This is a genomic window from Streptomyces sp. NPDC050528 (assembly GCF_044457795.1).
In the GTDB taxonomy this organism is placed as follows: domain Bacteria; phylum Actinomycetota; class Actinomycetes; order Streptomycetales; family Streptomycetaceae; genus Streptomyces.
In genome coordinates, this window is the sequence record NZ_JBITHH010000020.1 from 111803 (window position 1) to 169473 (window position 57671).

Consider the following 57671-nt stretch of genomic DNA (forward strand, 5'->3'; position numbering starts at 1 on the left):
CTCGGGACCGGGCGCGCCACTCAACCTGATGATGGACATCTCCCAGCCCAACAACCTGGTGGGCCTCATCGTCGGCGCCGCGGTCGTCTTCCTCTTCTCGGGGCTGGCGATCAACGCGGTCTCGCGGTCGGCGGGGGCCGTGGTCTACGAGGTGCGGCGGCAGTTCCGCGAGCACCCCGGGATCATGGACTACACCGAGACACCGGAGTACGGCCGCGTCGTCGACATCTGCACCAAGGACGCGCTGCGCGAGCTGGCCACGCCCGGTCTGCTCGCCGTGCTCACGCCGATCGCGGTCGGCTTCACGCTCGGCGTCGGCGCGCTCGGCTCGTTCCTCGCGGGCGCGATCGGCACCGGCACGCTGATGGCGGTCTTCCTCGCGAACTCGGGCGGCGCCTGGGACAACGCGAAGAAACTCGTCGAGGACGGCAACCACGGCGGCAAGGGCAGCGAGGCCCACGCCGCCACGGTGATCGGCGACACGGTCGGCGACCCGTTCAAGGACACCGCGGGCCCGGCCATCAACCCGCTGCTGAAGGTGATGAACCTCGTCGCGCTGCTCATCGCGCCCGCGGTCATCAAGTTCAGCTACGGCGACGACAAGAACATCGGGGTGCGCATCACGATCGCGGTGCTCGCGTTCCTCGTGATCGCCGTCTCCGTGTACATCTCCAAGCGGCGCGGGATCGCCGTGGGGGACGACGGGGACGACGCCGACCGGTCGGCCAAGTCGGCGGATCCGGCGGTCGTTTCGTAGGCGGTCCTACGAGGCCCTGCTCAAGGGTCCTACGAGGCCCGGATCAAGGGGTCCTGCGGGGCTCGGCCGGGCGGTCTTACGAGGCTCGGATCAACGGGCGGGCGGGTGGCGCGAGTTGGTGGCGCCGCCCGTCCGTTCTGTCTGTGTTCAGGGCCTCGCCGTGAGCCTTCTCTCGCTTGGTGCAAATGGCTTCAAAAGGTCTCCTATCGGACCTTAGGCCCGGAGGCGCGGCCCGTCCGCCGTGTATGTTCCGGGGCCGAGAGCCATGGAAGGGACCAAACCGGTGAACAAGAAGCTCGCGGTCGCACTGTCCGGCGGTGCGGTACTGGTACTGGGGCTGTCGGGATGCGGCGGCAGCGGCGACGACAGCGACGCCAAGCTGAACACCTGGGCCAAGCAGGTCTGCGTCGCGGTGCAGCCGCAGGCGAAGAAGATCGCGGCCGCCAACACGGCGATCCAGAAGGAGACCTCGGACAACAGCACCCCGGAAGAGGTCCAGAAGACCGACTCGCAGGCCTTCCAGGACATGTCCGACGCCTACAAGGCGATCGGGGCCGCCGTGAACACCGCCGGGGCACCGGACGTCGACAACGGCGCGAAGAAGCAGCAGGACGCGGTCAAGGAGCTCAACGGCATCTCCGCGTCGTACGCCACCCTGAAGACGCAGGTGGACGCTCTCAACACCAAGGACCAGGCGAAGTTCGCGGACGGCCTCAAGGGCATCGCGGCCTCCCTGGACAAGCTCAGCACGAGCGGGAACGACGCGCTGAAGACCCTCGAAGAGGGCGATGTCGGCAAGGCGATGACCAAGCAGGAGGCCTGCAAGACGGCGACGCCGGTGGCTTCTTCGTCGGCGGCCTGATCCGGCCTCGGGAATGGCGTCCCTGTAGGGCGTGGTTTTCGGGCCGTCTCCTGTAGGCGGCGATCTTTCAGGTGCTGAAAGATGCCCCGGTACGCGTGCGTGCCGGGGCCTTCGCCTGTGCGGGAGGCCGCGTCGGTCGGTGCCGGGCGCGGTGTCGGTGGGAGCGGCCACAATGGGGGTGTGAGTAACTCCACCCTGTCCACTCTGCCCGCATCCGACCGCCCGGAGGTCGCCGCCCGGCTCCGGGACGCCCTCCTCGGCGCCGCCTTCACCGCCGACGGACTGCTCGAACTGCTCGGCGCCCCCGCGTACGCGGCGCTGGCCCGCAGCGAGACCGTGCCGGCTCTCCGGGCGACGAGAGGCGATACCCCGCTGGAGACGCTGGTCCGGCTGTTCCTGCTCCAACAGCCCGTGCCGCACGCACGCGTGGCGGACGTGTTGCCCGTCGCCGAGTGCGTCGAGAGCGGCTGGCTGGTGTCCGTCGGCGCCGACGAGGTCGTGGCGGCCGTGGACGTACGGCCGTACGGCGGGCCCGACGGCGAGGACTGGTTCATCGTGTCCGACCTGGGGTGCGCGGTCGGCGGGGCCGGCGGGATCGGCAGCCGGGAGGAAGGCGTCGTCCTCGGGGTGGGTGGCGCGTCCACCACGCTCGCGGGGATCACCGTACGGACGCCGGTGTCCGCCGCGCTCGACCTCGGCACCGGGTCCGGCATCCAGGCGCTGCACGCGGCCCGGCACGCCACGCGCGTGACGGCCACCGACCTCAATCCCCGTGCCCTGCACATCACCGCGCTCACCCTAGCGCTGTCCGGAGCGCCGGCCGCCGACCTCCGCGAGGGCTCGCTCTTCGAGCCGGTCCGGGACGACGAGACGTACGAACTCATCGTGTCCAACCCGCCGTTCGTGATCTCGCCGGGTGCCCGGCTGACGTACCGCGACGGCGGGATGGGCGGGGACGATCTGTGCCGGTCGCTCGTTCAGCAGGCGGGGGACCGGCTGCGCGAGGGCGGATTCGCGCAGTTCCTCGCCAACTGGCAGCACGTGGAGGGGGAGGACTGGCAGGACCGGCTGCGCTCGTGGGTACCGCGCGGGTGCGACGCCTGGATCGTGCAGCGCGAGGTCCAGGACGTCACGCAGTACGCCGAGTTGTGGCTCAGGGACGCGGGCGACCACCAGGGCGACACGGCCGCGTACGAGGCGCTCTACGACGCGTGGCTCGACGAGTTCGAGGCGCGCAAGGTCAAGGCGGTGGGCTTCGGCTGGATCACCTTGCGCAGGACCGGGTCCGACGCGCCCTCGATCACCGTCGAGGAGTGGCCGCACCCGGTCGAGCAGCCCCTCGGCGACACCGTGCGGGAGCACTTCGACCGCGTCGACTATCTGCGCGCCCACGACGACGCGGCCCTGCTCGCCGCCCACTTCAGGCTCGCGCCGGAGATCATCCAGGAACAGGTCGGACTGCCCGGCGCCGAGGACCCGGAGCACGTCGTGCTGCGCCAGCACCGAGGCATGCGCCGTGCGACCAAGGTCGACACGGTCGGCGCGGGCTTCGCGGGCGTCTGCGACGGCACGTTGAGCGCGGGGCGGATCCTGGACGCCATTGCCCAACTCGTGGGCGAGGACCCGGTTCTGCTGCGTGACCGGACGCCGGCGCAGATCCGGTTGCTGGTGGAGCAGGGGTTCTTGGAGCCGGTGGGGTGACGGGTGCCCTCGGCTGACGGGGGGGGGCGACGATCGGTTGCGGCGGCTGACTGGCGTGGGGTGGCGACCGGTTGCGGGCGGCTGACTGGCGCGGGGCGGTGGTTGGTTGCGGGTGGCCGATCGTTTCGCGAGGCCGATGCGGGCCTGTCGCCCTTGGCCGACTGGCCGCTCGCGGGCGGGAGTTGGGCCCGGTTGGGCGGTTGTCCTCGGGCGGCGGTTGGCCTCGGTTGGGCGGTTCTTCTCGGGTGAGGGTTTGCCTTGGCCCGGCGGTTCTTCTCGGGCGGGAGTTGGCTTTGGTTGGGCGGTTGCTCCCGGACGGGGCCCACTTCTGCCGACCGGGTGCGCGGTGGCCGACCGCGACTCGGCCGCCGGTCTCTCGCGCCGTCGGCCGTTCCTACGGCCGGACCGACCATCGCGCCGCCGCCCGCCGTGCCATATCCGCCGACCGCCCTGTCGTACGGCGCCCCAGCCCTTCGCCGCCCCTGTCACGCCTGAGGCCTCCCCGCACCGCTGAGCCGCGTGTGTCCGTATCCGGGGAGATCGTTCTGATCGGTACGGAAAAGCCCTCTTGTCAGTGGCGGGTGCGAGGCTACTTTCAGAGACAGGTTCCGCGCGTTCTCGGGGGAGGCGCGCCGTCTCGGGGGAGGCGTGATGGCCGGGGATACGCCGGAACAGGGCGAGGGCAGCGTCGTCAACGGGCGCTACCGGCTGCTGCGCATGCTCGGTGCGGGCGGCGGCACGGGCGGCGGGGGCCGCGTATGGCTCGCGTACGACGAGGAGTTGGCCTGCGAGGTCGCCGTCAAGGAGATCGCGCTGCCGGACGTGCGGGACGTGCGGGATGCGCCGGAGGACGCCGGTGAGCGTGCGCAGCGCATCGCGCGGGCGCGCGGCGAGGCGCGGCATGCGGCCCGGCTGCGCGGGCATCCGCATGTGGCGGCCGTGCACGACGTGGTGATGTACGAGGGGCTGCCCTGGATCGTCATGGAGTACGTCCCGGACGGCGTCGACCTCCAGACGGTCCTACGGCGTTCGGGCCCGCTGCCGCCCGCCCGGGTGGCCCGCATCGGGCTCGCCGTCCTCGACGCGCTCACCGCCGGACACCGCATCGGCATCCTGCACCGGGATGTGAAACCGGCCAACATCCTTCTGGCGCCGGACGCTTCGGGCGACCCGTACGCGCGCGTGCTGCTCACCGACTACGGCATCACCCTCCAGCCCGAGTCCCACGAACCCCGGCTCACCGCCACCGCCGGCACGCCCGGCTACCTCGCCCCGGAGCGGGCCCGCGGTGAACCGCCCACCCCGGCCGCCGACTTGTTCTCCCTGGGCGCCACGCTGTACGCCGCCGTCGAGGGCCACGGCCCCTTCGACCGCGACGGCGACTTCGCCACGCGCACGGCTCTGTTGGGCGAGGAGCCGACGCCGGCGGTCCGCGCGGGTCAACTGGCGCCGGTGCTCCAGGGGTTACTGGTCAAGGATCCGGCGTTGAGGTCGGCGTCGGAGACTGCGGCGCGGGGGTTGGAGCGGGTTGGGCGGCGGGTCGGTGCGGTGCCGGGGGACTTGGCGATGCCGGACGGGGGCGGTCCAGGGGCGGATGAGGGCGAGGTCGGTCGAAGGACAGACGGGGTCGGTCGAGAGGCAGATGGGGACGGGCTTGGGTGGAGGGCAGGCGGGGACAGGCTTGGGTGGAGGGCGGATGCCTTCGGCCCGATGCCGGACGGGTTCCGCCGGATGCCGGAAGGGTTCGGTCCGCCACCGGAGGGTTTCGCGTCGGCACCGGGTGGTGACGGTTCGGCAGCGGATGGTTTCGGACCGGGACAGGGCGGTTCTGGCTCAGCACCGGATGATTTCGTGCCGGCGCCCGATGGTTTCGGTTCGGCACAGGGCGGCCGGCCCTCGGCTGATCAGTCGTCGGGGCCTGTCTCCGATGGTGTGCCCGGCCAGGCCGTGGGCGGTTCGGCCGGCTACGCGGCGAGCGATCTGGCGGGCCATGTCGGGAGCAGGCCGCCCGGCGACATCGGGAGCGACCAGCCCGGCCATGTCGCGAGCGGGCCTCCGGGGCAAGTGCCGGGCGGATCTCGGGGGCAAGTCCCGGACGGGCGGCCCGGACATGCCATGGGTGGCCCTTACGTGGGCGGCCCCTACGCCCCGCGGATCCCGGGAGGGCCCGGGGCCACCCATCAGGACCCGACGCCGTACGGTGACCGGCCCCCGGCCGCCCTCGGGGGCTCCACGCCCGGAGGCCGGCCCGCTCCGGACGGCCCGCGGACTCCGGGGACGCCGGAGGCCTTGGGGACGCCGGAAATTCCGGGTGCCCCGCACACTCCGAAGACCCCACGCACCTCGCGCAACCCGCATACTCCGGGCACCCCGAACACTCCGAGCCCCTTAGGCATCGCGCACACCCCGAGTACCCCGAACACCTCGCATGCCCCCAACACCCCACCGACCCCCAGCACGCCGAACCCCTCACCGGCCACCGCATCGCCGTACTCCCCGCAAGGGCACGCCGGTTCGCCCGGCGGCGGCCCGTACGGCCAATGGACTCCGTACGCGAACAGTCCCACGACGCCTTATCGGAGCGGCGCCCCGGCGCCCCCCTACGCGGGCGCCCAGGGCCCGACCCACCCCGGTGGCCCGAGGCCTGTCGGTGGTGGACCGGCGCATGGCAGGCGGCGGAGGCGGAGGCCGGTCGGGGCGGTCCTCGCGCTTGTCGTGGCCGTCGTGCTGGTGGTCGTCGGTGGGGTCTGGGCGGTGATCTCGTTGGGCGGTGGTGGCAAGGACACCGCGGCGACGAAGAAGGCGTCCCCGTCCGCGTCGTCGTCGACCGGTTCCGTCTATCCGTACGGCGCGGACGTCGGGCTCAAGAAGGCGCTGCGGACCGGTGATTGTGTGCACGTGGTGTGGACCGGGACGGCGTTCGCGTCGCGGCCCAAGGTGGGGGTCGTGAGCTGTGCGCACGCTGTTCCTGACGGGCAGGTGATGGCCGTGGACATGGCGCGGGACTTCGCCGATGCGCGGGACCACGGGGGTGAGCGGTGTGCGGGTGAGGTGAAGGCGGCCGCCGAGTCCCTGGCCGATGCGGGGGTCTACGCGCTCACTCCGACCGAGGCCGGCTTCGGGGGCGCCGGGGGCGGTACCGCGTGTCTCGTGCTCGGTCGGCATGCGCCGATCGGCGGTGCGATAGGGCGCTTCCGCAGCACCGGGTCGAACGTGTGGACCACCGAGATGAGCCTCGGTGACTGCTGGCTGTACGTCGCCCACAAGACGTACTTCACCGCGAACCTGACCGACTGTGCCGATCAGCACACCGACCAGGTGATCGGTTTTGTGACGGCCCCGAAGACGATGGCGTTCGCGGAGGCGCTGCGGCAGGGGAACAAGCTGTGCGGCGACAAGTTCGAGTCGACTTGGGCGCCCGGATCCGACCGTTCCGTCTTCGGGTATCTGTCCGACGAGACCAACTGGAAGGCCGGTTTCGACTCGGTCGTGTGCACCGTGGGCCGGGCCGACCGGTCCCGGACGACCGGGGCGATATCGTCCTCCGGGACGACCGCCTGAGCGCTGTCCGCCGCGAGTTCACCCGGGGTTGGCCTGCCCGTCGCCTCCGGGTGCCAGCCTCCCGGACCGGGGCATCCGGCCGGGAGGGGACACGCATGGAGAGCGGGCCTGCGATCTTCGCGGGGCTGGTGTTCGCCCTGTTCGGAGGCGCGCTGCTGCTGTGGACCGTGGTCAGGGTCCGGCACCGCGAACCCGTCGCCCAGGGTGTGAACCCGGTCGCATCGGCGACCCTCGCGAGCCTCGCCGCGGTCGCCGCCCTCCTCCTCGGAACCTGGTGCTTCCTGCACGTCTGAGCAGCGCGCCGGAGCCGCGGCGCGGACGATCGGCGGACAACCAGGTGATCACCCTCCGGATGGCTCCGAAAAGGCCGGTGGGGACTCCGGGCGGCAGGAATGGCGGTAGTCGGGTTACCGTTCGAGTGGCCGTTGCGGGCTTTTCCCGTTTGACACGGGGGCGGGATGTACCGTCACACTCCGCAGCGTCACCATGACCCGACCCCGGGACCAAGCGACCCCGGGGAGATGCAGGCACGTCCCCGCGCCGCCCGGCACGCACTCTCGCCGCACCGGTCGAAGGCCCTGGTAGCTCCGCTACGAGGACCCCACCGGCACCCCGAGGGCACGGACCGAACGACGCGGAAACGCGCCTGCTCCTCCCCGGAGCCGTTTGCCCCGGGGGAGGCCCCAGCGTCGACCGGAGAGAAGAGCGAAGTTGTCCCCGACCAGCGAGACCGCACACGGCGGCCGCCGACTCGTCATCGTCGAGTCCCCTGCCAAGGCGAAGACGATCAAGGGCTATCTCGGCCCCGGATATGTCGTCGAGGCGAGCGTCGGGCACATCCGCGACCTTCCCAACGGCGCCGCGGAGGTGCCCGAGAAGTACACCGGCGAGGTCCGCCGCCTCGGTGTGGACGTCGACCACGACTTCGAGCCGATCTATGTGGTCAACGCCGACAAGCGGGCCCAGGTCAAGAAGCTCAAGGACCTCCTCAAGGACTCCGACGAACTCTTCCTGGCCACCGATGAGGACCGCGAGGGCGAGGCCATCGCGTGGCACCTCCTGGAGGTCCTGAAGCCCAAGGTCCCGGTCAAGCGCATGGTGTTCCACGAGATCACCAAGGACGCGATCCGCGCCGCCGTGGCCAACCCGCGCGACCTGAACCAGCCGCTGGTCGACGCCCAGGAGACCCGCCGTATCCTCGACCGCCTCTACGGCTACGAGGTCTCGCCGGTCCTCTGGAAGAAGGTCATGCCGCGCCTGTCGGCCGGCCGCGTCCAGTCCGTCGCCACCCGGCTCGTCGTCGAGCGTGAGCGTGAGCGCATCGCGTTCCGTTCCGCCGAGTACTGGGACCTGACCGGCACCTTCGGCACCGGCCGCGCCGGTGACGCGAGCGACCCGTCGACCCTCGTCGCCCGCCTCCAGGCCGTCGACGGCAAGCGCGTCGCCCAGGGCCGCGATTTCGACTCCCTGGGGCAGATCAAGGGCGCGAACACCCTCCACCTGGACGAGGCCAACGCCCGCGCGCTGGCCGCCGCCCTGGAGGACACGCGGTTCGCCGTCCGGTCCGTCGAGTCGAAGCCGTATCGACGTTCTCCGTACGCCCCGTTCCGTACGACGACGCTCCAGCAGGAGGCCAGCCGCAAGCTCGGCTTCGGGGCGAAGGCCACGATGCAGGTCGCGCAGAAGCTGTACGAGAACGGCTACATCACCTACATGCGTACGGACTCCACGACCCTGAGCGAGACGGCGGTCAGCGCCGCCCGCGCCCAGGTGACGCAGTTGTACGGCGCCGACTACCTGCCGGCCCAGCCGCGCGTGTACGCCGGGAAGGTCAAGAACGCCCAGGAGGCGCACGAGGCGATCCGCCCGTCGGGTGATCGTTTCCGCACGCCCGCCGAAACCGGCCTGACCGGCGACCAGTTCAAGCTCTACGAGCTGATCTGGAAGCGGACCGTCGCCTCCCAGATGAAGGACGCGGTCGGCAACTCCGTCACCGTGAAGATCGCGGGCACCTCGTCCGACGGCCGGGACGTCGAATTCAGCGCCTCCGGGAAGACGATCACCTTCCACGGGTTCTTGAAGGCCTACGTAGAGGGCGCCGACGACCCGAACGCCGAGCTGGACGACCGCGAGCGGCGGCTGCCGCAGGTCGCCGAGGGCGACGCGCTCAGCGCCGAGGAGATCACGGTCGACGGGCACGCCACCAAGCCCCCGGCCCGCTACACCGAGGCCAGCCTCGTCAAGGAGCTCGAAGAGCGCGAGATCGGCCGCCCGTCGACGTACGCGTCGATCATCGGCACGATCCTCGACCGCGGCTACGTCTTCAAGAAGGGCACGGCCCTGGTGCCGTCCTTCCTGTCCTTCGCCGTCGTCAACCTCCTGGAGAAGCACTTCGGGCGGCTCGTCGACTACAGCTTCACCGCCAAGATGGAGGACGACCTCGACCGCATCGCCAGCGGCGAGGCACAGGCCGTGCCGTGGCTGCGCCGCTTCTACTTCGGCGAGGGCGAGGCGACGGGCGCCGCCGAGGCCGGCAACGGTGACGGCGACCACCTGGGCGGCCTCAAGGAACTCGTCACCGACCTGGGCGCGATCGACGCCCGCGAGGTGTCGTCCTTCCCGGTCGGCAACGACATCATGCTGCGCGTCGGCCGCTACGGCCCCTACGTGGAGCGCGGCGAGAAGGACTCCGAGAACCACCAGCGCGCCGACGTCCCCGAGGACCTGGCGCCGGACGAGCTCAGCGTCGAGCACGCCGAGGAACTGCTCGCCAAGCCGAGCGGCGACTTCGAGCTGGGCGCCGACCCCGAGTCGGGCCACCAGATCATCGCCCGCGACGGCCGCTACGGCCCGTACGTCACCGAGGTGCTCCCCGAGGGCACCCCGAAGACCGGCAAGAACGCCGTCAAGCCGCGTACGGCCTCGCTGTTCAAGTCGATGTCCCTCGACACGGTGACGCTCGCCGACGCCCTCAAGCTGATGTCGCTGCCGCGCGTCGTCGGCAAGGACGCCGAGGGCGTGGAGATCACCGCACAGAACGGGCGCTACGGGCCGTATCTGAAGAAGGGCACGGACTCCCGCTCGCTGACGGCCGAGGACCAGCTCTTCACGATCACCCTCGAAGAGGCGCTGGAGATCTACTCCCAGCCCAAGCAGCGCGGCCGGGCCGCCGCCAAGCCGCCGCTGAAGGAACTGGGCACCGACCCGGTCAGCGAGAAGCCCGTCGTCGTCAAGGACGGCCGCTTCGGGCCGTACGTCACCGACGGCGAGACCAACGCGACCCTGCGCTCCGGCGACAGCGTCGAGGAGATCACCCCGGAGCGCGGCTACGAGCTGCTCGCCGAGAAGCGGGCCAAGTCGCCCGCCAAGAAGACGGCGAAGAAGGCCCCGGCGAAGAAGACGGCGGCCAAGAAGGCGCCCGCCAAGAAGACGACGACGGCCAAGAAGACCGTGGCGAAGAAGACGACCACGGCCGCGAAGAAGACCACGGCGGCGGCCGCTGCCAAGAAGACGGCATCCTCCAAGGTGACGTCCGAGGACTGACCGTTGACGGTCGGGGGCTGAGGGGCGAGGACTTACGGTCGAGGACTGACGGCCCGTCGGGCCGCTGCCCGAGGTCCGACCGGCGCACGCTTCCTGCACCACAGGGTCGCGAAACCAACGCCCCGGCATCACTTTGGTGTCGGGGTGTGCGCAGGTCCGGGCGGGCGCGGCTTGTTGTCGGTGGCTGCCGATAGGCTGAAAGCATGACGCCAGCCGAGCAGCCAACGGCCCACCAGCCGGCCCCCGACGACGCCCTTGTCGCGGACTCCCGCGAGCGTGCCGTCCGCGCCCTGCTGCGCCAACCGCAGCTCAAGCGGTTGTGGAGCGCGCAGTTCGTGACGGGTGTCGGTGACACCCTCGCCCTGCTGGTCCTGGTCGTGCTCGCCTTCCAGGCGGCCATCGCCCAGGGCTCGTTCGGCGGTGGTTACCGGGGTGTGGCGTTCGCGGTGGCGACCGTCTTCGGGGCGCGCATCCTGGCGACGCTCCTCTTCGGAGCGGTGCTGCTCGGCCCGCTCACGTCGCTCACCTCCCAGGACGGGCCGCTCGACCGGCGCTGGACCATGGTCGGCGCGGACGGTCTGCGGGCCGCGCTGCTGATCGTCGCCCCCCTGTGGATCGACTGGACTCCGGACAACGCACTGGCGGTGCTCCTGGTGACCGCCTTCGTCACCGGAGTCGCCGAGCGCTTCTGGACGGTGTGCCGCGAGAGCGCCGGCCCCGCCCTGCTGCCGGCCCCGCCGCTGGAGGGCGCCACGGTCCGGCCGCTGCCCGACCACATGGACGCGCTGCGCCGGCTGTCGCTGCGCACGAGCTTCGTGGCCATCCCGCTCGCCGCCGCCGCACTCGTCGTCGCGGCCCTGCTCAACAACCTGCTGGGCACGGGTGTCGCCTGGTTCGACCAGCACCAGGCCGCACTCGGTTCGTACGTCGCGGCCGGACTGTTCGCCGCGTCCCTCTCCGTCCTGACCGCCCTGGAACTGCCCGCGATGCGCACCCCGCGCGCGCGGTCCCCGCTCGAAGGGCTGCGCCGCCCCCGGACGGGCACCGGCGTCGACAAGGGCCGTACGGGCGCGATCGCGCTGCTCGTGGTCGCCTGCGCGGCCGTCGCCGGGGCGATCTCCGCCGCCGTCGCGGTGTCCGTGCTGCAGGCCCAGGATCTGCACGGCGGCCCGGTGACCTTCGGGCTGCTGGTCCTCGGGCTGACCGGCGGGGTCGTGGTCGGCATCCGTACGGCGCCCGCGCTGCTGCCGACGCTGTCGCGGCGCCGCCTGCTGACCCTCGCCATCGCCTTCACCGGCATCGCGCTGCTCGCCGCCGGCCTGGTCCCGGACGTCGCCACCGTGCTGCTGATCGTCGCGCTCGCCGGCATCGGCGCGGGCGTGGCCGCCAACACCGGGCACACCCTCCTCGACCAGGAGGCCGAGGACTACCGCCGGGCCCGTACGACCGAGCACCTGCACGCGGTCGTCCGGGTCGCGGTCGCGCTCGGCGCGCTGATCGCCCCCCTGGTGGCCGCGCTGATCGGCCCGCACCGCCTGGAGAACGGCAAGTTCGTGTTCGCGCACGGCGGTGCCGCGTTCACGCTGATGCTGGTCGGCGCCCTGCTGCTGCCGGTCGCCGCGCTGGTCCTGGCCAAGGTCGACGACCGCGCGGGAGTACCGCTGCGGCACGACCTGAGGGACGCGCTGCTCGGCGGCGACGACCCCGACACCGTGCCCGCGAGCACCGGCTTCTTCATCGCCCTGGAGGGCGGCGACGGTGCCGGGAAGTCCACCCAGGCCGAGGCTCTCGCCGAGTGGATAAGGGGCAAGGGACACGAGGTCGTACTCACCCGCGAGCCCGGCGCCACCCCGGTCGGCAAGCGGCTGCGGTCGATCCTGCTCGACGTGTCGTCGGCGGGACTGTCCCACCGCGCGGAGGCGCTGCTCTACGCCGCCGACCGCGCGGAGCACGTCGACACCGTCGTACGGCCCGCCCTGGAGCGTGGCGCGGTCGTCGTCTCCGACCGCTACATCGACTCGTCCGTCGCCTACCAGGGCGCCGGCCGTGACCTGTCCCCGACGGAGATCGCCCGCATCAACCGCTGGGCCACCGACGGACTCGTCCCGCACATGACCGTCCTCCTGGACGTGGACCCGGAGACCGCCCGCGAGCGGTTCACCGAGGCGCCCGACCGACTGGAGTCGGAGCCCGCCGAGTTCCACGCGCGCGTACGGTCCGGTTTCCTCACGCTGGCCGCCGCCGACCCGAGCCGCTACCTGGTGGTCGACGCGGGCCAGGAGCCCGAGGCCGTCACCACGGTGATCAGGCACCGCCTCGACACCGTCCTGCCGCTCTCCGAGGCCGAGATCAAGGCCCAGGAGGAGGCGCGCAAGGCCGCCGAGGAGGAGGCCCGCCGCAAGGCCGAGGAAGAGGCCGCGCGCAAGGCCGAGGAGGAGCGCCTGGAGCGCGAGCGCCAGGAGCAGCTCGCCCAGCTGCGAGCCGAGGAGGAGGAGCGCAAGCGGCGCGAGCTGGAGGAGGCCCAGCGCCGCGAGGCCGAGCGCCAGGCCGAGGAGGCCCGGCAGCGCGCCGAGGACGCACGCAGGCGTGCCGAGGAGGAGAAGGCCCGTCTCCTCGCCGAGGAGGAGGCCCGCGCCGCCGAGGAGGCCCGCCGCAGGGCCGAGGCCGACCGGCTCCGCAAGCAGGCCGAGGACGAGGCCCGGCTGCGCGCCGAGGCGGAGGCCCGCCGCCTGGAGAAGCAGCGCAAGGCCGAGGCGGCGCTGCTCGCGGCCGAGGAGGCACGCCGGTTGGCGGCGGAAGCGGCTGCCGCCGCGGAGCGGGCGGCTCGCCAGCCGACGGCTCCTGTGACTCCCGCGGCTCCGGAGCCCAGGCCCGAGGCGTCGACTGTGCCGACGCCGGTGGTGAAGCCGGGTTCGGGCGCGGGTTCGGGTTCGGGTGCGGGTTCGGGTGCGCGTGGACGGTCGGCGGAGGATACGGCTGTGCTGCGGCCGGTGAGCTCGGGTTCCGGGTCCGGGTCCGGTTCCGGTTCCGGGGACGAGACGGCCGTGCTGCGGTCGGTGTCCGGCGACCCCGAGGCGCCCGAGGCCGAGGTGCGCGACTCCGAGCGGACGGCCGAGCTGCCGCAACCGCCGGCGCCTACGGGGGCCGCGGACGAGACCGCCGTACTGCCCCCGGTGTCCGCTGCCGAGGAGACGGCCGTACTGCCGCCCGTTCCGTCCGGTGCCGCCGATGAGACCGCGGTGTTGCCGCCGGTGCGCGACCAAGGACCGTCGGACCGGGTGCCCGCGGGCTTCTTCCGGGACGAGCGTCCTGCCGGTCAGGCCGACGGCGAGGACCGCACCCGCGAGCTGCCCCAGGTCGACGAGCAGGGCGCGCCCCGGCGCCGGCCGCGCCCCGACTGGGCCGAGGAGACTCCCCTGGACGACCTGCCCTCGCTGGCCGACGAACTGCTCGGCCCGCGCGAGGACGGCGACTTCGGCCGCGACGACGACACGGGTCGTGGACGGGGTCGTGGGCGGGGTCGGCGGGGCTGACGGCGATGGGGGCGGAGGCGCAGGGCTGACGGTGACGTGGGCCGAGGGGCTGACGGCGTCGGGGCGGTGCCCCGCGCTTCGTTCCCCCGCCCCCGAACCGGTCCCCGGCCCCCGTTGTCAGTGGTGGCCCGCACAATGGATCGCGTAACTCGAAACGTGACGAAAGGGCCGGTGACCCATGACGGTGTGGGATGACCTGGTGGGCCAGGAGAAGGTGAGCGAGCAGCTCGATGCCGCCGCTCGGGACGCCGACGCCTTCGTCACCGCGGCGACCACCGGCACAGCCCCGCCGGAGGCGTCGAAGATGACGCACGCCTGGCTGTTCACGGGCCCGCCCGGCGCCGGACGGAACCAGGCGGCTCGGGCCTTCGCCGCCGCGCTGCAGTGCGTCAGCCCCGACCGCGCGCTCGGCGGCAGCCCCGGCTGCGGCTTCTGCGACGGCTGTCATACGGCGCTGATCGGCACCCACGCCGACGTCACCACCGTGGCCGCCGTGGGCACGCAGATCCTCGCCGACGACATGCGGGACACGGTCCGCAAGTCCTTCACCTCGCCGGCGACCGGCCGTTGGCAGATCATCCTCGTCGAGGACGCCGAGCGGCTGAACGAGAAGTCGGCCAACGCGGTCCTCAAGGCCGTAGAGGAACCGGCCCCCCGCACGGTCTGGCTCCTCTGCGCCCCCTCGATCGAGGACGTCCTCCCCACGATCCGTTCCCGCTGCCGCCACCTGAACCTGAACACCCCCTCGGTCGACGCCATCGCCGACCTGCTCGTCCGTCGGGAGGGCGTCGAGCCTGCCGTGGCGGCGGCCGCGGCGCGTGCCACCCAGGGCCATGTCGACCGGGCCCGCCGCCTGGCCACCGACCCGGCCGCGCGCGAGCGCCGGGCCGCCGTACTGAAGCTGCCGTTGCGCGTCGAGGATGTCGGCGGCTGTCTCAAGGCGGCTCAGGAGCTGGTGGACGCCGCGGCCGAGGACGCGAAGCAGTTGGCGGAGGAGGTGGACGACAAGGAGACCGAGGAGATGAAGGCCGCGATGGGCGGCGGCCAGGGCAGCCGGATGCCGCGCGGCACCGCCGGGGTGATGAAGGACCTGGAGGACAAGCAGAAGCGCCGGAGAACGCGCACGCAGCGCGACAGCCTCGACCTCGCGCTGACCGACCTCACCGCGTTCTACCGGGATGTCCTGGCCCTCCAGTTCGGCTCCCGGGTGGCGATCGCCAACGCGGACGCCGAGGACGCGTTGGAGCGGCTCGCGCGCGCCGGTTCGCCGGAGTCCACGTTGCGCCGTATCGAGGCGATCGGCGCGTGCCGCGTGGCGCTCGACCGGAATGTGTCGCCGCTGCTCGCGGTGGAGGCGATGACGTTGGCGCTCAGAGCGGGGTGAGGAGCGCGGGTTGGACCGCGGGCTGAGCGGTGGGCTGATCTTTCGGGCGTGAGGTTGACGGTGTAACTCGTCCGGGGCGGATCATGCGCGCAGAGCATTCGCGTGATCGCGCAGGGTTACGCTCGGTCGATGTACATCAGGCGCCCCCTCCGCCGGCCCAGCGAGCGCAGCCAGCCGAGCCAGCCCAGCCAGGACCGTCGAAGCCACGGAAGCCCCCGCACCCGTCGGACCGGCGGCGCGCTGCTCGCCGTAGCAGCGCTGCTCGTGTCCGCCGCGTGTTCCTCGGGGAGTTCGACGACGGCGACGAGTCCGGCGGCGGACGTGGCGCTGGCCGCGCTGCCGCAGGCGACGCCGTCCACGCTGACGTCGTACTACGGGCAGAAGCTCGGTTGGCACACCTGCGGTGTTCCCGGATTCGAGTGCGCCACGATGAAGGCGCCGCTGGACTACGACAAGCCCGCCGCCGGGGACATCCGGCTCGCGGTCGCGCGCAAGAAGGCCACCGGCAAGGGCAAAGCGCTCGGTTCGCTGATGGTCAACCCGGGCGGGCCGGGCGGTTCGGCGGTCGGCTATCTCCAGCAGTACGCCGGGATCGGCTACCCGGCCGAGGTCCGCGCGCGCTACGACATGGTCGCGATGGACCCCCGGGGCGTCGCCCGCAGCGAGCCGGTCGAGTGCCTCGGCGGGCGGGCCATGGACACGTTCACGCAGACCGACACGACCCCCGACGACCAGCACGAGACCACCGAACTCGTGGGCGAGTACAAGAAGTTCGCGGAGGGCTGCGGCGCCCATTCGCCCGACGTCCTGCGCCATGTCTCGACGATCGAGGCGGCGCGGGACATGGACATCCTGCGGGCGGTGCTGGGCGACCGGAAACTGACGTACGTCGGGGCGTCGTACGGTACGTTCCTCGGAGCGACGTACGCGGGACTCTTCCCCGACCGGGTCGGCCGCGTGGTCCTCGACGGCGCGATGGACCCGTCCCTCCCCGCGCGCCGGATGAACCTCGACCAGACGGCGGGCTTCGAGACGGCGTTCCAGTCCTTCGCGAAGGACTGCGTACGGCAGACCGACTGCCCGCTCGGCGGCAAGGGCACGACGCCCGCCAAGGTCGGCACGAACCTGAAGGCCTTCTTCCGCAAGCTCGACGCGCACCCGATCCCCACCGGCGACGCGGACGGCCGCAAGCTCGGCGAGGCGCTCGCCACCACCGGCGTGATCGCGGCGATGTACGACGAGGCGGCCTGGCCGCAGTTGCGCGAGGCGCTCACGTCGGCGATGAAGGAGAAGGACGGCGCCGGGCTGCTCGTCCTCTCCGACAGCTACTACGAGCGGGACGCCGACGGCCGCTACTCGAACCTGATGTTCGCCAACGCCGCCGTGAACTGCCTCGATCTGCCGGCCGCGTTCTCGACGCCGGAGCAGGTCGAACAAGCCCTCCCCGCGTTCGAGAAGGCGTCCCCCGTCTTCGGCGAGGGCCTCGCCTGGGCCTCCCTGAACTGCGCGTACTGGCCGGTCAGGGCGACGGGCGAACCCCACCGCATCGAGGCGAAGGGCGCGGCCCCGATCGTGGTCGTCGGCACGACCCGCGACCCGGCGACGCCGTATCGGTGGGCCCAGTCCCTGGCCCACCAGCTCTCGTCGGCCCGCCTGCTGACGTATGTCGGGGACGGGCATACGGCTTATGGGCGCGGCAGTCGGTGCATTGATTCCGCGATCGATGCGTATCTGCTGCGGGGGGTGGCGCCGGGGGAGGGGAAGCGGTGTTCGTAGGTTGGGCGGGGCTTGGGCGTGGGTTGGCGGTGGGTTGCCCATGGGTTGGTCGTGGGTTGGGCCGTGGCTTGCTTGTGGCTGGGGTGCGGCTGCGGTGACTGCGGTTGAGGTGCTTCGGGGAGTGCTGCCAGGGGGGCTTGGGGCGCGCTTCCCGGGGTGCTTCGGGGTGCGGTCAGGGGTGCGATCGAGGGGTGGACGGAGCACCCCCAGAAACTGTGTAGACTTTCCGACGTTGCTGATCGCACCATGGTGTGGACAGCGCGCCGCCTTAGCTCAGATGGCCAGAGCAACGCACTCGTAATGCGTAGGTCTCGGGTTCGAATCCCGAAGGCGGCTCTGTGGAAGCCTCAGGACTCACTCGCCGTGACCTGGGGCTTTTGCTTTTTCTTGACCGCGTGAGTCGGATCTGGTGAACGCTGCTTTCCTCCCCCGGAAGGTCAGGGGAGGCCAAGGGGAGGCCATTGGTGCAGCGGCGGTGCAGCCGCGACCGAGCGACCGTTGAGCGACAGCCTCGCGGGGCGCCGAACTGAGGTGAAGGGGTTGCTCCTTCCCGTCTGGATGACTTTGTCGCAATCCAACAAAGCACCCCTCTACGCTGGTCCTCATGGCGGACATCAAGAGCGGCACACGGTTCAAGGCCTTGGTGGCCCAGACCTCGGCGGTGCTGCTGACGCGCGGCCTTGAGGTCGAACCGGTAGCGGTTCGAGATGTGGTGGTCTATGTGGTCAACACGGCTGCCGAGAAGGTCGGACTGGACTCCGAGGAGGCGCTCCACCTGGTCTCGCCGGAGATGGTGGCGGACGCGATCGCGGCTGCGGCGGACGACTCCAACGAGGATGCCTCCGCTGTCCACGCTGTGCGTCCGGTCCGTCTGGATGCGCGCACGGTGGACGTGCCCGCCATGGCTCTGGGGCGCCTGGTAATGGCCGGGGCACAAGCCGGAAAGTACGCGGCGGTCAACCATGACAGCCGGGCGGCAGCTCACGCCATGGACCTAGTGACGGAACTCGGGTCCGCCACGGTGTCGGCGAGCGGCGGCGAACTCGTCGAGGTATCGGTGGGAGTGCTCGACGAGCTTGCTGACCTTGTCGAGCGGGCGGTCGGCCGGGTCGAAGTTGGTGAGTGGAGCATCTGCCCGTGCGGGGAGCTGCATGAGCAGGAGGAAGTGGACCGCCGGGTCGTGGTCGCCATGAGCCAGGATGCCGCTATCGCCCGAGAACTGCAGGCAAAGGCAGGCCAGTAGCCGAAACCATGGGAGAGAGCGTGCAGGGGCAGGCGCCCGAATCGAGGCAGGGCCGCGCGTGGAGCGAGGCGGAGGACGCTCGGCTTGTCGACGGTGTACGGGAGGGGCTCACTCTGCAGGATCTCGCCGAGCGGCATGGCCGCTCGACGGGTGCCATCCGCGCTCGCGTGATCCGTCTCGTTCCTCAGCCTGGCCCGGCCGACGATGAGGCGCTGGAGTGGCTGAGGACTCAACTGGCCGTAGATCCCGCGTACTCGTGGCAGAACGTGCTGGACGAACGTCGCCGCCGTGAGCGCGGGGAGTATGACCACCGTATTCTCGCCTCCCGTCCGCCAGTGAGTTCCGCTGCAGTCGTCGAGGTGCTGGCCGACTGGCAGCAGGTGACGAGTCACGTGCTGCGCCCTGAGCGCAGAGAGGTCTTCGTAGCCCGGCAGGTGGTGATCGACCTAGCGACCGTGGCGGCTCCTGTGCGGCAGGCAGCCGCCCGGCGGTTGTGGCAGGAGGCCACGCAGCTGCTGCTGGCCGACTGGCTACTGGAGTGCCTGTGCCCTGGCGCTGTGGGCCTGACAGCTGACTGGACTCTCATTGCCGAACGCGATGCCGACACGGTGCTGGTGTTGCATGAGCTTGCTGCCGTGGCTGTAGGAGAGATGCCTGTCGAGCGGAATCGGGAGATCATGTCTCGCCGCTTTGGCCTGCACGATCAGCCGGCCCAACCGCTGGAGAAGGTGGCAGACGCTCTCGGCATCTCCCGGGACCGGGTTCGGCAGCTGCAGACTAAGGCGATCCGCAGCATGGCGAACACCACCGCGCCAGCCTCCCAGAAACTCCGCAAGCTGCTGGCCGAGCTGAGTTGCGTGAACGGAGTACCGCCTGATGCAGGACCGTCGACTGCTGAACGTCTGTTTGACCTGGCCGAGGTCCTACTGCCGTCGGTAGCGCCGCGGCAGGCGGTGCCGCTGCTCGCCAGCCTGGCCGGCGCCCACAAGTTGCGCGCGGACAACCTGGCGGCCGAGGCCATGACGATACGCACCCTGCGCCACGACGCCTTCCGCCGCGAAGCAACACGACTGGGTCGTATCGAGCGCTCTACCCAACGCTGGGCGGCACTGTCGGCCGAAGCCAATTGGTTTGGGATATCCGAACCGGCCCCACCGCGCGAGGAGCTGGAAGCGCTCCGAGAGATAGACCCCGACGATGGGCGCTCCGGGGCGTGGCACTGCCCCAAGCTGGGCCGGGACGTGGCATACGAGTCGGACACTGAGCTGCGGATGATCCAGCTGCTCAGCTTCGCCGAACAGATTGCGTACTACCAGGAACAGCCCCTCGCCATCAGCTATCAGTTCGCCGGGCAACAGCGCACCTACTACCCGGATCTGCTCGTGGCGACCACCGACGGGCGCTGCATCCTCGTCGAGGTCAAACCCATCTACGAGATGGCGATTGCCATCAATGTCGCCAAGTACCGTGCCATGGAGGAGTTCTGCCGCGACCGAGGCTGGGGCTTTGTGGCAACCGATAGCAACCGCGCCCGCAGTCTTCTTGAGAATCGATCGGTCGATCCGCGCCTGGACGCCGCGGTCAGTGCCGCCCTGGACGAGCATGGAGAACTGACGTGGCCCCAGGTGCGCGCCGCTGCCGGATCCATGCCCCTGGACTCCATGGACCTCGCAGCCCTGATTCTCAGGCGCGGTTGGGCGTGGCACACCCGCCCCTACCGGCTGCGTGCCGGCACGCAGACCAACACCTCCAATGCCCTGTCGGGGTCTGCCGCTCTCATGCTCCTCGTTCCTGCACTGAACGCTGATCCAGATTCTGTCTCGTCGTGCACTACAAGGCAGCGTGCCCCGCTCTCCGGATGACATCGAGGCGGCCCGCACTCCCGCAGGCGGCTGGCCCCGGGACCAACTCGCTGCCTGGGGCGTTCCTTGGCCCCCGCCCAAGGGCTGGAGAAAGAGGCTCATCAACCAGTGGCAGGCTGACCACCAGGAGGAGCGTCCGGGCTGATCACACCCGCCACCCGAGAGGACCAGTCCGCACGACCGCCCCACACTCTCAGAGGCGGCGTACGCCTCGCGCGGAAGCTGATGTCGCACGGCCAGCAGAACACTCACTGGCCAGCTCGTGCTCTGTCACAGCGTCTGTGACTGAGCGCCACAGCTGGCCACTTGAGCGCCGTTGTCGGCCAGCGAACAGGGGGATCAACGCCCAGATTTGTCCCATTCTCATGGCGGGCTGGCAGAACTACGGTTCCGCTCATGGACTGGGGGACACTACTTGGCACAATCGTCGGCGCCGCGCTCGGGATCGGCTCGACCATGCTTGCTGACCACACGCGATACCGTCGCGAGCAAGCGAACCGCGTGCACGACAACCTTCGAGATCTCTACAGCACCTATCTCGCTGCTCTGAACGACAGCTCGTCTGCCCTACGCGTCATCATCCTCAGGGAGAGCGACACCACGGCGCGATACCAGGCGGCTCTGGATGCCTTTCGCGACGCCTCGGTACTGACGCAACGCTACGGAATCGCCCTGCAGGCCCCTCCGGCGGTTCAAGAGAATTCCGACCGGGCGTACAGACTGCTCCGGCAATGGCGTGACCTGCTGAACACGCATCCAGACCTCTCCACCACGTCGCCGGAGTACCTCGAAGGGCTGGAACGGTTCCACCAAGCCCGCAAGGACCTCCAGGTCGCTATGCGTGCAAGTCTCATTGCCGCGGAAAGGTAGCGCGCCTCGCCCGGCCAAGTACGGGACTCAGTTCGGCCAGCTTGTCGGCGGCGGTTGAACGCAGACGACGCCGACACAGCTAGAGCACTCAGCGGCCAGGTGAAGCACTCTCACAGTGTCAAGCCTCTGACCTGGCGTTTTCGTGCTAGCAAAAGTTAGCGTTACACTCCTGCCAGCACTACACGTGTGTCCGGAGTCGAGTCGAGTCTGTCCTCCTGCGCGTGTGCTCTCAAAGTCTTCGCGCCGACTGCGCTCGTGGCGCCGTGTCAGGTGTTCAGTGATTGCGAAAGAGTCCTGACTCCTGCCGTTGCCCGTCAGCGGTCCGGTCCCCTTCTCGGCATTCGGGCGGGAGGGTCCCGGCAATGGTGGAGGTGTCGTCCCAGCACCGCGCTGACCGTACGGGATGTCGGTCGGCCTGCCGCTACCACCCGATCCCGTGGCCAGCTTCGGCATCGCTTCCTCAATGCATCGCGCGCTGTGATAGGGCATACTGGGCGGCAGGTTCGCCCTGCCCAGATGGCGAGCAGGTCGGAATCCAGCACAAGGAAAGCGGCGTAGGTAGAGGCTAAATGAATCGGCTTAAGGGTCTTCTAGACATTCGTTTTATTTACGAAATGTAATAACGACCCCTGCCCGAAAAGCCGTTCCAAACCTCCTTCGCCAGGCCATCCACATAAGTTTCCTGAGGGTAATCTCGATTCCCGGGCCCTCAATCAAGCTTCCCTGAAAGACCGCCGGACCGCCTTTGGCGGCACCGGGTTTCAGCGTGCCCGCACGCCCCGGCGCTTCTGCGTCGCCTCCTACTCACTCGCCGTTGGCCAGAGGCCCGGCTTGTCAGGCACGAGGCGGCGGGGCCGCTGTGTGCCAGAAGGGCACACCCGGTGAGCCTTCCCCCTAGCATCTCCTCGGCAAGCATCCTGGCGGGGCTGCCTGCCGCTCTCGCGGGCCTGGGGGGTGCCCCGTGGTGGGCCGTGGGAGTCATTCTTCTCTTGGCGTACTTGACCGTTCCCATGACCGCAATGGTCCTGGATCACGTACGGCAGCGGAAAGGAGATGCGGTCGACGAGAAATTCGCGGCGACTCTGGAAGAAATAACTGATCCTGAAAAAAGAATCCAGGCAATCATCAACTACCGGCAGGCCACCGGGGCGACATCGCTACCGCCACCACCACCCGAGCCCCCTCCAGGGTCACTGCCGCCCGACACATCCCCCGGAGGCACCGAGGGGAATTCCTAGGCGCCAAGCGAGACTTTCGCCCGAGCCACGAGGTCGCGCCGACCTACGGTGTATTGCGGGCTTCGTACCGCCGAGCGGCATGTTCCAGGAGCTTCAGGCATGCCTTGGCTAGGGCTTCAAGCTGTGCGTCGTCGACCACGAAGCCGATGAGGTAGCCGTCGGCTGTGGGGGTGGCGATGCGAGGTTCGGAAGCGCGAAGGTTCGGCCAGATGCGACCGTGGGCGAAGCCGGACGCTACCCGCCAAGATGCCCGGGTTCGCTCAGGATTGAGCCCGGCAGTCGAGGCCGCAGCGAAGATGATGTCTCCAGCGCTCGGCCTGGGCAGCTTGGGGAGACCCAGGTTGTCGGCGAGCTGCTTGATCTCCTCATGACGTTGCCAGCCGGTCTTCTCCTTGGGTCCCGTGACGACGTGCTGCACGTCGGCTTCATGCTGGGCGCGATTGCGAAAGTCTTCTGCCCACAAGCTGAGCGCGCGATGCTGGCGCTCGGCTCGGTCCTTGCCGTCCAGCAGCCACACGGCCGTGGCGAAGTTCTCCTGAGCACCGCGCAGCAGGGTCCACGGGCTGTACGGATCGATCTGCTTCGCGACGACCACCAGCTTGGTCAGGGCCTCGACATGCATCAGGCCGGCCGCGAAGGAGGAACGGACGAACTTGGCGGCGCCCCACGACTTCAACGGTCTGTCGTCCGCTGCCAGGCTGCCGCGAGCCGCAGGCTCGGGCAACAGCGTGAAATGGTCCTCGGCCCGATACGCTGCCGCCGCATTGAAGAGCGGGGCCAGGTAGGAGATATCCTCCGCCCCCTTCTCAGACACCCTCATAGTCCGAGAGGCTACGACGTTGCTGAGACGTTGAGCCTGTAATTATCAGCTGGGAGGCGGCCCGCCGGGTCAAGGCCGTCGGTAGCGAGCTGTTGGTTCGGGCGTCGTTCCGGGCCGTATCCATATCGTCGGCACGGGAGTTGGCGAGCATGGAGCCGCCCCACCCAGGTGTCATGCGGTTCCTCATGACAGCAGGCGGTCGCGAGACACCCCTGCGCAGGTGGAACATCAACCACGACCACCGAGCGAGGCGGCCTCCGGTCAGATACCCGCTGACCGGAGGCCCGTAAAGCGGTAGCAGGCTAGGCCGTACGCTCGTCGGAGGTGCCCTTACCCCGGCGGCGTCGGGCGCGGGGTACCAACTTGACGACCGCCTCTGCAGCAGCGCGTGCGAGGTCGTCGAGGACGGCCTGGTAGATGTCCCGCGTGATGCGTGTGTCGCTGTGACCGAGTGTGTCGGATACGACCTTGATGTCGATCCCGGCCGCCAGCATGAGGGTCGCTGCGCCGTGTCGGAGGTCGTGCAGTCGGACTGGTGGCAGGCCGGCGGCTGTGACCAGCCGCTCGAAGAGGTCGCTCACCTTCCCGGGGTGGAGCCAGGAGCCATCCTCCTGAGTAAAGATCCGGCCGGTCAGCTTCCAGCCGGTTCCCCACTTCCGCCGGTCCTTGTCCTGCTGGCGCTTGTGGTCGCGCAGATACTCGATGGACTCGCCGTCCAGCGCTATGAGGCGGATGCCGCTGTCGGTCTTGGGAGCGCCCTCGATGATGTCCCAACCGTCCTGCACGAGCTGGGTGGCGACTGCGAGCGATTCGCCTGCGAAATTGAGGTCCATCCACCGAAGGCCGCAGGCTTCACCACGCCGCAACCCCCGGAACGCGATCAGGTGCCACAAGCCGTACAGGCGGTCCTCGGCGATGAAGTCCAGGAAGCGCCCGGTTTGCTCAGGTGTCCAGACCATCACCGGAGACGGCTTCTCCCCGGTGGCTTCCCAGTGCGCGACTCGCTCGTCGGTCCACACCAGGGCCTTGGGCTTCGCCCCGGGCTCCAACTCGACATGCTCCGCCGGGTTGAAGTTGGACATGGCCTGCTGCGCGATCGCGACGTTTAGCGCCGCGCGCAGGGTGGCCTTGATGTGTTGCTGAGTGCTGGCGCCAGTCACTCGTCGAAACGGCGGCATGGCGTCGATCGACTCCTGCACTGCCTTACGGCGGGCCCGGTTGTCCACGCCCTTCCACGGGATCGTCCTGAGCAGATCGAGCGCGGCCCGCCGCTGGGCGTTCTGCTCGGCGATCTCGATGTTGGCCTCGTTGATCCCGTCGAACATCGTGTCCAGATGATGAACACGCAGCTTGTCGAGACGGACGTCGCCCAGATGCGGCTTCAGATGAACACGGACATCGCACTCGTAGCGCTTGAGGCCAGTCACGCGTAGCCGCTTACGTCCGGCGAGCCAGAGGTCGAGCCATTCGCCGACGGTCATCTTGGAGTTGAGGCTCTGGCCGGTCGCGAAGCGGCGACGGGTCTCGTCGTAGTCGGGAAGTGGCTCCTTGTTCTTTGCGCAGGCTTCCAGAAGATCACTGATCGCCATCTGACCAGTCGGATCATCTTCATCGGGCAGCGCTAGCAGCGCGCGGACCTTGTTAAGTTCCTCCGTGGCCTTCGCGGAGCTCTCAAGCCCGTACCGACGGAACCGGCGACGGTTGCCGTCCTGCCGGGGCAGCAGTTCCTGGACAACGACCCACGTACCGTGGCGTTTGCTGGAGAACTTCGGGCAAGTCTTCCCATAGTTCTTGCCCGTCTTTGGGTCGCGGCACGAGCAGCGCCGGGTGATCGAACCGTTCACTCACTGTCCTCGGAGTCGGCACTGCGCTGGTCCACGAAGGAGAGATCGGCGGGCAGGGCCGGCGGAACCAGCCCGCGCTCATGCATCGTGTGGCGGAACTCCTGCAGTTCCCTGCAGTCGTCAAAGGCAAGTTGCTCGTACGAGGCTGCTGCTTCCAGGAGGGTCTCGCGCCGACCCGAATCGAGCGTGATGCTGGCCTTGCGCCGCCGCTCCTTTGCCAGGCGAGTGGACGTCACAGCCGTGGCCACGGCGTCGCTGTGGGCGCGGAAGGTGTCCAGTACCTCCCGGGCGGAGCCTTGTGGAGCGGACCTCTCCAGCGGCGTCTCGCCGGTGAACCAGGCCACCGCCTCCCAGGTCGCGACCTCTCGCTCAGGGAGCACGGCGACGGAAGCCTCCGTACCCAGGGGGAACAGCAGGCTGATGGGCGGGACCTTGTAGACCTCGGCAAGGACGAGGAACTCCGCGAGGTCGATCGAACTGCGGCGACCGGTCTCCAGGTTCGTGATCGTCGTCTTGGGGACCGGCAGGCCCAGGGCCGTACACGCCTCAGCGGCCTCCGCCACGGTGAGGCTGGCGGCCTTGCGGGCGTGACGCATCTGCTCGGCAACGCGGGCGGTGAAGCGCGGCGACCAGTCTCTGTTCGTCATGGCTGCAATTTACGTCGTAAAAATGGGTGACTGCAACATCAGTGATACAGATTCTGTCGTCAGTGCACCTGTAGCGATCGGAAGATGTCATGGAAGCACGTAAGGCTGGCCGAGGGATGACTCGCGAAGAGCTGCTCGCTCTGCCCGTCGCTGTAGACCTCGATACGGCCAACAGGGCGCTGACGATCGGTCGCAGCACGGGATACGCCCTGGCGAAGAGGGACCAATACCCGGTCGCTGTCCTCAAGCTCGGCAACGCCTACCGCGTGGTCACCTCGGAACTGCACCAGCTCCTGGGCATAGTCCCGGATCGGGTTGCCGGGAGCGGTGAGCTCTGCGCGTAACCATCACTGTCGGCCGAGGCCACGGAGAAGTCGGCTCGCCGGACGGCAAGCGGTTCCTCGAGAATGGCGGGCTGCTGCTGACGCTGGCGAGACAGCCCGGGCAATGTTGGGTCCGATCCTCGACGCCTCGTGGGAAGAAAAACGGGCATGCGACGTCACGCCCGCGCCGTCCTCAAAGCACTCCTCTGTGACTAGTTCTACCCAGCGGTGAACGGAGCATGGAGCGATGCCGGAGTATGTGATTGCGGCGGGAGTCACAGTGGTGGGGTACTTGGCGGTCGTGTTGCGTATCTGGGTGCATACGAGGGGGCTGGTTCAACTGGAGAAGGTCCGCGGATCATTCCGCCGCGACGTAGTGCGTGAGCTTCCTGAGGGCAGCCGCTTCGTCGATCGAGCGGACCAACTGACCATTGAAGTGGGGCAGGGCGCAGGACGCGAGGGAGTCCGGCGTGGCCTGGGCAACTGACTGGACAACCCGTGCGGCGTGCCGGACGGCCGACCCCGACGAGATGTTCGTCCAGGCAACAGCGCAAGACAGACAGAAGACCGTGTGTACCGGCTGCCCGGTACGCACCGAATGCCTTGCCGATGCCCTCGACAACCGCGTTGAGTTTGGGGTTTGGGGTGGCATGACCGAGCGGGAGCGCCGAGCCCTGCTGCGGAGGCGCCCTGCGGTCAGTTCGTGGCGTCGACTTCTCGAAGCTGCCAGGACGGACTATGAGAGGAGTGCAGAACCCCTCGAACAAGAGCGTCCGCCATGGCTGAGCACCGAGGAGGAAGCCGCCTTCACAACCGTGTTCCGGGATCAGTTCGTGCCCCTGGTGGGCTTCCTGATCAAGGCAGGCGGGTCACGGCAGGACGCGGAGGACGCTGTCCAGGCCGCATTTGTTGAACTAGCGAAGACCTGGCGTCGGGTCGACCGCCCCAAACCATGGCTGCGAACGACGGCCTTCCGCATGTGGTTGAAGTCGGTGCACCGCATCCGGCCCGACGAGTTGGCCGATGAGGTTCCAGAACGCCGGGCAGGCGATCACAGCCTCGACGTGGCGGAGAAGATAGCCATGGTCCAACTCCTTCGGCGCTTGCCCCTCCTGCAGCGTACGGTGATGGCATTCGAAATCGATGGGTGCACTCCGTCCGAGACCGCCGAGGCGCTGGGAATGCCAGCTGTGAACGTACGCCAGAACCTGCGGCGGGCGCGCGTGAACCTAGAGCGTTTGCTGGAGGAAGATGAGGGAGGTGCGGAGTGAGCACCAATCCGTCCGAGAATTCCCGCCTTCAGAAGCTTCTACGGGCAGGGTCAGCCGAGCTGGAAGCCACGCTGGCCGAGTCGACTGACCTCGACGAAAAGTTGTCAGCTGCTCTGACAGCAGGTGTACCTGAAGTGCGGGAGCCATCCCGACTCACCAGAGTGCTGCAGACTGGCGAGGCAGGCCTGCAAGAGACTCTTGGTGCTTCGACCGACGTTGAGCAGCGACTGACGGAAACGTTGGACGAGGTGGCGGCCGAGGCGACCGCGGCCACGTTCCTGAAACTCGGTCAGCGAGGTGACGCCTCTCAGCGTGGTCACGCGTCAAGAGGTTCCGAGGACGCAGTTATAGATCCGGAAGTACTGGCGCGGGCTGCGGGCACGGCCATCGTCGCGCTCATGGTCACCGACGCGTGGGAGAGCGCATATCACCGCGTGGTGGCACTGTGGCGCCACGTGGATCCTGAGCGGGCTACCGCGGTCGGTATGGCCCTGGAGGAGACCCGTGAGGAGCTCTTCAAGGCCCAACGCAGGGGAGACCCGGCAGCTATGGAAGACCTGGAGGGCGATTGGTGTCGCCGGTTGAGGCGTCTGCTGGTGGCCGATCCGTCGGCCGCGCCGGAGCTTGAAGAAATTCTCGCCGCGGCTCGGGCGTCGCTGCCCGAGGACGAACGTCCCCCTGCCCCCTCAGCGCAGATGCATGCCCATGCGGGTGGGACCGCACGGGTCTATCAGGTTGGCGGAGACCAGCACATCGTCGAGCGATGAGGAATGGTGCGAGCGCCTCGCAGATGTGACGGGCTGCACGGTCTCTTCGACGCAGATCGATCCGCTGCGGTGCGGGGGAATACCGGGGAGCGCGACTGAGATCACGATGGGGCCGAACACTAGCCCGCGCCGCTGATAGCCTCGCTTCTGTTGACGTGTGTACTTCGCGTCCCGTGCGCCTCGTCTCCGCGCGCTCGACGTGGAACGGGGGCGATGGTGTTCGAGCCGCTGAGGGACAGCGATCCCCGTGAGATCGCTGGCTTCCGTTTGTCTCGCCGTCTCGGCCAGGGCGCAATGGGCGTCGTCTATCTCGGTTACCGCAGTCCTCGCCCGGTGGCGATCAAGGTTGTGAAGCCGGCGTTGGCGGACGAGCCGTATTTCCGTCAGCGCTTCGCCCAGGAGCTGGAGGCGATCCGGCGCGTCGGGGGATTCCACACCGCCGCGCTCGTGGACGCAGATCCCGATGCCGAGCAGCCGTGGATCGCGACCGAGTACATCCATGCGCCATCGCTCGAATCGTTGCTGCACCAACACGGGCCGGTGAGTGAACTCGGTGCGTGGTGGCTGGCCGCGAGCCTGTCCGAGGCTCTCATCCATATTCACTCCGTCCGGCTGCTGCATCGTGATCTGAAACCGAGCAATGTGCTGGTCACCACGCAGGGCACACGGGTGATCGATTTCGGTGTGAGTCATGTCGGCGGTGCGACCGGGCTCACATCCGGCAACTCGCCGCTCGGCACTCTCGCCTACATGGCTCCCGAGCAAGCCATGGACTCGCGGAAAGCGAGCGAGGCCGCGGACGTGTTCAGCTTGGCCGCGACTCTGGTGCATGCGGCAACAGGGCACCCCCCGTTCTACGCTGATCTGGCGGTGCAGCGGACGCTGCTGGATGCCAAGCCGGATCTTTCGGGCTTACCGGCCAGTCTGGAACCTCTTGTTGTCAGTGGCCTGGCCTACTCTCCTGGGGATCGGCCCACGGCCAACACGGTGCTGGAGGCGGCCATGGACCGGTTGCTGGAGCACGCGGTGCCGATGAGTGGCTCCATGTATCCGCCGCTGCCCGACACGTTCCTCACGGATGTGTTGCAGGTGGCGGAGACACCTCCCGCGCCGCCGCCCGTGGCGGTACAGGCTCCAGGGCCAGCTGCGGAGCAGCCGGAATCTCCGGTGCCGTTTGCCGAGCCAGTAGTGGCGGGCGCGTCCAGCGGTGGGGGAGAGCCGTGGGCTGACCGCTGGCGCGGAAAGATCCGCGACCACCGGTCCGACTTCGGCGGTTGATGCCGCCGATGCGCAAGCGAGCAAAATGAGGCAGTGCAACAGTGAGTGAAGGAGAGAGCCCGGTGACCAGCGTCGCAGGCGCCGCCAAGTTCGCCGCGGGTATGCAGGTCCGCGCGCGGGACGAGGACTGGCTGGTCGTGGAGGCATCCGAGACGGAGCAGGACGGTACGCGACTGGATGTCCGCGGAATTTCTCCGCTCGTACGCGACCAGCGGGCCGTCTTCTTCGCCCACGAGTCTCTGGACAAGGTCACGCCTCTGCATCCCGAGGACACTAACCTCGATGTTGACACCTCTCCGGAGTGTCGGCGCTCCCGGCTGTTCATCGACGCCCTCATCCGGAAGACTCCGCTGCCGCTGTCCGAGCAACGCCTCGCCACGGTCGGCACGCACCTCCTCGACGACCTCGCGTATCAGCGGGAGCCGGCCCGGGCGGCACTGCGCGGACTGCAGCCGAGGCTGCTCATCGCGGACGCGGTCGGGCTGGGCAAGACACTGGAAATCGGGCTGCTGCTCTCGGAACTCATCCGGCGGGGCCGGGGCGAGCGCATCCTCGTGGTGACGCCCAAGGCCATCCTGGAGCAGTTCCAGCACGAGCTGTGGACACGTTTCGCGATCCCTCTCGTACGCCTGGACTCCAGTGGCATCGAGCGCATCCGACGGAACATTCCGGCCGGCCGGAACCCTTTCTCGTACTACAAGCGCGCGATCATCTCCATCGACACCCTGCGCTCCGACCGCTGGCGCAGCCACCTCACGCAGGTTTTCTGGGATGCCGTCGTCATCGACGAGTCTCACAAGCTGATCAACAGGGGAACGAAGAACAACAGGCTCGCGGGGTTGCTCGCCCCGAGGACCGACGCTCTGATCCTGGCCAGCGCCACGCCGCACAACGGTGAGCGGGAGTCGTTCGGCGAGTTGCTGAGCCTGCTGGACCCGACTGCCATCCCCGACACCAGCGACTACGACGAGACCCAGCTCGATCACCTGTACGTCCGAAGGCACAAGATGTCCCAGGACGTGTCTGCGGAGATCGGCCACAAGTGGGCTACCCGTAAGAAGCCGCGGGCCTTCGACTGCCCCGCGAGTGACGCCGAGCAAAGGATCTTCGAGGAACTGTACGACGTCTGGATCAGTCCTGGGGATGGCCGGTCGGCTCCGGTGACCGGCAAGGGAGCCCGTCTGTTCCCCTACACACTTCTCAAGGCGTTCCTCTCGTCGCACGAGGCGCTGGCCGAGACGGTGAAGAACCGGATCAACTCCATCGACGAGGACGTCAAGAGGAACCCGGAGAAGAAGGAACAGCGTGCTGCTGAGCGATCGGCGCTGGTGAGCCTGGGCGAACTGGCTGCAGAGGCCACGGTCCAGGAGGCCGCCAAACTCCGCCGCCTGGTCGCCGAGCTGAAGGACATGGGTGTCGGCCCGGGATCCGACGAGCGCGTCGTCGTCTTCTCCGAACGCCGCGCCACCCTGAAGATGCTCCACGAGAACCTGCCCGGTGAACTGGGCTTCGAGGCGAGCATGGAGAAGATGGAGGGCGCAGTCCGGCAGCTGCACGGTGGGTTGTCCGACGATGAGCAGCAGCGGACTGTCAAGGACTTCGGCCTGGCAGACACCGAGCTGCGGATCCTCCTCACAGGCGATATCGCTTCCGAGGGCGTCAACCTGCACCGCCAATGCCACCAGATGATCCACTACGACCTGCCCTGGTCGCTCATCACCATCGAACAGCGCAACGGCCGTATCGACCGGTACGGGCAGGAAAAGAAGCCGGAGGTCCGCGCCCTGCTGCTTGTTCGCCAGGACGAGGACCCGGATGTCCCGTCTGCGGATCGGTTGGTCTCCCGCCGACTGCTGGAGCGCGAGGACGAGGTCCACCGCACTCTGGGCGAAGCCGCCTCCATCCTCGGTCTGCGTGACGAGGACGCGGAGGAGAACGCGATCAAGACCGGGCTGGCGGACGGCAAGGCATTCGACGAGATCGTGCCGGCCCAGACGGCCGACCCCTTTGACCTCTTCATGGCCCAGCACACGGTTGACGGCTCGGGAGAGCACTACCAGGTGCCTCAGTTGTTCGCTTCGACCCGCGCCTTCGTGGAAGAGGCGCTCGACGAGGTGTACGACGAAAACCCACAGGCGAAGATCGGCAAGCAGTGGGGCGAGGATCATCCCGAGATGCTCTCGTTCGTCCCCGACCGTGAACTGCAGCGTCGGCTCCTGGTGCTTCCGCAGACCTATTTGGATGAGCGCGGGGTACTTGGCGAGCTGCGGGTCACCTTCGATCCGGCGTTCGCCCAGCAGCGACTGAATCGTGCCCGGGAACTGAGCGGTGGACGGCCCAAGGGCGCGATTACCAAGCAGACGCGGCGCGAGACATCAGGGTGGCCTGACGTCAGTTTCGTGACCGATCAGCACCCGCTGGTGGAGTGGCTCACCGACAAGGTCCTGGTCCGCCTCACCCGTAACACCGCACCCGTGATCACGGCCAGCGTCGATGGCCCCAAGTTCTTGATGCAGGGCATGTACTCCAACGCCAAGGGTCACCCGACGGTCCTCGCTTGGTCCTGCGTGAGCGGCTTGGAGCACGGCGCCCCCGAATTCGACGACGACCTGGTCCAGGTGCTGAATCGAGCCGGGGTGGAGCCGAAGATGCTCAACCGCCCGTTTACCGGAGACCTCGACGCGTTGCGTGCCCTGGTGCCAGACGCTGTTGTGGCCACCCGCGAGCACCTGACCAAGCTGCGCGGCATTCAGGAAGAACCGCTCATCGAGCGACTGGTCGAGTACGAAAAACGCCTGCGGGCCTGGCGCAAGGCGAGCGAGACGACCTACGAACAGCTCACTCTGGGCGTTCGGCGCGAGGACGCGGAACAGCGCGTGGAGAAGACCGCCATAGAGGTCGAGAAGCTGATCGAAGATCTGGCCACACAGGGCGAGGCGATGGTCCGCGTGATCGGGGTCCTCGTCCCGGCCACCGGGACCGGCGAGAAGAAGGGTGTGTAACCGCCGTGGCATTCGAAGCGATCGTCAACCGCGGTGAGTACATCTCCGCCCACTACCTTGCCGAGATCTTCTCCAAGGACCTCGTCGACCTGCGCAAGCGCTGGACGGCGGCCGACCGGGTAGGGCGGCCGACGTCCCGCTCGGGCATGAGGAACCTGGGCCGCGACTACTTCAAGGCCAAGGTCCGCATCACCGAGAAGGGCGATTTCGGCGGATCCGAGCTGAGCAGGCTCAACGACACCCTGCTCGCGGCCCTCGCCTACCTCCACCCCGATGGCGAGCAGCCGCAGCGCGACGACGACACCCACATCAGGATCCAGCGTGGCGTCTTCGAAGTCATGCATGCTGATAAGGCCCGCGAAGTCCCCGTAGCCTTCGCTGTGAAGGGACCCGGTGGCGTCGAACTCGTCGCTCTCGACGTCACCTGGAGCACAGACGCCGAACTCGTCGTCTCTGAGGCCGAGGACGAAGGCTCCGAACTGCTCGCCCCCATCGCGCTGGAGGGCAGACACAAGGTCACCAGCGCGGCCGATGCCGTTACCTTCCTCTTCGGCTGTGACGACGCTTACGCGCCACGGTTTGTGCTTCTGCTCGCCGGCGGTGCCGTGCTGCTCGCCGACCGCACCGCATGGCACGAGGGCCGGTTCCTCGGCGTCAGCGTGGATGCTGCGCTTGACCGCAACCTGGCGGGTGACGGCGGCGAACTGGAAGCCGTGTCGGCCCTGTTCGGCGGCGAGTCCCTGCTCACAGAAGGTGGTGCAGCCGGGTTCCTTGACGACCTAGTCGACAAGGGCCGCAAACACGCAGTAGGCGTCTCCAAGGAACTCCGCGAGGGCCTGCGCGAGTCCGTCGAACTGATCGCCAAGGAAATCCTGGACCGGATCCACAAGCATCCCGCCGATCCGGCCGAACTCGGTGACAGTGCTGAGCTCGCCACCCGCCTCACACGCGAGTCACTGCGCTACCTCTATCGGATCCTGTTCCTCCTGTACGCCGAGGCCCGCCCGGAACTGGGCATCCTGCCCAGTAAGGACGAGGCTTACCAGGACGGCTATGGCCTCGCCCGGCTCGGTGAACTGGTCTCGTATGACCTGCCTGAGGAGTCCCAGGACCGGTTCCACTTCTATGAGTCTCTTGACCTGCTGTTCCGCCTTGTCGACCAGGGGCATCGCGACCTGGAGGACCGCGTACAGGGTGACCGCGAACTGCTGGACGCGGACGGCATCCGCTTCGAGTCGCTGCGCAGCGATCTGTTCAAGACCGATGCCACCCCACTGATCGGCACAGTCCGCATCGATGGCGAGAAGGTCGACACCCGGCTGCGCAACAAGGTGCTGTGGCAGGTGCTGAATCTCTTGATGCTCAGCCGTGGCAAGAACGGCAAAGGCTTCATCTCGTATGCCCAGCTGGGTATCAACCAGCTCGGCGCGGTGTACGAGGGGCTCATGTCGTACACCGGCTTCTTCGCGAGCGAGGACTTGTACGAGGTGGCCAAGCCGGACTCGGACGGCCTGGCCGGCACCTGGGTCGTCCCTCAGAGTGAGTCCGACAACTATGACGACGAGGTCTTCGTCAAGCGCCGCGACCACATCACGGGCGCACTGAAACGCGTCGAACACAAGAAGGGCTCGTTCGTCTACCGCCTCTCGGGCCGCGAGCGCCAGCGTTCCGCCTCGTACTACACCCCCGAGGTGCTCACCCGCAGCACGGTCAAGCACGCCCTGGACGAACTCCTCGACCGGGATGGTGAGACAACAGCCGCCAGGGACATCCTTGATCTGACCGTGTGCGAGCCGGCACTTGGCTCGGGGGCGTTCCTCAACGAAGCGATCAACCAACTTGCGGCCCAGTACCTCAAGCGCCGCATGATCGAACTTACCGCCGAGCGCGGCCAGGACGTGCAGCTGCCGCCGGACCGGTACGAGGCAGAGCTACAGAAGGTCAAGGCGTACCTGGCTCTCCACAACTCCTATGGCGTCGACCTCAACCAGACCGCCGTGGAGCTGGCCGAGGTGTCGCTGTGGCTCAACGCGATGCATGAGGGGCTGAAGGCCCCGTGGTTCGGCCTGCACTTGCGGCGCGGCAACTCTCTTATCGGCGCTCGCCGGGCGGTATACGAAAAGACGTTGCTGAAGCGGAAGGCGTGGTTGACGGCCGTGCCGATCGACCGGCCGTTTCAGGAAGGCGCTGAGGACGGCGCCTTCCGCGACGGTGAGGAGTTCCACCACTTCCTGCTTCCGGCGAAGGGCTGGGCCGCTGTCGTAAATGCCAAGCAGGCCAAAGAGCTTGTGCGGGAGGAACGTGACGAGCTTGCGGAGTGGCGCCAGAAGGTGGCGACCACTCCGTCCGTGACCCAGACGAAGCGGTTGCTGGCTCTTGCGAATCGTGTTGAGAGGCTGTGGGAACTGACCAAGCGCCGACTTGTCGTGTCTGAGGAGGAAATCCGTCGCGACATCGACGTGTGGGAGGTTGTGGAGGAGCGGCCTCTGCCGCGGTCCTCGGGAGCAGTTTCGCGGGAGCAGGTTGAGCAGGCACTTCAGCAGCCGGGCGCTCCGCGTGGGCGGCTGAAGCTGGTGATGGATGCGTGGTGCGCGCTCTGGTTCTGGCCCGTGGGCCAGCTGAACACGCCGGAACCGCCCACTTTCGAGGAATGGTTGGAGTTCTGTGAGGCCGTCCTCGGCGTGCCTCCTGCCAGGGTGAAAGCCAAGAGCGGCTCCAACAGGGCTGGGCTCGATGACAGGCTCGGGCTGTTCGGCGACACCGGGGCCTTCGAGCAGTTGGCCATGGATGACGAACTTGACCGCACAATGAGCCGGTGCGTGGATATGCTGGCGGTGACTCTCCGCTTCCCGTGGCTGAGCGAGGTAGACGTGATCGCCCGGAGGGAAGGGTTCTTCCACTGGGAGCTGGAGTTCGCCCACATCTTCGAGCGGGGTGGGTTTGATCTACAGGTGGGGAATCCTCCGTGGCTTAAGTTCGAGTGGGACGATGATCTGGCCCTGGCCGAACATGATGCTTGGTTTGGTCTTGAGAAGCAGGCGTCAGAAGTTGAGAAGGCCGAGCGGCGAGGCACTGTTGTGTCAAGGAGTGCAGCTCGAAGGTCCTATCTCGCAGATGTCGCCTCGTGGTCGGGCATCAATGACCATCTGGGTTCTCCAATTGATCATCCGGTTCTCTCTGGGCTGCAGACGAACCTCTATGTGAACTTCATGGAGCGTGTGTGGAGAAACCTGAATCCTAGAGGATCTGCCGCCCTGATCCACGAGGAGAACCACTTCTCAGTGCCGAAGGGTGGGAAATTTCGTGCTGCCACCTATTCTCGCCTGCGTCGCCACTTTCAATACGGAAACAACATCCTCCTGTTTGAGGATGTTGACAACAATAAGAATTTTGGGGTGAGCGTCTACGGGGCGCCGCGTAGCGTGGGATTCGTGCAGATTGCGCGGGCGGTCCACCCATCTACCGTGGATGGTTCCTTCTTGCATAACGGTGAAGGGGCTATCCCTGGTATCCAGTTCCCCGAGGGCGGCTGGGATATGCGCCCCCACCAGCGTCGCATTGTTACGGTTGACCACCAGGTCCTCGCCAGCTGGGCGGCCGTTATCGATGAGCCGGGTACGCCAGCCGAGCAGGCTCGTGTGTTGCGGGCGGTGACGGTGGACGATAATGAAGCATTGCTCAAGCTCTCCACCTTTCCGGAGCGGCTTCACGACCACCATTATTGGTGGTCGCGTGACCTGGATGAGAAGGGAGCTAAAGAGAAGGGGATTATCGAGCGGCGTACTGCTGTTCCTGAATCCTGGGATGAGGTTGTGATCCAGGGCCCTCATTTCTCGGTTGCTACGCCCTTCGCTAAGCAGCCGAACCCTGGTTGTAAGTCCAACAAGGACTACTCGGACTGGGATTTGGAGCGACTTCCCGAGTCGTTGATTCCGCGTACCAACTATGCGAGGCTGGCCTCAAAGTATGATTTCGAGGCTGCTCGACGATCATGGGATGAAGTGTCATCGGGAAGTTTCTGGCGAGTTATGTGGCGTCGTATGATTACGTCAAATACGGAACGCTCTCTCCAAGCTGCTTTGATGGTGCCGGGTCCGACGCACGTCGATTCGGTACCTACACTCGCTCTTTCGTCGAACCGGAATACCGGAGTCGTGGCTGGTCTGTGGGCCTCGCTTGCCTTTGACTACCTGGTTAAGGTTTCCGGATCCTCGAAGGTTAATATTGAGCTGGCGCGGAGTTTCCCTAGCCCTCTAAGCCACCCTCTCACCACCCCGCTGCTCCTCCGCGCACTCCGTCTCAACTGCCTGACTCGCGATTACGCACCCTTGTGGGAGGAGCTGTTCGAGCCTGCCTGGCTCTCGGACCGCTGGACAGATCCCGAGTCACCCCGTCCGAAGATCCAGGATGTGGAGCCGAGTTGGTCCATGGCGACGCCGCTGCGCACGGAGTGCGACCGCCGCATGGCGCTCGTCGAGATCGACGCGATTGTCGCTGTGATGCTCGGCCTGACCGCTGAGCAGCTCTGCGCCATGTACCGATCACAGTTCGCGGTGCTTCGAAAGTACGAGTGGGAGATGTTCTTCGCCGCAGACGGGCACAAGATCGGTGCGGCGACCCACAACGTAGGAATCCGGCAGACTCCTGATGAGGGTGCATTCGTCAAGGCCTGGGCGAAAGCGGCGCGAGCCGGCGATCCGACCCCGGAAATGCCTGAGGGCTGGGTGAAGCCTGACCGCGAGGCCGAAATGACCCGCGCCCATGCGGACTTCACGGCACGGCTGCTCGCTGGCGAGTACGGGGATTACGCCAGGTATGCAGCCGAGCACGGAGACCACGGAAACCTCCTCGGCCGGGCCGAAGCCGAGCAGGCTCCTTCCGACGTTCCGGTAGAAAGCAGGTAGTCGCCGTAATGCTGCCCTCTCTGGTCGCCGAGGACCTGCGTCGAGCTCTGGCCACCTACCTGACGACGAGCTTCGCGCTTGCCGACGACGACGTGCGCGAGGAACTCGACGCGTTCCTGGAGCGACCGGAGAGCCGACTGTTCCGTGGACCATACCTGCGGGTGCGCACGCCCTTCCGAGAGGCGGAGAAGGGATGGGAGAAGGCGCTCGACTGGCACCCGAAGGGCTTCACGCCGTACACCCATCAGGCCGCCGCTTGGCACCGGTTGTCGTCGAAGGCGGGTCGGCAGCCGGAGCCCACCATCGTCACCACGGGTACCGGTTCGGGTAAGACCGAGTCGTTCCTGGTGCCGATTCTGGATCACTGTGCGCGCGCCCGGGCTGCAGGACAGCGGGGCGTCAAGGCCTTGCTGCTGTACCCGATGAACGCTCTGGCCGATGACCAGGCCCGCCGCATCGACGACCTTCTCGCCACCGAGAAGGCATTGAAGGACGTCACCGCCGGCATCTATATCGGCGGTGCCTCGGGTCCGCGTACGGCATCGGACGGGGATGACGCTGAGCCGGGTTCGTACGGCCGTGACAGCGGATCGACGTCGCTTGCCGGGGACCTCACGATCAGCAAACTGATCACCGATCGGGACGCGATCCGGGCCGAACCCCCGGACATCCTGCTCACCAACTACAAGATGCTGGACCTGCTGCTGCAGCGGATCCCGGATGTTCCGCTGTGGCAGTCCGACTCCCTGGCGTACGTCGTCCTCGATGAGTTCCACACCTACGACGGCGCCCAGGGCACCGACGTGGCGATGCTGCTGCGTCGTCTTGGGGCGGCGACTGGGGCGGCGCGCGAGGGACGTCCACTCGGCGACATCACGCCGGTGGCGACATCGGCGACGCTGGGCGGGGGTGTGCCCGACGGCCCGGTCGCGGCGGGGCCTGAGCGGTCGGACCGCGAACTGCTGCTGGAGTTCGCGGAGAAGGTCTTCGGCACGCCGTTCCCGAATGCCGCGCTCATCGGTGAAGACCGGCTCTCGCCCGGGGAGTTGGTAGATGTTCCGGACTTCCTGCTGCCCAACCCGGCACCGGCCGCCTTGGCCGCGTTGCCCGATCCGCTGGACGACGAGTCAGCCCTTGTAGAGCTGGCGAGGCTCATGCTCGGCCAGCCGATCACTGATCCGCTGCAACTTGGCGCCAGGCTGGGGCAGCACATTCTGGTCAAGGCGATCCTTGACGTCGCCGGGAGCGTTCCGGTGACCGTCCCGGACATCGCACGGGAGTTCGCACAGCGCGGTGGTGGCCCGGGGTGGGACGAGGCCGCTCGCAGTGACCCGCGACTAGTCGAACTCGCCTTCGCGCGGATCCTCGCGCTGATCTCGCACGCCCGCACTCCGCATCCCGTGACCGGAAAACCCGGTCCGTTCCTGCGCGTTGAGGCACAGCTGTGGGTGCGCGAGGTCAGGCGCGTCATCCGGGCCGCGACCGCCGAGCCGCACTTCCGCTGGTACGACGACGACGGCCCGACGGGTGACTCACGTCCGAACCCCGCCAACCTCGCCATCTACCAGCCGGCGGAGGTCGACAGCGTCGGCGAGATCGGCGAGCGGGAGCACGCCTCACGTCGCCCCGTGGGCCCGCCATACCGACGTCACCTTCCAGCGGTCTACTGCCGTCACTGCGGGCGGTCGGGCTGGGCTGCTCTGTCCACTGAACTGGAGTGGCAGCAACTCAAGACCAACACGCTGGACATCTACAAGGCTTCCGCGCAGAAGAAGCGGCCTGTGCGCTGGATGCTGCGGGCCCGCCCGGACGAGTACCCGGTGCTGCACCTGCACGCGGAGAACGAACAGCTGCTGACCAACCCGGCGCAGGACACTGTCGCGGTCATCACCCCGCAGGGACCGCTGCCCGTCGGCAGCGGCGACGAATGCCCCTCGTGCGGGCTCGACGACGGCATGCGCTTCCTCGGCGCGGGAACGGCCACCCTCGCGTCGGTCACCACCACCCAGCTCTTCTCGGAGCGGGGTCTCGCCAAGAACGAGCGGAAGCTGCTCGTGTTCACCGACGCGGTGCAGGACGCCACCCACAGGGCCGCGTTCATCGCCAACCGCAGCTTCGGCTTCACTCTTCGAGGCCTTCTCACCAAGCACCTCCCTCTGGGACAGCCGATCGCCGTGCACAATCTCGCGGCCGATGCGGCTGAGGCCGTTGTCATGGCCGCCGGCGACGGGAAGCGCGAAGAGCTTGCCTCGATCGTCCCGCCTGACCTGCGGGAGAACCCGGACATTCAGACTCTGCTGGACGAGTCGAACAACTTCAGTGACGCCGGCGCGGAGATGCTCCACAGCCGCATGGTCTTCCAGACTCTGCTGGAGTTCGGCCTTCGCTCCCGCCTGGGCCGCACTCTGGAGCTGACTCGTACGGCGGCTACTGAGGTCGACCTCAAGGAACTCCCGCAGCTATGCGCGGAGTTGAGGGAACGGCATCTGCGTCTCCCCGGGCAGATCTCCGTGCCGCCCGATGACGCGGCTTATGAGGTCTTCCTGCGCGGCCTGGCAGAGCGCCTGCGGTTGCGCGGCGCGCTGTTCCATCCCTGGCTGCAGGAGTACATCCGGCAGGCCGGCGCGCGGCGCTGGCCGATCTGGGGTGGTCGGCCCACCGGCATGCCAGCCTTCCCGCGTGGGCTTGCCGCCCCCGCGTTCCCGGTCTCCGGAGGCATCCGCACCACCGGCTTCGACTCCCTCACCCAGGACAACACCTGGTTCGCGGACTGGGGACACCGCACACTCGGCTGCGACCGGCGTGAAGCACGCGTGGTGACAGAGCTGGCCATGAAGCTGCTTGCTCAGCACGACATCCTGGCCACCTACCACGCCGAGGGCGGCTCACTCGTCTATGCCCTCAAGCCGCGCAACGTCCTCGTGTACCGCATCGACGACGCTGCCTCAGCCGACGAAGGCGGTGTCAACGCGTGCGGCGTGCGCTGCGACACCTGCACCTGGCGGCAGGCCGTGCCGCCGGGGCGGCGTGAACCGTGGCTGGGCACCGCATGCTTGCGATTCCGATGCTCGGGTCACTTCGTCGAAGACGACCGTGACTACACGGCCGACTACTACCGCCGCTTGTACACCGTCGATCGGCCAGGCGATGTGCTGACCGCCGAACATACGGGCGCACTGAGCCGGGAGCGGCGTGAGCAAGTCGAGGCCGCGTTCAAGAACCGAGCCTCAGCGTTCGACCCGAACGTCCTCACCTGCACACCCACTCTCGAACTCGGCATCGACATCGGCGACTTGTCGGCCGTACTCCTGGCCTCCATGCCGCCCGGGCCCGCCAACTACGCGCAGCGGATCGGGCGGGCGGGACGCAGTACCGGCAACTCCCTGGCCGTCACCTTCGTCCCGCGAGGCGCCCGCAGCCATTACTACCTGCACACCCCGGAGCAGATGTTGGCCGGCAGGATCATTCCGCCGGACTGCTACCTGGACGCCTCCGAGATCCTGCGCCGCCAGTACTTGGCCTTCCTCTTCGACCGCGCCGCCGACCGCAGTCTGTGGGAAGGCACGGAGATCCCCGAACGCCCTATGCCCCCGCGCATCGGCGAGCTCTTCGGGCAGGGGCTGGCCGCTGACGGGTGGTTCCGCCGCTTCCTCGACGTCGCGACCGCCCGTCACGCCACGCTGTCCAAAGCGTTCATCAAGCTCTTCCCCGCGATGAGCCCGGTCGCGATCCAGGGCGTGGAGTTCTTCGCGGCACAGGGGCTGGAGGAGACCGTCGGGGCCGCCGCGAGTGCGTGGAACAAGCGGGTGGCGGCGCTGCGCGCGCGGATGCGGCAGATCGGCCGGGCCTTCGACGCCTTGGCGTCCGCCTCGGGAGACCCTGAACGTGACACGCAGCGGCGCCAGCTCTACGCCGAACAGCGCACCGTACGCAAACGCCGGGACGACCTCGTCTCGGAGAACTCGATCAACGCCCTGGTACGGCTGGGGCTCTTGCCCAACTACACACTCCACGACGATGCGACCGTGCTGGATGCCACCTTGTGGTGGAAGGACAGCGACGGCGAGTTCGACGAGAGCGCGACCGACTATGGGCGCGGCTCACGCCTCGCGCTGACCGAACTCGCCCCCGGCAACATTTTCCACAGCGACGGCTACAAGTTCATCGTCAACGGCGTGGACCTCGGCACCGGCGTTGGCGGGGGCGAGAATGCGTACGCTCTGTGGCGGTTCTGCCCCGAATGCGGGTTCGTCGCCACGGAGGAGACCGGCCTCGACATCACCGCCTGCCCGCGCTGTACGGCCCCGCAGATCGCTGACCCCGGGGCCGTACACAAGGTGCTGGTGCCTGAGCGGGTCCTCGCCCGTGAGCGCCGCGAGGACGCGCGACTTACCGACGAGAGGGACGAGCGCGAGCGCAGAGCGTTCGACGCGATCACCCTGGTCGACATCGACAAGGACCAGCCCCAGGGCCTCAGGGCCTGGCGCCGCATCAGCAAGACGGAGGAGAAGGCACCGCCCTTCGGCGTCGAGTTCGCCCGGGTGGCCACCATCCGGACCATCAACCTGGGCCCCTCGGCCGCACCGGGGTCGACCCACGTGATCCGCGGCGAGGACATTCAAGTCCCTGGCTTCGAGACATGCCTGGAGTGCGGGGCGGTCCGAGGTGTACACCCTCAAGCATGGGACCCCTCGGCTCAGCGCGTCGGTACCCGCCACTCGTACTGGTGCTCCCACCGCGACGACGGCGTGAACCACGAGCCGACAGAGAAACTGCTCCTGGCCCACGAACTGACCACGCAGGCCCTGCGTATCCTGCTGCCCGTCTCCACGATGGACCTCACAGAGCGCCTTGTCTCCTTCAAGGCAGCGTTGCTCCTCGGCATCACCAAGCACTTCGGCGGAGCCCCCGATCACATCCGCGTGGTCACCGACAGCATGCCCGGCGACAGCCAGGAGCTGCGCAGGCGCTTCCTGGTCCTGCACGACTCCATGCCCGGTGGCACCGGCTACCTCGAACACCTCGCGGACCCCAAGGTGCTGCACCGCGTTCTGAGCCTCGCGCAGACGGCGCTCCGGGACTGCCCCTGCCAGAAAGAGGAACAGCGCACCCCCTGCCACCGCTGCCTGCTGCCCTTCGTCTCCAGCAGCGAGCACCCGCACGTTTCGCTGCGCATCGCGAAGGAACTCCTCGACGAGATCCTCAAGGACTGGGACGTAGAGAAGGTCGACACGCTCTCCGGCGTCCGCATCGACCAACTCGTCGACAGTGAGCTGGAGGACCGGTTCGTCCGCACCCTCGTCACCTGGGGCCGTCGCGAAGAGGAGGACGGATCGGTCACTGCCAAGGCCGGCCAGCGCGGCATCGAGCATGAACTGCGCTTCACCACCGGTGACACCACCACGCGTTGGCGCATGCAGGACCACGTGCGGATGAACACCGCCCCGCCCTGCGAGCCCGACTTCCTCCTGGAACGCACCGATGGCCCCACCGAGCGCGTCGCCGTCTTCCTCGACGGTTTCGCCTTCCACGCCAGCGAGCGCGTCAACCGCATCGCTGACGACGCGGCCAAGCGCGCGGCCCTGAGAGCCGAAGGCATCCTGGTCTGGCAGTTGACCTGGGACGACGTCATGGCCTGGGCGACGGCGGTCAGCGGCGCGGCTCAGGACCAGAAGGTCCGCACCCCCGCGACGCCCCTGCACACGGAGGGAGCGCTGGGGCGCGCCCGCCAGATACACCAGATCTTGGTCGGCGAGGCCCTGCCCGACGACACCCTCGACCCGGTTCTGCGGAACCCGGTGGAGACCCTGCTGGAGTTCCTCACCGACCCCAACCGGGTCAAATGGGCGCGGCGGGCGGCTGGCCTGCTCGGCGGCTTCGGGGCGGTGTCGAATCCACAGCCTGTGGATCGCGAGGAGATCGGGCGAGTGCTCCCCGACATTCTGCGTGGCGCAGACCTGCCCGCCGCGCCTGCGGCCACCGAGGCGATCGCCTTCGACGCCCGCACCATTGGGCAGACGCGGATCACGGGTCTTCTGGACCGCCGACCCGAACCACGGACCCAACGGGCGGACATGCGGGCCTGGTCCGCTCTGATCGTGCTCGACGACCGACCGGACGCCATCGCGGATGACGACCACAAGAGCCGCTGGGCGGACTGGCTGCGTTGGTCCAACCTCCTCCAGTTCCTCCAGCCTGCCGCCAGCGACGAGCTGCCCCGGTCGTTCCACCAGGTGGCGATCTCCACCAGCGATCAGGTGGACCCGCACGCCGTGGCCCTGCTGACCAGTGCGCTGCCCACGGAGGGAGGAGCCCCGCCGCCGCTGCCGCCGGCGTGGGCCGAGGCTCTCGGCTGGGCCTCAAGCAAGGTCGAGGACATCCTGGTCGCGCTCGTTGATGAAGCTCGCGCAGGGCGCATCGACGTGCCGGAGGTCGGCTTCGAGTACGGAGACGAGGCGCTGCTGGCCGAACTGGCCTGGGCGGACGAGAAGGTTGCGATCTTCATCGACGTGGACGAGGAACGAGACGCCGCATTCGAGCGTGAGGGGTGGTACGTGGCACAGGCCGAGGCTGTGAACGTGCCTGAACTCATCAAGAAGTTGGAGGGGAACTGATGTCCGGCGCCAAGGTGATCATGGCGGACGTCTTCGGGAAGTCCTATGACGCGCTGGACGGCTCCGTCCAACCGCTGGTGCTGCAGTTCATCATGAAGATGCAGCGCGACCCGGACTCCAACGGCCTCAACCTCAAGCCCCCTAAAGGGGCCAAGGACAAGAGGGTCCGCACCGCGCGCGTCACGGACAACTACCGCGCCGTGCTCATGCACTACGCCGACCGCATCTACTACCTGGTCGCCGTCCTTCCGCACGATGACGCGTACGACTTCGCTGCGAACATCCTCTTCGACATCAACAAGGTGACCGGCGGCATCGAGCTGATCAACCTGGGCAGTTTGTACGGCACCCTCAGCGGACAGTCGAAGACCGCGGACAATACGGCGGGAACGAAGGCGCCGGCGTTCTTCACCGGCGTCTCCGACGCAGACTTCGAACGCCTCGGCGTCCACTCCTCCATCGTCCCGGCGCTTCGCGAGATCCACAGCGAGGACGCCGTCCTCGGCATCGTCGAGACCCTTCCGAAACTGGCTCGCGACGTGATCCTGTGCCTCGCCGACGGCATGTCCGTCGAGGAGGTCTGGGAACAGGTCAGCTCCCTCGCGGCCACCAAGGACGACATCGACCCCGAGGACTACGAGGCCGCCATCGAACGCCCGGCCACCAAGGAAGCCTTTGTGGTCACCGGCGACATCGCGGAGTTCGGACGCATCCTGACCGAACCGCTCTCGGCCTGGCGGATCTTCCTCCACCCCGCGCAACGGAACCTGGCCGAGCGCAAGACCCCGTACAAGGGGCCCGCGCGCGTCACCGGGGGCCCTGGCACCGGCAAGACCGTGGTGGCCCTGCACCGAGTCAAAGCCCTCGCCGAGCGTCTGCCGGCAGGTCACGCCATCTTGCTGACCACGTTCACCACCAACCTCGCCAACCTGCTCAAATCCCAGCTCAAGGACCTCGGCGGGGCCCAACTGCTGGCCAAGGTCGATGTCCGCAACATCGACAAGGTCGCCTACGGCACGGTGAAGGAGACCTTCGGCCCCGAAGCCCCCAGCAGGCTCAAGGACGGCGAAATCCTCAACCGCTGGATCGAGCTCGCCCAGGAGCAGTCCGCATACCGCTTCGACGGCCGCTTCCTGGACGCCGAGTGGAAGCAGATCGTCCTCGCCCAGGACATCCGCAGCCGCGACGAGTACTTCGCCGCCCGCCGCGCGGGTCGTGGCCGCCGGCTCAGCCGCCCCGAACGTGCACAAGTCTGGTCTCTCATCGAGGAGTTCGAGCGACGGCTCGACCGAGAAAAGGCCGCGGGCGTTATCCAGCTCGCCGCCCAGGCCGCCCGGATTGCCTCCGGCTGGACCGACGAAGAGCGGCCGTATCGGCACATCGTCGTGGACGAAGCTCAGGACCTGCACGCAGCCCACTGGAAGCTACTGCGCGCCCTGGTCCCCGAAGGCGACGACGACCTGTTCCTCGTCGGCGACGCACACCAGAGGATCTACGACAACCGGACATCCCTCAGCGCCCACGGCATCAACATCCGCGGTCGCTCCAAGCGGCTGACCCTCAACTACCGGACCACCCGACAGATCCTCGTAGCCTCCCTGAACCTGCTTGGGAAGGTGGAGTTCGACGACCTGGACGGGAACACGGAGCACCTGCGTGGGTACCGCTCCGTTCTCTCGGGAGCCCTCCCCGAGACACAGCGCTATCGGACCCCGGCCCAAGAAATGACGGCATTGGCGCAGCGCGTCGAAGGGTGGCAGCGGGAGGGGATCAAGCCGCACGAGATCGCAGTCGTGGCCCGAACCCACGCGCTGGCAGACGCGGCCGTCCAAGCCCTGCGTGGCGCCAAACTCGACACCGTGAAGGTGGAGGATTCCCGTGTACCCGACCCCGACGAGGGCGTGCAGGTCATGACCATGCACCGCATCAAGGGACTCGAATACCGTGCCGTCGCCATCGTCGGAGCCGGAGCTCAGCACATGCCGCTGCCCACTGCCCTCACCCCGCAGGCCGAAGACCGGCTTCAGCACGCATCCGACCTTCGCCGTGAACAGTCACTGCTCTTCGTCTCTGCAACGCGCGCCCGTGAGCAACTGTCGATCACATGGGCGGGGCGGGCCAGCCAGTTCCTGGAGTCTCCCGGCGCCAAGTGAGAAAGCACCGAGCCGGTGACACGTCGAACTGCAGTGACATCGCTGGGACGCGGGCGACGCCCACGCAGAGTGGCTCCTGTGCGTACGGCGCCACTCGCGCATCGTAGGGCCCGTGCCGGCTCTACGAGTTCGACGACCGACCAGCCATGGACGTAACGGCGGGGCGGCTGTCGAGCGATCGTCGAAGACGTGCTGCGATCTGCTGATACGGCTGGACGAAGTCCGGATCCTGGAGCTGGTGAGCCTCAGGCAACTGCTGGTGCAGGGCGGGCCTGTCCTGGGTCGTCCAGCCGAGGGTGTGCAGTCCGGCGCGGTCCATGTCGCAGTCGACGGCCGCCAAGTACTTTGCGTCTACAGGCAGTTTCCAGTTCAACTGCCAGATCAGTCCGTCAACGGGAACGGCCAGGTGGTTGAAGAGAAAGGACAGGCAGCGCTCGCGCAGGACGGCGGAGCACTGCTCGGGGCTGAGGGGCACGCCCTGCTCTTCAAGGGTCCCGGGCAGCATGACGCGGCAGTCGGTGTGCGGGAAGTCGTCCACTTCTCCGATGGCGACAAACGCCGTGGCAATCTCCCGGTTGGGGTAGGCCCACCCGCGGTACGGCAGAAGAACGATCACGTCGTAGTCGGAGCGCGCATCGTGCACGGTCGTCTCCAGCAGGCTCCGATCCCGCTCTGGAAAGCCCCGATTGCTCGCTGGCCCTCGGGTCTCCCATACACAGGTGTGGGTCACCAGCGTGCCCGAGCCCGAGGCCGACGCCCATACCGGGGTGGTCTCCGGCTCCGGCGGAGTAGCCGGCTCCGGCTTCCTACGGCCACGGCGGCCGAAGTTCCATGTCCAACTATCGCTGGCTTCCTTCAGTACGAGCACGCGCTGCTCTCTGTGCGCCAGGGCCGCCGCGATCCCGCCCACGAGCTGGTACAGGTTCCCTGACCGTTCGGCCAGGAATTGCAGGACATGGACATCAGGTGTGGCGATCGTCTTCGCCTCACGGGCACGGAGAGCGGAGGTGTACTTGACGCCGCCGCGGGCGTCCTTGCGTGCGGCCTGGGCGGCGGTGGACTGATGCTTCGGCATGGCGTATCCCCTGCCGACCGGGCCACGCCCCCGGACCGGCTCATACGACTGCCGCTGACACGACGAATGGAGTTCTGGGGACGCGGGCCTCGAAAGACCTTGACCGTCCGTATCCGGTACGGCGTGGGCCCGGAAGCGGTGGTGAGCGGCAGTACGCGGCTTGCCGGGCAGGAGGCTATCGGAGCAAGCGGCACGAGTCGGGGAGGCGGCCCTAAACTTCCCTCGATCGGGTGTGCGCCTCTTCCGGGGGTGCCCGGGTGTCGTTCCAGGTGAACACCGGCGGCTGGATGGCCAGTTCAGTAGCCTCGGTCTCATGACCGAAGAAACGATCACCGCACTGAAGAACTACGACTGGCTCGTCCGGAACAAGGGCTTGGGCGAGGTTGAGCTGCACTGGGAGAGCGACTCGCTCGTATCGGGCGACGGCGGCTACGAGATCTCGCTGTTGACCGAAGCGGGGTTCACGCCGGGGACGCGACAGGATTCCTAGAACGCCCTCAAGGTCTGTGAATCACCGGTTGCCTGCTGCTGGCGTTGCCCCTCGGCATGGCGCGAGAGTTCCGCCGGACTCTCGTCGTGGGTGTTCCAGCCGCTCAGCCTCATCACGGCCCGATCGGCGCTTGAGGGTGAATGGCGGCGGGCAACCGGTGTCACAGATGGTGCGGACGAAGAAACCCCGTACACAACTACGGGCAGGGTGCGGATAGTTGCTGTACGGATGCGATTGATGCTGCACGTGCCGTTGTAGAGGAGCACCCTCCTGGCGCTCGGGCGGCACTCCTAGGAGCCAGCGCTGTGACGGGCCGCCGCATGGCGACGTCTGACCTCGACATCGTGGTGCTGCTCCATAGGGCCCCGGTCCCGTACCGGTCGAGCTTCCGCACGAGGATTGGCCGGTGGAGCTGTTCGCGCACGCCGAAGTGTCAAGGCGTCTTGCCTGGTGCCTACGGACAGACTGTCCTCGCACAGCTCTTGTCGGATGGAAGGCTTCCGTTCACTGAGGTCGCTACCAAGGTGAGGTTCTCGTCATGGCGCGTTGCAATCCCGAACGTCCGACGTACGGATTCACGGTTGCGGCTGCTGTCGACGCTGTCCCGTCTGCACGCCGCCAAGTCGCCGCACTGGCCCAGAACTTGGGTCTCCCGATGTCGGAAGAAATGCTGAAGACCGTCGAGTTGCTGGCGAGCGAGGTGATCGCAAACGCCGTCCTGTACTCAGCCGCTCCGTGCGACGTCGCAGTGACGCGAACCGACGAACGGCTTCGTGTCGAAGTCACGGACACCGATCCATCGCTGCCGAGCGCTGGTGAGGCTGGGCCGAACGACGAGAGCGGGCGGGGCCTCCTGCTCGTTGATGCCTTGGCAGACGCCTGGGGAATGCAGCCGGAACCCCCTGGCAAGACGACATGGTTCGAGATCACGCCGGAGCCTTCGATCGACGGCTTGGATAGCAACTCCGCGGATGTTCCGTCCTCACCTCATACGGGTGCAGCTGCCGTGCGTCGAACTGATCGCCAGGCCCACTCGGCCACCTCGGCCAACGTGCGGGCGTCGTTCGTCCCAGCAACTGCTGGGGAGCGGCATCAAGCTGCCTGAGGCCGGGTGCTGAAATGGCCGACCTCGCAGCGGGCTTGGATGGCGCCACGGATTGGGCGCGCCTTGCCGGCGCCGTAAGTCGGCGCTCGTCGACAGCCGAAGCCTCGTGTGGCCGCCAGACGGCTCGTGCCCGCGCTGATCGAGCAGCACCAAGAGCCCGAGGGTGCGTCCCGGGGAGTAGCGGTGCACAGGTTCGGCGAGGGCCTGCCGGTATGCCGCCGCGATGAACGAACCCTCGGGATCACGAGGCACTCTCCAGCCGGAGTGATCAAACGGGACGTTCATCTGGACCGTGCTGCTGTGCGGGAGACGTTGAACGAGTCTGGCGGGCTGCGCGTCTTCCGTAACGTTGACGCCAGGCTCCCCCTGTAACGGCCGCCCAATGCGACTACTTCTTCTACGAGTTCCTCCCTGGCGTGGTTACTTATAGCGACGTCGTCGAGAACGCAAATGTGATGTGAGTGCCGAACATATCGGTCACGCTTCTCATCCCAGTGAGTAGCATCTTCCAGCCCGTCCGGGCAGTCCTGGAGGAGCCACGTGACGCAACAGGCCAACGCCGACCACCTGGCCATCGCCGCAGCGGTCATCGTCAGCGAGGAGCACGTCCTTCTGGTGCGACGGCGGGTGAACGAAGGGCAACTCTCCTGGCAGTTCCCCGCAGGCAAAGTCGAGCCTGGCGAAACCGAAGAGGACGCTGCCGTCCGCGAGACACGCGAGGAGACGGGCCTGGAGGTGAAGGCGCTAAAGTTGCTCGGGAGTCGCGTCCATCCGAAGACGCAGAGGTATATGTCCTATACGGCCTGCGAGGTCGTCTCGGGGACGGCGCATGTCGCTGCTCCCGATGAGCTGGCCGACCTGGCGTGGTGCTCGCTCTCGGAGATCCCGCAGTATGTCCCGTACGGCCTCTACGGTCCGGTCCAGCACTACCTTGACCAGGTCATGACTCGTTAGCTCGCCAACCCTCCGCCGAAGCGCGCCGGATGGCCCGTGTGAGCAGATTGAGCGGCTGTCATTGAGTGACTGGAAAGCCGCCAACTTCTGCATAGGCAAGGCGAGTTGTGCCGCTTAGCGCAACGTGAAGGCATGTCAAGACTCCTCGCGGCAGAACGGCGCGGACAAGCTGTCTGCGCACTGGGTCTGCGAACTGGAAGGGTTTCTGCCAAGCGAGTTGCCGATCATCCAGGCGGTGTTCCCATCCGTCCGGTTGGTACAGCAGCACGCGCCGCGCCGAGCCCCGCGAAGGGCTGCCCGGCGGGCGTGAACCGATACCGGGAGCCATCCCCGAGGGGTTTCCGGCGCCCAATCCAATTTCGCTACAGCCAGATGAGAGGACTTCAGCGTGACCGCTGTGCAGATCCCCGAGAGGATCGAGCTGGGCAAGTTCTTCCAGGTCTCGGTCCGGCAGTTCGACGCTGACCAGGTCGCGCCCGAGATGTTCTCGGCCGCAATCGACGCGGAGTGGCACCGGCTTCTGAACGACCCCGAGTACGCGGCGTTCTGCACGGTGAACGTTGGTCGGCTGATCAACCACGTCGAGAACACCGGATACGGCCGGATCTCCTGGGTTGACGCCTACGAAGAGATGTTCGGCCAGCTGCCCGAGGTGTGGTTCACGAACGCCGAGGGGGTGCTCGACGTACGGGCCCTGGCACGCTATCGCGAGACCGGTGAGGTGTGGGCGGAGTGGGACTGCAGCCCCATCCCCGGCGACGGCGGCGACGTGGCGCCGAAGATCTCGGAGGCCACGGCCGGATGACGACCGGCCCCGGTACAGGAGCGCCCCGGTCCCCCGCCGGGGCGCTCCGCCTCGTCGAGGCGCGCACCACGAGTCCGTGCACCGTGGACATCGCGGACTACACGGAATCGGTGTCGGCTCACTGCCCGTACCTCGCGCCTTCCTTGCGGCATGGCCTGACGGCGTGGACGGTGTACGAGATCGCTGGCAGCGATCCAGAGTCTGTTGAGGCTGGCCTGTTCCATGCGGGCGTGCAGGCCGCGGAGTGGGTCCGTCCGCTCGCGGCTCGTCCTCGGGGCGCTCTCGTGTGTGAGAACGTCGTGATCCTGGGAGACATCGACGGAGTCGATCACCGCGAGTTGATGGCGTGGCCGCACTGGGCACTGAAGAACCTGTACGGGCCCGTCGGAGTCATGTTCGGGAAGTTCCAGAGAGGCGAGGAGCGGCTCGACCGAGAAGGCTGCCCGATCCCGCCTCCGCCGTGCTCGTTCCTCCCGGTACGCCCTGCCGTACGGACCCGGGACCCTCGGTTCCTGAAGGAAACGCCCGATCTCGCGGATGCGCTCTCCGTCGCGGTAGACGATGGGCGTGACGTCTTCGAGCAACTCCCACACGATTGGCAGGCGGTAAAGGCATGGTCGCGTTCCCTCCCTGTCCCCGTGAGGCCCTCGCAGCCGCAGAAGCCGCCTGCGGCGGCACCGTCGAGCTGAAGGAACTGACCAACCGGCGGGGCTCCGCGGTTTGGAAGGTAATCGGCCCCGCGGGCACGGCCGCGGTGAAGATCGGGTACGACGACGGCGCGGTTGTCACGCTGCGCGAGGCGGCTGCCCTGGCCGCTATGGACCACTCCGTTTACGGGGCAGTCTCTGGTTCGTACGACGGCGGTTCGTGGCTCGTCACACCCTGGTTCAGTGGTCCTTCCACGTGGAAGGTCTTCACTCCCGTCCGCGAAGGTACAGGCGGCCGTGAGGCGGCTCTTCGTGGCGGTGCTGATCTGTGCAGATCGGTCGCCAACCTGCATGCCTCCGGATGGATTCACGCTGATCTCCAGCCCTCCCACGGTGTCCACACCCCAGAGGGCGTCCGTTTGATCGACTTCGCCTGGTCTTGGCATGAGGGCCAGGAGCCGGTGAACGGCTTTCGCGGTGGCATCGTTCACCTCATGGCCCCGGAACTCGCTGCCGCTGTCGCGCGTGAAGACGGTCCGGTGACGCCAACGCGCCGCAGTGACACATACGCACTGGCAGGGGTTCTGTGGACCTGTGCCGCAGGAGGGTGGCCGCTGGACTACAAGGCCGCGGGCATCGACCGGCAGGCTGCAGGTCCCGACGGCGTACGGAATGCCATCGCGACCGGCCGTGTCCCCTTGACGCCGGCGGTATGGCCCGAGTTCCAGGATGCCCTTCGGACGGTGCTCTCCGCCGTACCAGAGGACCGACCCACAGCCGACGAGTTGGCCGAGCTCCTGCTCAAGGTCGAGGTGTGATCTCGCTGCGCGAGCTGACCCTGGGCGACGCGCCTGCGGTCCAGCGCATCTACGGCGACGCCTCCGTACGGTACCTGCCGCGGTTGGCCATGACCGCCCAGAACGCTGCCTCCTGGCTGGCTGATCACGCAGTCGAACGTCATGCGACTACAAGGACGTTGTACTGCTTCGGCATCGATCACGCCAACGACCTGGTCGGCGTGATCAGGCTGCGCCCTGACCGGACATCGGCGGCGCTCAGCTACATCATCCGGCACGACGCGTGGGGGCATGGGTACGCCACCAAGGCGGTGGGGCTCGTGCTCAACTTCGCATCCTCCACCCTCGGCCTGGCTTCGGTTGACGCCAAGCACCACCCTGACAACCACGCCTCCGGGCGGGTGCTGATCAAGTCCGGCTTCACCTGCACTGGTCGCTCTGGAGGGGCCGTCATGTACATCCGGCACTTCGCCTCGTGCGATTCGATGTCCTAAGGGGCGTCGGCAGACGCGTCCATCACGAGCAGCAGGGTGGCTGACCATGGGCAGGACACGGATACGGTCAGAGCACGCTCGTAGGCGTTGTCTGCGCGTGCATCTGGCCACGCCGGAGACTCCGGGCCGTACATCGCTCTCCACGGCGATGCTGCCGCAGCCCGAGGTCGGCCTGCCATTGCGAGGTTGTTGGGAGTGGGGAGTGTTCACGTGTTGCCACGTACTTCGGAAGGGCACCCTGATGGCCAAGGGCTGGACCACCTTGGCGGTAGAAGGGTGCTCACGGCGGAGTTGGTGCGTGATGCCCGGCGGCAGGTGCGAAACGGCGCTTCAGTGGATCATCTTGCGCGTGTGATTGGTGTGAGCAGCAGGGCACTCTCGAAGGCGGTCTACGGCGCCACCTGGCGTCGGGTGGCCGATCCGCCGCCGCTCAGCCGGCCCCAGCCTGCTGATCCAGATCATCCCAGCCCCATCGTTCTGAATGAAGATCATGTGCGTCGTCTGAGGAGCGAGCACGCCGGTGGCGCGTCGGTGCGCTATCTCGCCACGAGAAACGGCCTTCCCTACAACACCGTTCATGATGCGATCCGCAGTGTCACCTGGGCACATGTCGATGAGCAGGCGCCCGAGGAACTCTCCGTGGCGCCGCGCCGCCCAGGCGTGCTCCTGACTGCGGCGACAGTGGGGGAGATGAGGCGTGCGCATGCCGACGGTGCTTCCCTGCGATCACTCGCTGACAAGTTTCATCTGGAGTACGCGACGGTTCGCGCGGCCGTACAGGGGGCGACCTGGCGGCACCTCACCGATCCGCCCCCTGTGCTGGCCACCGGACGAGGCGGACGGCATGCGCTCACCGGCGAACAGGAAGCTGATCTCGCGCGGATGCGTGAGCAGAGTGGGGCAACGTACGCCCAGCTCGGCGCCGTGTTCGGAGTCAGCGAGGCCACAGCCTGGCACGTATGCGAACGTCGCCGTCGATCAGTCCCAGACTGAACACGCACGGGCTCGTTCGCGGTGCGTGGAGGGATCTTGTAGCGCACGGGATCCCCGGGGAAGAGCGGCGAGACGCTCCGACAGGTACGGTCGAGCAGCCGTTGGGAATCGGTAGGCTTACGAGCATGTCTACAGCCTCCACACGCGTGCGTTTCGCCCCGTCCCCGACTGGAATGTTCCACGTTGGCGGGGCCCGGTCGGCTCTCTACAACTGGGCCGTCGCACGACAGTCGGGAGGCAAGTTCGTCCTGCGCATCGAGGACACTGACGCGGCCCGCAACAAGCCCGAGTGGATCGACGGGATCATCAGCGCGCTCGCGTCCATCGGGATCTCCAAGGACGACCCCGCGTTCGAGGGCCCCTACTTCCAGTCGCAGAACGCTGACCGGCACAGCGAGGCCGCGCAGCAGCTCTACGCCCAGGGCCGCGCGTACTACTGCGACTGCACCCGCGAGCAAGTACAGGAGCGGACCGGTTCCCAGCACCTCGGCTACGACGGTTTCTGTCGGGACCGGGGCCTAGAGTACGTCGAGGGCCGGGCGTTGCGGTTCAGCACGCCCACCGAGGGTGAGACGGTCGTCGTGGACCTGATCCGCGGTGAACCGTCCTTCCCGAACTCGGCGATCGAGGACTTCGTCATCGCCCGCGGCGACGGCTCGCCGGTCTTCCTGATCGCCAACGTCGTCGACGACCTCGACGAGGGGATCACCCTGGTCATCCGTGGCGACGAGCACCTGTCGAACACGCCGAAGCAGCAGCTGCTGTGGGAGGCTCTCGGCGCGAAGCCCCCGGTGTGGGCGCACCTTCCGGTGATCGTGAACGAGAAGCGGCAGAAGCTGTCCAAGCGCCGCGACAAGGTGGCTCTTGAGGACTACCTCGCCGAGGGCTTCCTGCCCGAGGCGATGACCAATTATTTGATGCTGCTCGGCTGGGGCCCCGGCGACGACGTCGAGCTCCTGCCGTACGAGGAGTTGGAGCAGAAGTTCCGCGTCGAGGACGTGAACACCTCCCCGGCCTTCTTCGACATCAAGAAGCTGACAGCGTTCAACGGCGAGTACATCCGCGCCCTGCCGGTGGAGAAGTTCATCGAGGCCTGCGAGCCGTGGCTGCGCGCCCCGTTCGCCAACTGGGCGCCCGAGGACTTCGACCAGGCCGCGTGGGAGGCGATCGCCCCCCACGCCCAGACCCGTGTGGCCGTCCTGTCGGACATCACGGCCAACGTCGACTTCCTGTTCCTGAAGGAGCCGGTGGAGGACGAGGCGTCCTGGGACAAGGCGATGAAGGGCGACCCGGCGGCCCTCCTGACCACGGCCCGCGCCAAGCTGGAGACGGCCGACTGGACCAGCCCCGAGTCCCTCAAGGAGGCGGTCCTGGCAGCCGGCGAGGAGCACAGCCTGAAGCTGGGCAAGGCCCAGGCCCCGGTGCGTGTCGCCGTCACGGGCCGCACGGTCGGCCTGCCCCTCTTCGAGTCCCTGGAGGTCCTCGGCAAGGACCGCGCGCTGGCCCGGATCGACGCGGCCCTGGCGAAACTCGCCGGCTGATCACCCCGTGATCAAGGTCCCGTCGCCTGTGCGAGGAGGCGGGACCAGGCGTCGCGGAAGTACGTCGTGTCGAAGCGGGCCAGCGTCTCGTAGACGATCTTCTGCTCGTCCGGCGACGGCTCCGCCCGTTCCCGTATTTGCTGGGCCAGTCGACGTGGGTCCGGGCTCGGCTGGCCGGTGAGGTCCGCGAGGTCACCGAGGCCGGCGATCGGGTCGATGAGACAGGGCATGCCGAGGAGCAGCGCCTCCGCGGCGCAACGGCTCCACCCTTCCTTCATGCGCGGTATGAACACCCCGACGTCGCAGGCCCGCAGCAGCTGGAGGTACTGAGGGCGGGGTAGGTCGAAGTGGCGTCCCGGGGAGCCGACGGTGTTGCTGCCGGTGGTCACGAGATGGAGTCCTGGCACATCCCGGATGGCGGCGGCAACCGTGTCGATGCCCTTCCAGTGCACGGCTTTGCCCGCGTATACCGAGATCCCGTCCTGCGGAAGGCCGAGCCGGGCCTTGCACTCCTCCCTGTCCATAGCGCGCACCTTGTCGATCTCGACGAGGTCGAAGGCGTTGTGGATGACCTCGGCGTTGTCCACCCCGCGGTCCCGGAGGAACGCCGCCCAGTACGGGGCCACGCACACGACCGAGCGGCACTGGGCCAGGACCGAGAAGAGCCTCTGCCACAGCAGCGGTTCGAGGGGCCAGGAGTCGAACTGCAACGGTTCGTAGTGGTGGAAGACGAAGACGGTCCGGGCCCGCATTTCCGGGGTGAACCACAGGACGCTGAGGTCGTCCCACAGGAACATGCCCGGCTCTGCCCTGAGAGCGCGGATGTGAGGTGCGAGGCGGGCGAGATGGCGCAGCTTCCGTCCTCGACGGACGGCGTAGGTGCGCTTGTAGTCCGGCACCGTACGCCAGTCGATCCGGTCGGCCAGGGCCTCGTGGATCATACGGAGGTAGACGCGGCCTCCGGTGCGGCCCTGTGGCGACATGGAGTGGACGACCGGCCTCACGTAGCCGCCCCCCGCTGCTGCTCGTACTCAGTGGAGAGCAGTTCGAACGTGGCCCGCAGCCGCGCACCTGCGGCGCGGGATTCCTCAGCGAGCGGCAGGTAGGTGCGGGCCAGGCTGTCGAGGAATCGCTCCCGGCGGCCCGGATTCGGTGAGTGCCGCAGGTCGCGCAGGTTGTCGATGCGGTCGGCGAGGCGGACGAGCAGTTCGTCCGGACCGAGGGCGCAGATCTTGTCGTGCCAGGCGTCAGCGTCCCGTGGCCGCTTGGGGCGCTGCTCCAGACGGTGGTCGGGCGTCATGGAGCGCAGCCGCTGCGCGAAGGCTCCGCCCAGGCCGGAGTCGATGAGGGGCTCGGCCGACGGGGAGATTTCCAGCGCGTCGTGCAGCAGGCCCAGGATGAGCAGATCGGGTTCGGTGACGCCGAGTTCGTTCCTCAGGATGGTCACGACGCGGACCGGGTGGTTGATGTAGGGCGTGCCCTGATCTCGGACGTGACCGGCGTAGATCGCTGTGGCGAGGGTTGTCGCGCGCTGGCCTCGCCCGCGTTCGTGCTGTGGCCAGTCGTCAAGGCCGAGTTCGTACGTCACGGACGGGATGTTGGTCATGTGCGATCCGTTCCGGAAGCGGCCGACAGGGCTGTCTCGATCCGCACGTGCGGGGCCAGGACCAGCGTGTCCTCGACGACCAGGGCGTCCAGGCCGAGTGCGACCGCGGCGTCGACGGCCTGCTCGGCGGTACGGAGGATGGGCGCCCCCTTGAAGTTCAGGGAGGTGTTGAGGAGCACGGGCACTCCCGTGAGCCGGTGGAACTCCTCCAGCAGCGGGCGGACTCCGGAGTGCCCTCGACTCACGGTCTGGAGACGGGCGGTTCCGTCGTGGTGGACAACTGCCGGCATCCGGTCGGACTTGCAGTGCCGGGCGTGGACGACGCGGTTCATGAACGGGTCGCCGACGCCGAGGAACCACGCATCGGCTTCCTCAACGAGTGCCAGGGGCGCCAACGGGCGGAAGTCGGCCCGCTGTTTGAGGGCGTTCAGGCGGGTCTTGGTCGCAGCCTCGCCGGGGTGGGCGAGGATCGAGCGGTGGCCGAGGGCCCTCGGCCCGAACTCCATGCCGCCCCGCACCCAGCCGACGACGTGGTGGTCAGCGAGGAGCGCGGCGACGGTGGGGATCAGCCGCTCACCGAGGCCGGAGACGCTGCGGTAGCCGCCCGCGAGCGGTCCGTCGGGCAGGGGGCCGGGGAGCGGGCCCCAGTCGGCGTCCTCGGGTGTCGGCAGGAGGGGGTGCCCGAGAACGTAGTTCCAGGCGTAGAGGGCGGCGCCGACCGCGGTGCCGGCGTCGTGCGGCGTCGGGGCGACGAACAGGTTCTCGAAGCCGGACTCCTCGGCGAGCGTGCCGTTGAGATGGGAGTTCAGGGCGCATCCGCCGGAGAAGACCAGAGTGCGGGCGGCCGTGAGACGGCGCAGGTGACGGGCCACGTGGATGACCGCCTCGGCGAAGACCCGCTGTGCAGCCGCGGCCATGTCGGCGCGGGCGTCCAGCGGCTTCGAGTCGGCGGACCGCGCGGTCCAGACGGTGCCTTCGATCCCGAGTGGGGCGTCGGCGTCGTACGAGCCCCATGGCGCCGCGATGTACACGTGTCCCTGCTCGCCGAGATGGACGAGGTCGCGGAGTTCCTTGTAGTAGCGGTCTGCATCACCGAACGCGGCCAGGGCCATCATGCTGCCCTCGACTTCGTTGCCCGGCGGAATCACCCGAAGCGCGAGGTTGCGGTAGAAGTGGCCGAGGGACGGGTGGGTCCGCACAGGTCCGGACGG

General features: G+C 67.9%; 34 protein-coding genes, 1 tRNA gene and 2 pseudogenes (2 of these 37 running past the window's edge). 30 read left to right on the forward strand and 7 right to left on the reverse strand.

What is annotated here, in order from left to right; translation table 11 throughout:
- The 13 genes from ACIBK4_RS46580 to ACIBK4_RS46640 form a co-directional block, all read left to right on the forward strand.
- Positions 1 to 757 carry the final stretch of a sodium-translocating pyrophosphatase gene (locus tag ACIBK4_RS46580; protein ID WP_399005578.1) on the forward strand. 1652 nt of this gene lie to the left of the window's left edge, so only the last 757 of its 2409 coding nucleotides appear in the window; the start codon falls outside the window, past its left edge; the stop codon is at positions 755 to 757.
- Between the two features lie 265 nt (positions 758 to 1022).
- Positions 1023 to 1619 carry a small secreted protein gene (locus ACIBK4_RS46585; RefSeq protein ID WP_366435690.1) on the forward strand — a complete coding sequence of 199 codons (597 nt, stop codon included), beginning with the start codon at positions 1023 to 1025 and terminating at the stop codon, positions 1617 to 1619.
- A gap of 180 nt (positions 1620 to 1799) precedes the next feature.
- Positions 1800 to 3320 carry a methyltransferase gene (locus tag ACIBK4_RS46590; RefSeq protein ID WP_399005581.1) on the forward strand — a complete coding sequence of 507 codons (1521 nt, stop codon included), beginning with the start codon at positions 1800 to 1802 and terminating at the stop codon, positions 3318 to 3320.
- A 651-nt stretch (positions 3321 to 3971) separates the two neighbouring features.
- On the forward strand, positions 3972 to 6881 hold the full coding sequence (locus ACIBK4_RS46595) for a protein kinase (RefSeq protein WP_399005583.1): 2910 nt from the start codon (positions 3972 to 3974) through the stop codon (positions 6879 to 6881).
- A gap of 95 nt (positions 6882 to 6976) precedes the next feature.
- Positions 6977 to 7174 (forward strand): hypothetical protein, encoded by a 198-nt coding sequence (locus ACIBK4_RS46600; protein WP_266769886.1) that lies wholly within the window; start codon positions 6977 to 6979, stop codon positions 7172 to 7174.
- 418 nt (positions 7175 to 7592) lie between these two features.
- A complete protein-coding gene (gene topA, locus ACIBK4_RS46605; RefSeq protein ID WP_399005585.1) occupies positions 7593 to 10424 on the forward strand; it encodes a type I DNA topoisomerase in 2832 nt (943 codons plus the stop codon).
- A gap of 203 nt (positions 10425 to 10627) precedes the next feature.
- On the forward strand, positions 10628 to 13957 hold the full coding sequence (tmk, locus tag ACIBK4_RS46610; protein WP_399005587.1) for a dTMP kinase: 3330 nt from the start codon (positions 10628 to 10630) through the stop codon (positions 13955 to 13957).
- A 178-nt stretch (positions 13958 to 14135) separates the two neighbouring features.
- Positions 14136 to 15341, forward strand: a complete 1206-nt coding sequence (locus ACIBK4_RS46615) for a DNA polymerase III subunit delta' (RefSeq protein ID WP_399005589.1) — start codon at positions 14136 to 14138, stop codon at positions 15339 to 15341.
- A 129-nt stretch (positions 15342 to 15470) separates the two neighbouring features.
- On the forward strand, positions 15471 to 17117 hold the full coding sequence (locus ACIBK4_RS46620; protein ID WP_399005591.1) for an alpha/beta hydrolase: 1647 nt from the start codon (positions 15471 to 15473) through the stop codon (positions 17115 to 17117).
- A gap of 262 nt (positions 17118 to 17379) precedes the next feature.
- Positions 17380 to 17453: transfer RNA gene (locus ACIBK4_RS46625), tRNA-Thr, on the forward strand.
- Between the two features lie 268 nt (positions 17454 to 17721).
- Positions 17722 to 18360, forward strand: coding sequence for a hypothetical protein (locus ACIBK4_RS46630; protein WP_399005593.1), 639 nt, complete (start codon positions 17722 to 17724; stop codon positions 18358 to 18360).
- 20 nt (positions 18361 to 18380) lie between these two features.
- Positions 18381 to 20222 (forward strand): TnsA endonuclease N-terminal domain-containing protein, encoded by a 1842-nt coding sequence (locus tag ACIBK4_RS46635; protein WP_399005595.1) that lies wholly within the window; start codon positions 18381 to 18383, stop codon positions 20220 to 20222.
- A gap of 396 nt (positions 20223 to 20618) precedes the next feature.
- Positions 20619 to 21092 carry a hypothetical protein gene (locus ACIBK4_RS46640; protein WP_399005597.1) on the forward strand — a complete coding sequence of 158 codons (474 nt, stop codon included), beginning with the start codon at positions 20619 to 20621 and terminating at the stop codon, positions 21090 to 21092.
- 1281 nt (positions 21093 to 22373) lie between these two features.
- On the opposite strand, the gene ACIBK4_RS46645 is transcribed toward ACIBK4_RS46640, so the two are convergent.
- The 3 genes from ACIBK4_RS46645 to ACIBK4_RS46655 all read right to left on the reverse strand — a co-directional run bounded on the left by ACIBK4_RS46645 (position 22374) and on the right by ACIBK4_RS46655 (position 25641).
- Complete coding sequence (locus ACIBK4_RS46645) at positions 22374 to 23144, reverse strand: hypothetical protein (RefSeq protein WP_399005599.1); 771 nt, start codon at positions 23142 to 23144, stop codon at positions 22374 to 22376.
- Positions 23145 to 23452: 308 nt separating this feature from the next.
- Positions 23453 to 24994, reverse strand: a complete 1542-nt coding sequence (locus ACIBK4_RS46650) for a tyrosine-type recombinase/integrase (protein WP_399005601.1) — start codon at positions 24992 to 24994, stop codon at positions 23453 to 23455.
- A complete protein-coding gene (locus tag ACIBK4_RS46655; RefSeq protein ID WP_399005603.1) occupies positions 24991 to 25641 on the reverse strand; it encodes a helix-turn-helix domain-containing protein in 651 nt (216 codons plus the stop codon). The genes ACIBK4_RS46650 and ACIBK4_RS46655 overlap by 4 nt, the downstream gene beginning before the upstream one ends.
- 116 nt (positions 25642 to 25757) lie before the next feature.
- On the opposite strand from ACIBK4_RS46655, the gene ACIBK4_RS46660 reads away from it, so the two are divergent.
- The 9 genes and pseudogenes from ACIBK4_RS46660 (at position 25758) to ACIBK4_RS46700 (ending at position 45953) form a co-directional block, all read left to right on the forward strand.
- Positions 25758 to 25985, forward strand: a complete 228-nt coding sequence (locus tag ACIBK4_RS46660; protein WP_399005605.1) for an integrase — start codon at positions 25758 to 25760, stop codon at positions 25983 to 25985.
- A 509-nt stretch (positions 25986 to 26494) separates the two neighbouring features.
- Positions 26495 to 26734, forward strand: a pseudogene (locus tag ACIBK4_RS46665) (WhiB family transcriptional regulator); the annotation flags it as partial.
- Between the two features lie 84 nt (positions 26735 to 26818).
- Positions 26819 to 27235 (forward strand): annotated as a pseudogene (locus tag ACIBK4_RS46670) (RNA polymerase sigma factor); the annotation flags it as partial.
- Complete coding sequence (locus tag ACIBK4_RS46675; protein ID WP_399005607.1) at positions 27232 to 28002, forward strand: hypothetical protein; 771 nt, start codon at positions 27232 to 27234, stop codon at positions 28000 to 28002. The pseudogene ACIBK4_RS46670 and the gene ACIBK4_RS46675, both read left to right, overlap by 4 nt.
- A gap of 213 nt (positions 28003 to 28215) precedes the next feature.
- A complete protein-coding gene (locus ACIBK4_RS46680) occupies positions 28216 to 29280 on the forward strand; it encodes a serine/threonine-protein kinase (RefSeq protein ID WP_399005609.1) in 1065 nt (354 codons plus the stop codon).
- Positions 29281 to 29342: 62 nt separating this feature from the next.
- Positions 29343 to 32282, forward strand: coding sequence for a DEAD/DEAH box helicase (locus ACIBK4_RS46685; RefSeq protein WP_399005611.1), 2940 nt, complete (start codon positions 29343 to 29345; stop codon positions 32280 to 32282).
- Positions 32283 to 32287: 5 nt separating this feature from the next.
- Positions 32288 to 37186: an Eco57I restriction-modification methylase domain-containing protein gene (locus tag ACIBK4_RS46690; protein WP_399005613.1), complete on the forward strand. Its 4899-nt coding sequence runs from the start codon at positions 32288 to 32290 to the stop codon at positions 37184 to 37186.
- An 8-nt stretch (positions 37187 to 37194) separates the two neighbouring features.
- The gene (locus tag ACIBK4_RS46695; protein WP_399005615.1) at positions 37195 to 43800 is read left to right on the forward strand and encodes a DEAD/DEAH box helicase; all 6606 of its coding nucleotides are present in this window, start codon (positions 37195 to 37197) and stop codon (positions 43798 to 43800) included.
- Positions 43800 to 45953 carry a UvrD-helicase domain-containing protein gene (locus ACIBK4_RS46700; protein WP_399005617.1) on the forward strand — a complete coding sequence of 718 codons (2154 nt, stop codon included), beginning with the start codon at positions 43800 to 43802 and terminating at the stop codon, positions 45951 to 45953. Before ACIBK4_RS46695 ends, ACIBK4_RS46700 begins: the two co-directional genes overlap by 1 nt.
- A 121-nt stretch (positions 45954 to 46074) precedes the next feature.
- Here the strand turns inward: ACIBK4_RS46700 and ACIBK4_RS46705 are convergent, their stop codons facing one another.
- Positions 46075 to 47028: a hypothetical protein gene (locus ACIBK4_RS46705; protein WP_399005619.1), complete on the reverse strand. Its 954-nt coding sequence runs from the start codon at positions 47026 to 47028 to the stop codon at positions 46075 to 46077.
- Positions 47029 to 47341: 313 nt separating this feature from the next.
- On the opposite strand from ACIBK4_RS46705, the gene ACIBK4_RS46710 reads away from it, so the two are divergent.
- From ACIBK4_RS46710 to gltX, 8 genes are all read left to right on the forward strand, one after another.
- Positions 47342 to 47518 (forward strand): hypothetical protein, encoded by a 177-nt coding sequence (locus ACIBK4_RS46710; RefSeq protein WP_399005621.1) that lies wholly within the window; start codon positions 47342 to 47344, stop codon positions 47516 to 47518.
- Positions 47519 to 48056: 538 nt separating this feature from the next.
- Entirely contained in the window at positions 48057 to 48623 is a 567-nt protein-coding gene (locus ACIBK4_RS46715; protein ID WP_399005623.1) for an ATP-binding protein, read from the forward strand.
- A gap of 540 nt (positions 48624 to 49163) precedes the next feature.
- Positions 49164 to 49577 carry an NUDIX hydrolase gene (locus ACIBK4_RS46720; RefSeq protein WP_399005628.1) on the forward strand — a complete coding sequence of 138 codons (414 nt, stop codon included), beginning with the start codon at positions 49164 to 49166 and terminating at the stop codon, positions 49575 to 49577.
- A gap of 388 nt (positions 49578 to 49965) precedes the next feature.
- Positions 49966 to 50382 carry a hypothetical protein gene (locus ACIBK4_RS46725; protein ID WP_399005630.1) on the forward strand — a complete coding sequence of 139 codons (417 nt, stop codon included), beginning with the start codon at positions 49966 to 49968 and terminating at the stop codon, positions 50380 to 50382.
- 613 nt (positions 50383 to 50995) lie between these two features.
- Entirely contained in the window at positions 50996 to 51847 is an 852-nt protein-coding gene (locus tag ACIBK4_RS46730; protein WP_399005632.1) for a hypothetical protein, read from the forward strand.
- Positions 51844 to 52320: a GNAT family N-acetyltransferase gene (locus ACIBK4_RS46735; protein ID WP_399005634.1), complete on the forward strand. Its 477-nt coding sequence runs from the start codon at positions 51844 to 51846 to the stop codon at positions 52318 to 52320. Before ACIBK4_RS46730 ends, ACIBK4_RS46735 begins: the two co-directional genes overlap by 4 nt.
- 210 nt (positions 52321 to 52530) lie before the next feature.
- Positions 52531 to 53313: a hypothetical protein gene (locus ACIBK4_RS46740; RefSeq protein ID WP_399005636.1), complete on the forward strand. Its 783-nt coding sequence runs from the start codon at positions 52531 to 52533 to the stop codon at positions 53311 to 53313.
- Between the two features lie 173 nt (positions 53314 to 53486).
- A complete protein-coding gene (gene gltX, locus ACIBK4_RS46745) occupies positions 53487 to 54854 on the forward strand; it encodes a glutamate--tRNA ligase (protein WP_399005699.1) in 1368 nt (455 codons plus the stop codon).
- 11 nt (positions 54855 to 54865) lie between these two features.
- Here gltX and ACIBK4_RS46750 read toward each other — a convergent pair whose 3' ends face one another.
- The 3 genes in view from ACIBK4_RS46750 to ACIBK4_RS46760 are tightly spaced (at most 17 nt apart) and all read right to left on the reverse strand, a layout consistent with a single transcriptional unit that may run on beyond the window.
- Positions 54866 to 55837, reverse strand: coding sequence for a glycosyltransferase (locus tag ACIBK4_RS46750; RefSeq protein ID WP_399005638.1), 972 nt, complete (start codon positions 55835 to 55837; stop codon positions 54866 to 54868).
- 17 nt (positions 55838 to 55854) lie between these two features.
- Positions 55855 to 56460, reverse strand: a complete 606-nt coding sequence (locus ACIBK4_RS46755; protein WP_399005640.1) for an HD domain-containing protein — start codon at positions 56458 to 56460, stop codon at positions 55855 to 55857.
- Positions 56457 to 57671 carry the 3' portion of a carbamoyltransferase C-terminal domain-containing protein gene (locus ACIBK4_RS46760; protein ID WP_399005642.1) on the reverse strand. Its footprint extends 513 nt past the window's final position, so the window shows 1215 of its 1728 coding nt (coding positions 514-1728); its start codon lies off the right edge, out of view — the gene reads right to left on this strand; its stop codon occupies positions 56457 to 56459. The genes ACIBK4_RS46755 and ACIBK4_RS46760 overlap by 4 nt, the downstream gene beginning before the upstream one ends.

Excerpts from the sequence above, each read along its gene's own strand:
- ACIBK4_RS46585 (WP_366435690.1), top strand. The coding sequence starts at position 1,023 with ATGGAAGGGACCAAACCGGTGAACAAGAAGCTCGCGGTCGCACTGTCC.
- ACIBK4_RS46595 (WP_399005583.1), top strand. The coding sequence starts at position 3,972 with ATGGCCGGGGATACGCCGGAACAGGGCGAGGGCAGCGTCGTCAACGGG.
- ACIBK4_RS46600 (WP_266769886.1), top strand. The coding sequence starts at position 6,977 with ATGGAGAGCGGGCCTGCGATCTTCGCGGGGCTGGTGTTCGCCCTGTTC.
- tmk (WP_399005587.1), top strand. The coding sequence starts at position 10,628 with ATGACGCCAGCCGAGCAGCCAACGGCCCACCAGCCGGCCCCCGACGAC.
- ACIBK4_RS46615 (WP_399005589.1), top strand. The coding sequence starts at position 14,136 with ATGACGGTGTGGGATGACCTGGTGGGCCAGGAGAAGGTGAGCGAGCAG.
- ACIBK4_RS46620 (WP_399005591.1), top strand. The coding sequence starts at position 15,471 with ATGTACATCAGGCGCCCCCTCCGCCGGCCCAGCGAGCGCAGCCAGCCG.
- ACIBK4_RS46630 (WP_399005593.1), top strand. The coding sequence starts at position 17,722 with ATGGCGGACATCAAGAGCGGCACACGGTTCAAGGCCTTGGTGGCCCAG.
- ACIBK4_RS46640 (WP_399005597.1), top strand. The coding sequence starts at position 20,619 with ATGGACTGGGGGACACTACTTGGCACAATCGTCGGCGCCGCGCTCGGG.
- ACIBK4_RS46655 (WP_399005603.1), bottom strand. The coding sequence starts at position 25,641 with ATGACGAACAGAGACTGGTCGCCGCGCTTCACCGCCCGCGTTGCCGAG.
- ACIBK4_RS46660 (WP_399005605.1), top strand. The coding sequence starts at position 25,758 with ATGACTCGCGAAGAGCTGCTCGCTCTGCCCGTCGCTGTAGACCTCGAT.
- ACIBK4_RS46680 (WP_399005609.1), top strand. The coding sequence starts at position 28,216 with ATGGTGTTCGAGCCGCTGAGGGACAGCGATCCCCGTGAGATCGCTGGC.
- ACIBK4_RS46695 (WP_399005615.1), top strand. The coding sequence starts at position 37,195 with ATGCTGCCCTCTCTGGTCGCCGAGGACCTGCGTCGAGCTCTGGCCACC.
- ACIBK4_RS46700 (WP_399005617.1), top strand. The coding sequence starts at position 43,800 with ATGTCCGGCGCCAAGGTGATCATGGCGGACGTCTTCGGGAAGTCCTAT.
- ACIBK4_RS46705 (WP_399005619.1), bottom strand. The coding sequence starts at position 47,028 with ATGCCGAAGCATCAGTCCACCGCCGCCCAGGCCGCACGCAAGGACGCC.
- ACIBK4_RS46710 (WP_399005621.1), top strand. The coding sequence starts at position 47,342 with ATGACCGAAGAAACGATCACCGCACTGAAGAACTACGACTGGCTCGTC.
- ACIBK4_RS46715 (WP_399005623.1), top strand. The coding sequence starts at position 48,057 with ATGGCGCGTTGCAATCCCGAACGTCCGACGTACGGATTCACGGTTGCG.
- ACIBK4_RS46730 (WP_399005632.1), top strand. The coding sequence starts at position 50,996 with ATGGTCGCGTTCCCTCCCTGTCCCCGTGAGGCCCTCGCAGCCGCAGAA.
- gltX (WP_399005699.1), top strand. The coding sequence starts at position 53,487 with ATGTTCCACGTTGGCGGGGCCCGGTCGGCTCTCTACAACTGGGCCGTC.
- ACIBK4_RS46750 (WP_399005638.1), bottom strand. The coding sequence starts at position 55,837 with ATGTCGCCACAGGGCCGCACCGGAGGCCGCGTCTACCTCCGTATGATC.
- ACIBK4_RS46755 (WP_399005640.1), bottom strand. The coding sequence starts at position 56,460 with ATGACCAACATCCCGTCCGTGACGTACGAACTCGGCCTTGACGACTGG.